The sequence below is a fragment of the Veillonella sp. CHU732 genome (genome assembly GCF_003992085.1).
GTDB lineage: Bacteria > Bacillota > Negativicutes > Veillonellales > Veillonellaceae > F0422.
In genome coordinates this window covers 1-57671 of sequence record NZ_RQVC01000008.1, presented here as the reverse complement: position 1 = coordinate 57671, position 57671 = coordinate 1, and the positions used below count along the sequence as shown (strand labels likewise).

Annotated in this window: 50 protein-coding genes (1 of these 50 running past the window's edge); 2 read left to right on the top strand and 48 right to left on the bottom strand. The window is 37.7% G+C overall.

Annotation, left to right across the window (positions count from 1 at the left end; genetic code table 11):
- The 30 genes from plsX to EO121_RS04750 form a co-directional block, all read right to left on the bottom strand.
- Nucleotides 1-216, bottom strand: the beginning of a protein-coding gene (gene plsX / locus EO121_RS04895; RefSeq protein ID WP_009353579.1) for a phosphate acyltransferase PlsX. It extends 813 nt beyond the left edge of the window; only the first 216 of its 1029 coding nucleotides appear in the window; the start codon lies at nt 214-216; its stop codon lies off the left edge, out of view.
- Nucleotides 217-225: 9 nt separating this feature from the next.
- Nucleotides 226-780: a transcription factor FapR gene (gene fapR, locus EO121_RS04890; protein WP_126939208.1), complete on the bottom strand. Its 555-nt coding sequence runs from the start codon at nt 778-780 to the stop codon at nt 226-228.
- 103 nt (nt 781-883) lie between these two features.
- Nucleotides 884-2032 (bottom strand): hypothetical protein, encoded by a 1149-nt coding sequence (locus tag EO121_RS04885; RefSeq protein ID WP_127166460.1) that lies wholly within the window; start codon nt 2030-2032, stop codon nt 884-886.
- 269 nt (nt 2033-2301) lie between these two features.
- Entirely contained in the window at nt 2302-4563 is a 2262-nt protein-coding gene (locus EO121_RS04880) for a TonB-dependent receptor (protein ID WP_127166458.1), read from the bottom strand.
- A 143-nt stretch (nt 4564-4706) separates the two neighbouring features.
- The gene (rpsO, locus tag EO121_RS04875; RefSeq protein ID WP_009353572.1) at nt 4707-4973 is read right to left on the bottom strand and encodes a 30S ribosomal protein S15; all 267 of its coding nucleotides are present in this window, start codon (nt 4971-4973) and stop codon (nt 4707-4709) included.
- Between the two features lie 123 nt (nt 4974-5096).
- Entirely contained in the window at nt 5097-5888 is a 792-nt protein-coding gene (locus EO121_RS04870; protein ID WP_127161331.1) for an ABC transporter ATP-binding protein, read from the bottom strand.
- Nucleotides 5889-5903: 15 nt separating this feature from the next.
- Nucleotides 5904-6803, bottom strand: coding sequence for an ABC transporter permease (locus EO121_RS04865; RefSeq protein WP_127166457.1), 900 nt, complete (start codon nt 6801-6803; stop codon nt 5904-5906).
- Between the two features lie 35 nt (nt 6804-6838).
- Nucleotides 6839-7804: an ABC transporter substrate-binding protein gene (locus EO121_RS04860; protein WP_127161333.1), complete on the bottom strand. Its 966-nt coding sequence runs from the start codon at nt 7802-7804 to the stop codon at nt 6839-6841.
- 344 nt (nt 7805-8148) lie between these two features.
- Nucleotides 8149-9489, bottom strand: coding sequence for a branched-chain amino acid transport system II carrier protein (brnQ, locus tag EO121_RS04855; protein ID WP_127166455.1), 1341 nt, complete (start codon nt 9487-9489; stop codon nt 8149-8151).
- Nucleotides 9490-9500: 11 nt separating this feature from the next.
- Nucleotides 9501-11129, bottom strand: a complete 1629-nt coding sequence (locus tag EO121_RS04850) for a phosphoenolpyruvate carboxykinase (ATP) (RefSeq protein WP_127166453.1) — start codon at nt 11127-11129, stop codon at nt 9501-9503.
- A 230-nt stretch (nt 11130-11359) separates the two neighbouring features.
- On the bottom strand, nt 11360-12247 hold the full coding sequence (gene galU / locus EO121_RS04845; protein WP_127161336.1) for a UTP--glucose-1-phosphate uridylyltransferase GalU: 888 nt from the start codon (nt 12245-12247) through the stop codon (nt 11360-11362).
- A gap of 14 nt (nt 12248-12261) precedes the next feature.
- Nucleotides 12262-13821, bottom strand: a complete 1560-nt coding sequence (locus EO121_RS04840; protein ID WP_127166451.1) for an LptA/OstA family protein — start codon at nt 13819-13821, stop codon at nt 12262-12264.
- A 9-nt stretch (nt 13822-13830) separates the two neighbouring features.
- Nucleotides 13831-14910 (bottom strand): hypothetical protein, encoded by a 1080-nt coding sequence (locus EO121_RS04835; RefSeq protein ID WP_240629389.1) that lies wholly within the window; start codon nt 14908-14910, stop codon nt 13831-13833.
- 57 nt (nt 14911-14967) lie between these two features.
- Entirely contained in the window at nt 14968-15414 is a 447-nt protein-coding gene (locus EO121_RS04830) for a hypothetical protein (protein ID WP_127166449.1), read from the bottom strand.
- 103 nt (nt 15415-15517) lie between these two features.
- Nucleotides 15518-16525 carry a hydrogenase expression/formation protein HypE gene (gene hypE / locus EO121_RS04825; protein ID WP_127166447.1) on the bottom strand — a complete coding sequence of 336 codons (1008 nt, stop codon included), beginning with the start codon at nt 16523-16525 and terminating at the stop codon, nt 15518-15520.
- Nucleotides 16526-17644 (bottom strand): hydrogenase formation protein HypD, encoded by a 1119-nt coding sequence (gene hypD / locus EO121_RS04820; RefSeq protein ID WP_127166445.1) that lies wholly within the window; start codon nt 17642-17644, stop codon nt 16526-16528.
- Nucleotides 17601-17855, bottom strand: a complete 255-nt coding sequence (locus EO121_RS04815) for a HypC/HybG/HupF family hydrogenase formation chaperone (RefSeq protein WP_127148641.1) — start codon at nt 17853-17855, stop codon at nt 17601-17603. Before EO121_RS04815 ends, hypD begins: the two co-directional genes overlap by 44 nt.
- Before the next feature lie 8 nt (nt 17856-17863).
- Complete coding sequence (locus tag EO121_RS04810) at nt 17864-20281, bottom strand: carbamoyltransferase HypF (RefSeq protein ID WP_127166443.1); 2418 nt, start codon at nt 20279-20281, stop codon at nt 17864-17866.
- 29 nt (nt 20282-20310) lie between these two features.
- Nucleotides 20311-21705 (bottom strand): thioether cross-link-forming SCIFF peptide maturase, encoded by a 1395-nt coding sequence (gene scfB / locus EO121_RS04805; RefSeq protein WP_127166441.1) that lies wholly within the window; start codon nt 21703-21705, stop codon nt 20311-20313.
- A gap of 472 nt (nt 21706-22177) precedes the next feature.
- Nucleotides 22178-22321: a six-cysteine ranthipeptide SCIFF gene (gene scfA, locus EO121_RS04800; protein ID WP_009353042.1), complete on the bottom strand. Its 144-nt coding sequence runs from the start codon at nt 22319-22321 to the stop codon at nt 22178-22180.
- A gap of 78 nt (nt 22322-22399) precedes the next feature.
- Nucleotides 22400-23458: a metal ABC transporter solute-binding protein, Zn/Mn family gene (locus EO121_RS04795; RefSeq protein WP_127166439.1), complete on the bottom strand. Its 1059-nt coding sequence runs from the start codon at nt 23456-23458 to the stop codon at nt 22400-22402.
- 127 nt (nt 23459-23585) lie between these two features.
- On the bottom strand, nt 23586-24185 hold the full coding sequence (locus tag EO121_RS04790; protein WP_126939228.1) for an ECF transporter S component: 600 nt from the start codon (nt 24183-24185) through the stop codon (nt 23586-23588).
- Nucleotides 24186-24456: 271 nt separating this feature from the next.
- Nucleotides 24457-24990, bottom strand: coding sequence for a D-glycero-beta-D-manno-heptose 1,7-bisphosphate 7-phosphatase (gmhB, locus tag EO121_RS04785; RefSeq protein WP_127166437.1), 534 nt, complete (start codon nt 24988-24990; stop codon nt 24457-24459).
- Nucleotides 24990-25961 (bottom strand): ADP-glyceromanno-heptose 6-epimerase, encoded by a 972-nt coding sequence (gene rfaD / locus EO121_RS04780; protein WP_127166436.1) that lies wholly within the window; start codon nt 25959-25961, stop codon nt 24990-24992. Before rfaD ends, gmhB begins: the two co-directional genes overlap by 1 nt.
- Nucleotides 25958-27442 (bottom strand): PfkB family carbohydrate kinase, encoded by a 1485-nt coding sequence (locus EO121_RS04775; RefSeq protein ID WP_127166434.1) that lies wholly within the window; start codon nt 27440-27442, stop codon nt 25958-25960. The genes rfaD and EO121_RS04775 overlap by 4 nt, the downstream gene beginning before the upstream one ends.
- The gene (gene gmhA / locus EO121_RS04770; protein WP_062401886.1) at nt 27435-28007 is read right to left on the bottom strand and encodes a D-sedoheptulose 7-phosphate isomerase; all 573 of its coding nucleotides are present in this window, start codon (nt 28005-28007) and stop codon (nt 27435-27437) included. The genes EO121_RS04775 and gmhA overlap by 8 nt, the downstream gene beginning before the upstream one ends.
- Nucleotides 28000-28473: a transcriptional regulator NrdR gene (nrdR, locus tag EO121_RS04765; RefSeq protein ID WP_127166432.1), complete on the bottom strand. Its 474-nt coding sequence runs from the start codon at nt 28471-28473 to the stop codon at nt 28000-28002. The genes gmhA and nrdR overlap by 8 nt, the downstream gene beginning before the upstream one ends.
- An 11-nt stretch (nt 28474-28484) precedes the next feature.
- Entirely contained in the window at nt 28485-29402 is a 918-nt protein-coding gene (locus tag EO121_RS04760; protein WP_127166430.1) for a DUF535 family protein, read from the bottom strand.
- Nucleotides 29403-29656: 254 nt separating this feature from the next.
- Complete coding sequence (locus tag EO121_RS04755; protein ID WP_127161349.1) at nt 29657-30106, bottom strand: dUTP diphosphatase; 450 nt, start codon at nt 30104-30106, stop codon at nt 29657-29659.
- A 12-nt stretch (nt 30107-30118) separates the two neighbouring features.
- On the bottom strand, nt 30119-32188 hold the full coding sequence (locus EO121_RS04750; protein ID WP_127166428.1) for a polyribonucleotide nucleotidyltransferase: 2070 nt from the start codon (nt 32186-32188) through the stop codon (nt 30119-30121).
- 618 nt (nt 32189-32806) lie between these two features.
- Here EO121_RS04750 and EO121_RS04745 point away from each other — a divergent pair.
- Together EO121_RS04745 and EO121_RS08640 are read left to right on the top strand one after the other, a co-directional pair.
- Nucleotides 32807-33151, top strand: coding sequence for a hypothetical protein (locus EO121_RS04745; RefSeq protein ID WP_127166426.1), 345 nt, complete (start codon nt 32807-32809; stop codon nt 33149-33151).
- Between the two features lie 234 nt (nt 33152-33385).
- Nucleotides 33386-33538 carry a hypothetical protein gene (locus tag EO121_RS08640; protein ID WP_164725867.1) on the top strand — a complete coding sequence of 51 codons (153 nt, stop codon included), beginning with the start codon at nt 33386-33388 and terminating at the stop codon, nt 33536-33538.
- A 323-nt stretch (nt 33539-33861) separates the two neighbouring features.
- Here the strand turns inward: EO121_RS08640 and EO121_RS04740 are convergent, their stop codons facing one another.
- From EO121_RS04740 to EO121_RS04655, 18 genes are all read right to left on the bottom strand, one after another.
- On the bottom strand, nt 33862-35352 hold the full coding sequence (locus tag EO121_RS04740) for a nucleotidyltransferase (protein WP_127166424.1): 1491 nt from the start codon (nt 35350-35352) through the stop codon (nt 33862-33864).
- Between the two features lie 20 nt (nt 35353-35372).
- Nucleotides 35373-36080 carry a hypothetical protein gene (locus EO121_RS04735; RefSeq protein ID WP_127166422.1) on the bottom strand — a complete coding sequence of 236 codons (708 nt, stop codon included), beginning with the start codon at nt 36078-36080 and terminating at the stop codon, nt 35373-35375.
- A 733-nt stretch (nt 36081-36813) separates the two neighbouring features.
- Entirely contained in the window at nt 36814-37968 is a 1155-nt protein-coding gene (locus tag EO121_RS04730; protein WP_127166420.1) for a glycosyltransferase family 4 protein, read from the bottom strand.
- An 11-nt stretch (nt 37969-37979) separates the two neighbouring features.
- The gene (locus EO121_RS04725) at nt 37980-38624 is read right to left on the bottom strand and encodes a CatB-related O-acetyltransferase (RefSeq protein ID WP_127166418.1); all 645 of its coding nucleotides are present in this window, start codon (nt 38622-38624) and stop codon (nt 37980-37982) included.
- Nucleotides 38617-39645, bottom strand: coding sequence for a glycosyltransferase family 9 protein (locus tag EO121_RS04720; RefSeq protein ID WP_164725866.1), 1029 nt, complete (start codon nt 39643-39645; stop codon nt 38617-38619). The genes EO121_RS04725 and EO121_RS04720 overlap by 8 nt, the downstream gene beginning before the upstream one ends.
- A 37-nt stretch (nt 39646-39682) precedes the next feature.
- Entirely contained in the window at nt 39683-40858 is a 1176-nt protein-coding gene (locus tag EO121_RS04715) for a glycosyltransferase (protein ID WP_127166414.1), read from the bottom strand.
- A 1-nt stretch (nt 40859) separates the two neighbouring features.
- On the bottom strand, nt 40860-41993 hold the full coding sequence (locus EO121_RS04710; RefSeq protein ID WP_127166412.1) for a glycosyltransferase: 1134 nt from the start codon (nt 41991-41993) through the stop codon (nt 40860-40862).
- A gap of 34 nt (nt 41994-42027) precedes the next feature.
- Nucleotides 42028-42786 carry a glycosyltransferase family 2 protein gene (locus tag EO121_RS04705; protein ID WP_127166410.1) on the bottom strand — a complete coding sequence of 253 codons (759 nt, stop codon included), beginning with the start codon at nt 42784-42786 and terminating at the stop codon, nt 42028-42030.
- Between the two features lie 106 nt (nt 42787-42892).
- Nucleotides 42893-44869, bottom strand: a complete 1977-nt coding sequence (locus tag EO121_RS04700) for an LTA synthase family protein (protein ID WP_127166408.1) — start codon at nt 44867-44869, stop codon at nt 42893-42895.
- Between the two features lie 128 nt (nt 44870-44997).
- Nucleotides 44998-45951, bottom strand: coding sequence for a dTDP-glucose 4,6-dehydratase (gene rfbB / locus EO121_RS04695; protein ID WP_127166406.1), 954 nt, complete (start codon nt 45949-45951; stop codon nt 44998-45000).
- Between the two features lie 127 nt (nt 45952-46078).
- Nucleotides 46079-47677, bottom strand: a complete 1599-nt coding sequence (locus EO121_RS04690; RefSeq protein ID WP_127166404.1) for a hypothetical protein — start codon at nt 47675-47677, stop codon at nt 46079-46081.
- 241 nt (nt 47678-47918) lie between these two features.
- Nucleotides 47919-49868 (bottom strand): LTA synthase family protein, encoded by a 1950-nt coding sequence (locus EO121_RS04685; RefSeq protein ID WP_164725865.1) that lies wholly within the window; start codon nt 49866-49868, stop codon nt 47919-47921.
- 157 nt (nt 49869-50025) lie between these two features.
- Nucleotides 50026-50898: a sirohydrochlorin cobaltochelatase gene (locus tag EO121_RS04680; protein WP_240629388.1), complete on the bottom strand. Its 873-nt coding sequence runs from the start codon at nt 50896-50898 to the stop codon at nt 50026-50028.
- A 335-nt stretch (nt 50899-51233) separates the two neighbouring features.
- Nucleotides 51234-51548, bottom strand: coding sequence for a hypothetical protein (locus EO121_RS04675; RefSeq protein WP_127161313.1), 315 nt, complete (start codon nt 51546-51548; stop codon nt 51234-51236).
- Between the two features lie 78 nt (nt 51549-51626).
- Nucleotides 51627-52190 (bottom strand): phosphatase PAP2 family protein, encoded by a 564-nt coding sequence (locus EO121_RS04670; protein ID WP_164725864.1) that lies wholly within the window; start codon nt 52188-52190, stop codon nt 51627-51629.
- A 269-nt stretch (nt 52191-52459) separates the two neighbouring features.
- A complete protein-coding gene (locus EO121_RS04665; RefSeq protein WP_127166398.1) occupies nt 52460-53713 on the bottom strand; it encodes an S-layer homology domain-containing protein in 1254 nt (417 codons plus the stop codon).
- A 504-nt stretch (nt 53714-54217) separates the two neighbouring features.
- Nucleotides 54218-55444, bottom strand: coding sequence for an S-layer homology domain-containing protein (locus EO121_RS04660; RefSeq protein ID WP_127166396.1), 1227 nt, complete (start codon nt 55442-55444; stop codon nt 54218-54220).
- Nucleotides 55445-56386: 942 nt separating this feature from the next.
- Complete coding sequence (locus tag EO121_RS04655) at nt 56387-57595, bottom strand: S-layer homology domain-containing protein (protein ID WP_127166520.1); 1209 nt, start codon at nt 57593-57595, stop codon at nt 56387-56389.
- Nucleotides 57596-57671 lie beyond the last annotated feature (76 nt).

Below are 57671 nucleotides of genomic sequence, written 5' to 3'. Positions count from 1 at the left end.
TGGATGCTCATGCATTTCTATGACTTCACTAGCATGATGAATGGAAATTCTTGGATTCTCCAGTTCACCTTCTGCTTCTAAAATTTCTTTTATTTTACTTTCATCACCGACAAGCACGATATCCATAGTATCATATTCGTGCACAGCGGCAATAGAGCCTAAGACTATTTCGAGGGGAGCAAAATCGCCACCCATAGCATCTACTGCAATCTTCATAGTTCACCTTTATTCTATCACAGATTCCATAATGAATTTAGCGCGAAACACTTCTTTTATGTTATCTTTGATTGTTACTTTTATAAAGAATTTTTCTCCTCGTTGTCGCACTAACTCTGCTTTCGCCGCCAAATTGACATCACTCTTAACAAGGCTTTTATACTTAATGTTTCCAACTCCAGCAATCATCGTAGGTACTCCTACAATGGCTCTCGCCAACGAGTTCGCTTGAGCATATAAATATTGTGCCTCTACGTAACCAGAGCGATCCAGCATATCTTTTGTAGTGCGAAGAACACTGATGCCGTATTGTCCTACTGCTAAATCAATGACATCTCCTACCACATCTGCCCGATCTATATGCTGTCGGTCATCAGAATGCTCCTGTGCCATTGCCTTAATCCGTTCACGTAATTCAGGAATGCCTAGAGCCAACCGATCCAATCGAATGGTAGGAACACTGACACCAAAATATGTGGCCAATTCCTCATCTGTCGTGAAGGGACTTATATTCAGTTTTTCGCGCAATAACTGTTGTCGTTCTTCCTTCTTTATACGACTCATATAACCACCTTTTATGACCAAGTAATAATACTTCCATACAATTATACTCTAAAATGATAATAGCATGCAAGCTTTTCTTTATTACTATGCAAAATATGCATAGCTATTTGAGAATGGTCAAGGATCCTTTATTAATGTTTACATAGATTGGCGCGCTTCCATCCGATGCATTAGGTCTATGGTCTACCACTTTAATATACCCTTTTAATACATTTACTACGATAGGATATACATCTTCTTGGTATATGATACCTGCCGTTTCTGGAGTATCCCCACCAACGATATTTTGAATGTGGCTTCCTGTGAAAGCATATCCTTTCCCTGTAGCTAGCAGCAATTCTCCATGACCCGTACGATGTCGTTTTGCTCCAATCCATTGGTTATGCCATGTGGCATTGTTTTTTAATACTAAGGTAATTCCTGATTGATGAGGATTATCTCCACTTTCAGCAAATTCATTTAAAGCCCCACCAGTCCAATTGGAGTCCTTTGTGCCAAGATTCATCGCGATATAGGAGCCATGACGACCTGGATTAGGGTTCAACCCATAATTTTTGTTAAGCACACCAAAATTGCCCGTCACTTGTACTGTCGGATACTGATTAACCTGCTCCACAGAAGAAATCGTTGTGCTTGTATAGGTATCAGCTAATCGGTTAGTACCAATGCCAATGCTACCTTCTTCTACAACGGCACCATACACATCTGCTTGTTGGAACGGCATCGTGTTTAGTTTCACCGGACCATCCAAAGTAATATAACTATCTTTATTAGCTTGCAAGCCATTACCAATAGCGTGAATCACTGTTGGTCCGTGCACCACAACTTTAGTATCAAACTTAGGATCATCAATGTGTTTGCGTCCAAATCCTGCATACATGCCACTCATGTAGTAATGGGCCATTTCATCAGGTTGATCATAAGGGGTAGAGTTTTGCATAGCCACTGTTAACCCTTTATGAATCGTCAATCGAGTACCGTCATGGACATATATCCCCGATACATTGTGATGTTTTTTTAGCGCTGCATCGTAGCCTACACCACTCACCTCTATATGTAAGCCTTCAGGATAGTCTAACACCTCATGATATTTACGTATTCCAACAGCCCGACCATTGGTCTGTACAGTAATCTTCTCTGGCTGTGTTACATTGGCTTCATACACCATATCAGCTGAGGCTCCATACACCATAGGCACTAAACTCAACCACCCTAGTATCGTTCCTATAGCAAGCTTCTGTTTATATTTCATATATACCCCCTTTGATACGCCCATCATCGATTATTATCTTCTTTAGTATACCATTGGTCGGTATAGTAATAAAATCTACGTCTATGAATATTAGTTATACCATAACTTGAGCGCCACTCCTATTGTATAGCCTCACTCCGAAAGCTCCCTATCCTTGCATATCACCTCTAACTATTTACATGCAAATTGCTTCCCCACCTAAAAAAAGAGATGACCCTATATAGAATCATCTCTTTCCTTATAGTATGTAATTATGCTTACATTAGATTTTAGAATTTAAACTTCATCCCCACAGAGTAGGTACGGCCGGGAGCTAGTTCTTTTGCATAGAATTGACGATCGAATAGGTTTTGTATACCTACTTGAACTGTAGCTTCTTTAGATACTTTATAATTCACATATGTATTTGTTATAAAGTAACTATCTTCTGCTCCATATTCACCCAAGGATCTATCTTTACCTTGACGTGTACTCACATATTGCATATCCCAAATCGCATTCCACTTGCCGCTGTTATATTCAAAACCACCATGGAATAGATGTTTCGGAATCTCAAAGTTTTGTTGTCTTTCATCTTTTACATCTGTATTAGCTAATGCTTGGTTATGAAGTTCTCCCATTTGCCATGTATAATTACCAAATACAGACCATTTCGATGACAACCTATGACGTAGTTCCAGTTCTACACCACGACGTGTTTCAGATCCTACATTAACATAGGTTTTATAATCATCTTTACCATCTTGCTTTTTATATGTCACATATTGAATTTTATCTTTAGTTTTTACATAAAAAGCTGATACATTTAGCTTTGTATTTTCATTCCAAGATTTTTTTAACCCCAATTCAAATGTATCAGAATGCTCTGGATCTAGATTTGGATTGGCTTTAATTTCATTTTTTGACGTTTTTCCATAGCGATACACTTGGTATAAGGTTGGTGGTGCAAAGGAATGACCATACGAAGCGTACACATTGGTTGTATCATTCATATACCGTTCTACCGATATCTTAGGACTGATTTCTGTGTAAGAACCTTCTTTATGATGTACAATATCATAGGTTTTTGTCTTCTGATTGTATTCCCCATGAGACCCATCATATTTTTTAAAATGATCGAAACGAAGTCCTGCATAGATAGCCCAGCTATCATTTGGACGATAGGTATCTTGTACAAAACCGGCAATATTTCGGCTAGCCCCACTGTTTGTTTCACTGATACCATTTGGATATACGTTTGTATCCACAGCCCCTTTATCGCGCCAATGGGAAAGCATGATTTTATTTTGGTCAAATCGTTCTTGTTTCCAGTTCAAACCACTTACAATTTCATGTTTTCCTTGGCTATTCCAAGCTTTTTGAACATCAAAATTATACGCTTTACCTGGATAAAAAGAGTGTGTCCCTGGACCTTCATAATCTCCTGAATTTGCTTTTGTTGGCATAGAGTATCCATCTTTCTTTTTATCTAATAGACTCAAAGAAATTTGCAGTTTATTTACATCATTTTTGTATTGCAAGCTATGGCTTTGATACTCACGCTCTGCATCATGCCCTAAGAATCCATCGCCTTTCACTTCTACGTACTTTGCATCATCGATTTTGATATTTCCAGTGAAAGTGGGCTTTCCATTCACTATTACTACACTTGTTGGATTATGATACGAGTATTTATGATTTGCATAGGTATACCTATAGGTTAAAGATTCTTTTTTACCTAAGTGCATCGTTATATATGCTGACAAATTTTTATTATGTAAAGATTTATCACCACGATTACCCAATACATAATTACCATTTTTTAATTGTTCTAATGGTACATCTGGCGCTACAGCTTTGACCTTATCTGTCACTTTTTTGCTACTTTCAGTGATAAAGAAGCCTGGGAAGCCTTTTGTACGGCGTTCCTCTGCAGACACACCAATCGTAATTCGATTAGAAACAGATGCATCAAAACCTAATGCATTATTCCATGTTCCATAGGTTCCCCCATTTATTTTGCCATGCCAACGAATCTCCTTACGGTCTGCTTTCGGAGCTACTTGCTTCGTTTTGATGCTGACAACGCCTGCTACACCTTTTCCACCATACAAGGAGGAACTAGCACCTCGAACTAACTCAATTCGCTCAATAGAATGAACAGGAATCACTTCCCAATCCACCTTATTATTGAATGAGTTATTCATAGGCACACCATCAACGAATACGGATATATTTTTAGAATCAAACCCACGAATTTGAAGTTCTCCTGCAGAAGCTGCACTTTTATAGACTCCCGGCAACAGTTGTAGCGCATCTGCTACTGTATCTGCTTTACGGTTTTCAATATCTTTTGCCGTCACTACCGATACAGAGCTAGGTGTTTTCGCAATATCTTGTATTGTTCTAGTCGCTGTTACTGTTACATCAGGTAATATAACTGTATCCTCTGCCACTTGTGTATCTGCCGCATATCCATGTTGCCCACTCATAGCTAATACTACCATGGATAACAACATAGCCCGAGTTGTCTTTCGTTTCACTTGTTTCATTCGTGCTTCCCTTCTTACTATAAAACAAACATTAAGTTTTCTATTAGTATAACATTCATTTTCAATATTGCAAATCATTTTGTGAAAATATCTTCATATATAACAAAAAAGCGGCCGAAGCCGCTTTTTGTAAGTACGTAAAATTATTTACGTAATCCTAATTTTTCTAAGATCGCACGGTAGCGTTCGATATCTTTACGACGAAGGTAGTCAAGCATGTTACGACGTTGACCAACTAATTTTAAAAGACCACGACGGGAATGATGATCTTTTTTGTGCTCTTTTAAATGCTCAGTTAAGTATACAATGCGGTTAGTTAAAATCGCGATTTGTACTTCTGGGGATCCAGTGTCACCTTCGTGAACAGCAAATTCTTTAATAATAGCTGCTTTAGCTTCTGTAGTTAACATGTTTCATGTCCTCCTAAAAATTACAATTCCATAGGCCAAAGTAATGGGCGGAGACTCAATTACCTCGCCTAGGTTAATACATCGGTATCTATAATACTATACTTTGTGGTAAAAGTAAAGTACTTAGCCCAGCATCATGCGGTCACTGAGGGTATTTTCGCTGGCTACTTCAAAGCGCTCTAATAAATCTTGTACGGTTAAACTAGCTTTTTCTTCTCCACGTACATCATAGATAACTTTACCATTATCCATCATAATCAAGCGATTGCCGAATCGTAAGGCATCACGCATATTATGGGTAATCATCAAGGTAGTCAAATGATGTTCTTTGACCAATTCATCTGTGAGCTGCAATACTTTTTCTGCCGTTTTAGGATCTAAGGCTGCTGTATGTTCATCTAGCAACAGCACTTCTGGCTTCAACATAGTGGCCATCAACAAAGTAATGGATTGTCGTTGACCACCACTTAATAATCCCATACTGGATGACAAGCGATGTTCTAAACCCAAATCTAAACGAGCCAATTGCTGTTTAAATAATTCTCTTTCATTTTCTTTAAAAGCCCAAGATAATCCCATTTGTTTGCCTCGGCGCAAGGCGAGAAGCATGTTCTCCTCAATTTGCATATTTCCTGCTGTGCCCAACATAGGATCTTGGAAGACACGACCAATGTATTTGGCCCGCTTGTATTCCGCCATATGAGTGACGTCTACATCATTAATATGTAATGTACCTTCATCGACAGGGAATACCCCAGCGATGGAGTTCAACAAGGTACTTTTACCGGCACCATTACCACCGATAACAGTCACGAAGTCACCATCTTCTAATCGTAAATCAATGCCACGAAGAGCAATTTTTTCATTCACCGTGCCTTTATGGAAGGCTTTCACAATTCCTTTTAATTCTAACATGTGTGCACCCTCCTCTTAACCACGACGAAATTTACCTTGCCACGTTGGTAAAGATAAGGCAAGAGCTACTAATATAGCGGTAAATAATTTCAAATCATTTGGAGGCATACCTAGGTATAGTACAGTAGCAATAACAATACGGTAAATAATGGAACCGAATACAACGGCTACTAAGCTCAACACGAAGGAAGAATTACCGAATAGTTTGCGCACTACCGAAGAAGAAGCAAATAGTACTTCCCCGATGATAACAGATGCCAAACCAATAACGATAGTCCCTACACCCATACCGATATCTGCGAAGCCTTGGGATTGGGCAATTAAAGCACCCGACACAGCTACAAATCCATTAGACAATAATAAGCCAAGGACAATCATAGTGTCTGTGTTCACCCCTTGGGCACGAATCATTTGTGGATTTACCCCAGTAGCACGAATCGATGTACCTAGCTCAGTGCCGAAGAACCAGAATAAGAATAATCCCACTACCACCGTTACTACTACACCAATGATGGTCAATGCCACCGCATTGGAAATGCCCATGCTATGAATGGCGGAGTACACTGTATCCATGCGCAATAAGGAAATGTTTGCTTTCCCCATAATATGTAAGTTCACAGAATACAAGGCAATCATGGTTAAGATACCAGCTAGCAATGCAGGAATTTTTAATTTGGTATGTATCCAGCCCGTTACAGCTCCAGCAATCATACCACCAATACCTGCAACTATCACTGTGATCCAAGGGTTTACACCCATGGTAATCAATACTGCAGAAATAGCAGATCCCATAGGGAAACTACCTTCTACTGTTAAATCAGCTACGTCTAAAATTCTGAAAGTAATGAATACACCCAATGCCAACAATGCCCACAATAGGCCTTGTGCAATGGTACTAATAATTAAGTTTGTCATAGATCCTCCTACTTGGGGTTGCCCCCACTACTATACTACTGTTGTCGTAATGACTCTGGAATCTGGATGTGCAAGCGATCTGCTTCGTCTTGATTGAATACAAATTTAATAGGCTCTTGCATCTCGATTGGCATGCTATCCGGTGTACTTTCACCACGAAGCACACGGGCCGCCATATGTCCAGTTTGAACCCCTAATCTATAAAAGTCTACAGAATAGGCTGCTAGTCCGCCTGTTTTTAACCATGTCTCATCAGAGGGAAACACTGGTAAGTTGGCACTACTAAAAATGGTGACGATGTTCGCATAGGATGAAGCGATGATATTATCCGTTGGAAAGTACACTGCATCAATCCCCATAATAGCTAATTGATTCGCCGCTTGCGGTACGTCATTCACGTTGGATACGGTAATTTCCACTAATTCCATACCGTATTTCTGCGCTTCTTTTCGAAAACTCTCTGCTTGTAATTGTGAATTCACTTCACTAGATGAATAAATAGTACCGATTTTTTTCGCATTCGGCAATAATTGATGCACTAATTCCACTCGTTTTTCCATAGGCACCATATCTGTGGTACCCGATACATTACCACCTGGATGTTCATCACTATCCACTAGTCGTGCTGTGGTAAAACTCGTAACCGCCGTTCCTAACACCGGAATATCCTTCGTAGCATTTGCCATAGCCTGTACGGCTGGTGTGGCAATAGCCACTACTAAATCGGAATTACGTGCCACAAATCGTTGGGCAATGGTGTTTAGATTCGATTGGTCTCCTTGAGCATTTTGATGGTCAAGAATCACATTATCTACAAATCCCTCTTCCCGTAATCCATCTACAACACCTTTGTTGGCTGCATCTAGTGCGGGATGCTCCGCTAATTGCAAGATACCTACTCGGTACATCTTGCCTCCTCCTGGTGCTTCTAGTGAAGATTCATGCCATAGTAAGAATCCCACCAGACAGACCACCAACAGGGCCAGTCCTTTTTTCCACATAAAAATCTCCTTTCTACTATACTACATTGGTAGCCTCGCGCTACCGCCTACAGTCTTTCTATGGGAAAGATATAGAGATTATACCACATGTGAAAGTAATAGAAAATATATAATTTGTAATTTCTATAGAATCTAATATTTTTCTGTAACATATGGATAAAGGCTAGAAAACCTGATGCCCATTTCTATAGCAATAAACATCGAAATATACTTGTAAAGATAGACAAAACGACTAGATCCTTACAACCTAGTCGTTTATCTATATTACACTATTAATTTGTCTTGCAAGATACTCTACACCGCGATACTAAACATCTCTACTAGTGTATGTACAAGCATAACTATTATTTTCGTACTAGACCGATATGTACCATACCCACAACAAAACCGATAATGGACGGTAAAATCCAGCCCATACCGATGGAGGCAAATGGAAGCATTCCATAATATGGCAACGCCCATTGTACAAATCCAGATTGATTGATAAATGCTGGTGCTGTTGCCATAGCATCACCTAATGCCGCAAATAACGCAAAGGCTGTTGTCCACGCATACACAGCTTGTCTGCCTTTGAAAATAGGTGCTGCAAAGGATAACAAGATGATGGTAATAGACAATGGATACAAGAACATCAATACAGGGATGGCTAATTCGATGATTTTTGTTAAGCCTACGTTAGCAATTAAGAAACCCACTGCTGTTGTTAAGTATGCATAACCACGGTAACCCAATGTATTAGGGAACATTTCATCAAATGTTTCACCACAAGCACCGATTAAGCCTACACATGTTTTTAAACATGCCAACGTAACGATAATAGCCAACAAGATAGCCCCTACATTACCGAAGTAAAATGCATTCATTTGCGCCATAGTGATACCGCCATTTTTAGCAAGACCTAATGTGGTCACGCTAGTAGCACCACTATACGCCAAGAAACCGTAGATAACAGCCATAATGGAGCACGCTACGAAGCCGGCTTTCACAAGGCCCATAGCAATGTCCTTAGGTTCTGTGACCCCTACTCCTTGTAGAGCACGAATAACGATAATACCAAAGGCTAAAGATGCCAATACATCTAGCGTGTTATATCCTTCCGTAAAACCTTTGAAGAACGCATGAGTCGCATATTCCCCTTGTGGCGCTACTGATGTGTAATCTCCCATTGGCATAACCACTACAGTGATTAATAAAATACTTAGAAACACTAAGAATAATGGTGTTAACACTTTACCAATATAGGTCATCAACTTGCCAGGGTTTAGAGAGAACAAAATAGCAATGATAAAGAACACTGCAGAGAATACACCTAATGCAAGATCTGGATTGACACCACCAAGGAATGGTTCAAATCCGATGGTATAGGATACTGTACTTGTTCTCGGGATGGCAAATGCAGGGCCAATAGTAATGTATAACAACAAAGTAAAGATTTTACCATACATAGGGTGTACGCGGCTCACTAAATCTTGTAAGCCATTACTACGAGATACCCCCATAGCAACAATACCCAAGAATGGTAATCCGATTGCTGTTACTAAAAAACCTATAATAGCTGGCCATAAGGCTTGACCGGCTTCTTGTCCCAAGTGAACTGGGAAAATTAAGTTTCCTGCCCCAAAGAACATGCCGAATAGCATAGTTCCAATAAAGGCTACGGAACCCCAAGATAATGTTTGCTTCATGATTAGTCCCCCTACATAATGATTTTTAATACATCTAATACTTCGTCAGGCAACTCATCTTTTGTTCCTTTTAAGTTTTCAATGTAATCATAACGGAACTCAAATGCTTTATGAAGAATATGATGATACTCACGAACTGTAAAGTCTGGTTCAAAACCTTCCACTTTTACATATTCTAAGTTTTCATATTTATAGAATGGTTCAAAGTTAAGACTACCCTCAACCAAACCTTCTAACAAACCTAATGTTACCTCTTTTGGAATTTTCTTATCCAAGAAGAAGCCCGTATTCATAATGTAGCAATCTACACCAGATTGAGTGAATAATTTTTTGTAGCTTTCATAATCAGTACGTAAGGAATAGGTACGGAATGGATTTGCATAAGGTTCAATGACCAATGCATTAGGATCTACATTGTCGTCTAATTTTTCCGCTGTAGAGCGACGTGTTGCCAAAGTAGCACCCATAGTAGCTGCCAAAATTGGATCATCAATTTTTAAAATCGGTGGTAACGTTTTATCTTTCATCAACCACACGATAGCATTCACTGGATCTTTCACAAAATTCACACGATTGTCTGTCCAGAATTGCGATTTAATAGCACGACCATTGTTATTGCGTACATCTTCTGCTAAGACAACTTTATTACCATCTTCATCTAAGGTTACACCCACATTTTGTAATGTCAATAGATATTTATTGGCAGGATGTTCCACCGGATAGTCTTGCATTTTATCAAAATATGTTGGTTCTAATGCAATAGAGGATAAATCTTCTGTATGAATAATATACGCATCATCATGTAACACAGAAATATCATAGCGTCCATCATGTTGTTCATGCGTTAATGTAGACTTGCCCGATCCGGATAACCCGAATACGCCGATGGTATAGGAAGAACCATCTTTCAAATTGTATCGTTTCATGCCACCATGGCACGCCACATAGCCGTAACGATTTGCCAAGGACCATCCTAATGTAAGAGTACCTTTTTTGTGTTCTCCAAAATAGCGCATCCCTAAAATCATAGCGCAGTTATGAGCAGGATCAAAAATAGCAAGTCCTCCAGGATATCCTTCTACCACATAATCTGGATCAGAATAGATAAAAATATCCCCTTCAGGAATTTCCTTACTCTCTCTGTAAAAGGCTTTTACTTCCTCATTGAAAAATTGGAAATTGATAGCCCAAGAATACAGGATAGATGCATGTTCTTTCGGAATCATCAAGTGCGCACGAGCTGTGAAAGCTTCATCCAAACCTACGATGGCTTGCGCAGAAATCCATTCTTTATGACGGCTATCATATACAGCTTCACGAGCAATATCACATAACTCTACTTCGTTAATCCCTTCATCACCGATGATGCGCCGCGCTTTTGCATAACGACCTGTAGTTTTACCATTATTGGTAACTAATACTTTTGCATCTTGTGGTAATCCTTGCTCTTCCGCACGGTAAATTGGCATATCTAATACAATGACACCAGGTTCCTTAGTTGCTAACTCATAAGCCTGTGCAATGGATTTAACAGGTGTTACATTATTTCCATAAAACGCTGTTTCTATCGTACTTCTTAATTTAGAAAAAAGCGGGTTTTCTTTAATTTCGGACTGTTTCCATTTTAATCTTGTTGCCATAATTTCCTCATTCGTTGTAACTTATTATACTTATGTATATTCCCTTATATTCTAACATTTAATTAAGTATTTCACAATATGAGACCACCATATGCACAGTATTAGCCTTAATAAACATAAGTTTCTGTGATATGAATCACAATATATTCTTACTATGCAGTAAGTAGATATACAAAAACGGATGTCACGAGGTATGCATCTCATAACATCCGTTACTTACCTATATACAACTACGCTTTAAGATTCATAACAGAATCGATGTCTAGTTCTTGCAAATAAGTTTTGAAAGCCTCTGCCAACTGTGGGTTTCGCAAGCCGTATTCTACGGTGGCTTTTAAATAGCCTAAGCGATCACCTATATCATAGCGTACCCCTTCATAGGAATAGGCTAAAATTTTTGATGAAAGTCTCGCAATGGCATCGGTCAACTGAATTTCATTACCCGCTCCTTGAGGAGTTTTTTCTAACTCGTCAAATATATCTGGTGTCAAAATATAACGACCTAATACGGCCAAGTTCGATGGAGCATATTCAAGTGGTGGTTTCTCCACTAGCCCAGCTACTTCGTACACATTCGGTTCAATTTCATATCCTGACACAATACCATAGGAGCTAACTTTTTCTGGCGCTACAAATTGAGTTCCTAAAATCGTCACCCCATCATGGGCATAATAACAATCAATCAACTGTTTCAAGCATGGCCTTTGCGGATTATACACCACATCATCCCCTAAGAGAACAGCAAATGGCTCATCTCCTATGAAAGACTTAGCACAATAAATAGCATCACCTAAGCCACGGGCTGTTTTCTGACGAATGTAATGAACTTTAATATTCGCCAAGTTTCTCACCATCTCCAGATGCTGTTGCTTGCCTTGTTGTTGCAATAATTGTTCCAACTCCACGCTAGTATCAAAATGATCTTCAATGGCACGCTTATTCCGTCCTGTAATAATTAGAATATCCTCAATACCGGAATCGATGGCTTCTTGCACAATGTATTGTATAGTTGGTGTATCCACGATAGGCAACATCTCTTTCGGTTGTGCCTTAGTGGCTGGTAAAAAGCGTGTTCCAAAACCTGCGGCTGGAATGACTGCTTTTCTAACTTTTTTCATGGCGTCCCCTTAGATTAAAAATCTTTCGCTACCAATGTATATTCCCATTTCTTTTGTTTTGTACGATATGTTAAGGATCCTTCAAAGGAATGCAAATCTCTATGCCATGTCAAATCTACATAGCGTAATTCATGGGTTTGCAAGTCTCGTTGCATTTGTACACTAAAACGATCTAATCGTGTAGCTTGGACACTTAAACCATAGTACAGATTATACTTCACATCGATTTGATCAAATGGATATGGAGAATCTGCTGAAACCGATACATTACTTTGACGATATCCAGCCCATGCATCCACTCGTGGACCTAATTTTGTAGTCGCTCCTACGCCCCAATATGGCATAGATCGTACGGATGAATCATATCCATAATAGTCACGTTGGTAACCCCCATAGAATTTTACCTCTGTGTTCGATCCAATACGAACTGGATCATGAGAGAGTTCTCCAAAATATTTAGTATGGCTACCTTTGATATGGCCTTCCACCCATCTACCATAGCTAGCCCCGCCACGAATTGTAAATGGCGTAGCACCTATATGATAGGCATGTGTGTCTATGGACAGTTCAGGTTTCTTTTCTACCCATACCTTTTTAGCATTTAGTGTAGCTGATTCACGACTGTATGCAATCTTTGCTTCACCCCATGGCAAGAACTGTACATACCCAAAAGATGGTTTAAATCCAATATTGGTGCCCCATGTATAATGCAAGAACAACTCTCCATGCTTAGATACAGGATAATCAATCTTACCAGTTAAGCTCAATCCGTCAGAGGAGTTGTATTTTGGTCTTGGTACAAAGGAAAATACACTCACTTGTCCTTGTTTATCTTGGCGCAAAGACACGGTATATTTTTTTACAGAAATAATTCGTTTATTTTTAATATAAAAGCTTGCATTATGAATGACTGCTTTATCGCCAGGGAATACTTCAATATAATCCCCTTCCACACGATAATCAGGTGCCCCTTTAAAAGCGATGGCATGTTTTGTCGTTAACCAACCTTTTTCAATGCGCCCTGTTTTACCATCAAAGTCGCCTACTTCAGCTTTCACCCAATAGGGATCTGCATAGCCAAATACGTCCTTTGTATGCGCTTCACCAGTAGTCGCATTGTAAGTAATATGAGAACCTGTTAAGTTTTTTGTGTCCCCTTTATCTTCTAAAAAGCGATAGTCCGATGCACTTTCATATTGTTGCGTCTTCGTATTGCCTTCTATTTTTTGCGACAGTAGCTGTTGATTGCCTCGTTCTACTTCTACAGAACCGTTGGCCCATACACGACCAGTTGTATCATTATAATACATTTTATCTGCATCAATACGAACAGGTACGGCTGGCTTCTGTGCCTCTTCTTTTCCTTTAGGAACTGCTGGCTTCACTTGCAGATTCGGTACATACTTTGTATCCGTAGATACAGTGGAACCCATAGGAGTTTGCACATACTGAACCGCAGCTACTTGAGGCTCCGGTTCAAATACTGGAGCTGTAGTATCTACTGTTTGTGCATGGCTTTGTGTACACGCCAATGCCGTCAAAATGGCAGCGGCTGTTACAGAATATCGTTTCATGTCCATCTCCTAGTCTTTCTCACGTTTTACAATGATGACAGGTTTTTCTGTTAAAGAATCATCTGGTACAACTTGTACAGGCTCTTCTTTTGCTTTTACAGCTGGCGCTTGTATAGCAACTGGCTCTGCTGCTTTCGGTGCTACCACAGCCTCTACAGGAGCTTTAGGAGCTACACCAGTATCCACACCATGTATTTCTATACCAGAAATTGTAACAGAAGATTCCGGTTGCACGTATACAAGCGTTCCTACTGGCAAATCAATGGATTTTCCTTTGACAAAGTAGCCCCCTACAAGTCCTACTGGTCCCAACAATACAGCTCCTGCTACAGAGGCGCCAGCAGCTTTTAATTCGCCTTTTGTTTTCGCTTTTGCTTCTTCCCCTTGGATAGCTGTAAAGATAGTTCCGTCGATACCTTGTAACTGGTCAAAGACAATGTTCAATTTAGCATTACGACCAAAGGAGCGAGCTTTTGTAATTTCTGTAATATGACCAGTTCCTACTGTTCCTTTAGGAATCAACAAAGTTTCTCCATCCATTACATCTTCAGCTACTTTGACATGTACCACATCATCTTTTACATTTTTTTGAGATGTCACAGGTTCTGTCAATTCTAGAGTAAATACTTGATCTGCTCCAATTGTACCCGTCTTAGTTTTCAAAGCTACTTGTGTGCCAAAGATAGATTGTTTTAGTTTTTGTACACGGCTTTGTAAGGATCCTTTTGCTTCTAATCCATTCACACTGCGTTCCATTTCCCCAATGCGCTCTACAAGAGATCCACTATGAACTTCATCAAAATACATCCATTCCAAAGCATTCACTTCTTGATGCAATGTTACCTTTGTACCTTGCCCTTCTACAGACTTGTACAAAGATTCCACTTGACCAGTAATACTGCCTTGTTGTTTAGCCCCCAAAATAGTATCTTGCAATTGATGCACTCGATCTGTTAAGGCCCCTACTTGCACTTTACCATATACAGTACTTTCTAAGGCTTCTGTTTTTTCTAAAACAGTATCTGGTGCAGCCCATACACTTGTTGTTAAAAGAGCGAATACGGCTCCCAATACAGCAGAACGTTTCATAGTATCTCCTCATCTCTACTAACACATAGATAGCACGGGCAAGCCCGTGCTAATCCATTAAATCTTCAAATCTATAATTGCCGATACACCGACCCCTTGAATGCGATTGGCACTCGTTGGATTTGTGCTATCAATCGGTACTAGTCCTTTTACGCGAGCTACGGAATTAAAACTAGCCTCTATTTGCGCTACTGCCTCAACACGTTCCACTTCACTGCTAGGTCCTGTTACCTGTGCCGCACCAATGTGTCCACCTTTTCCAAGACTCACAATAGGAACTACTTTTGTTGAATAGGTAGTACTCAAATTGTTTTGCTTTAATAAACTGTTCAAGAAGTTATTGATGGAGTCACCGTATTTATCTACTAGAAAGCCCACGCCTCCTACTTTCAATACGCCTCCTACTAGACTCCCTAAATTAAATGCCTGTGCTTGTTGAACTCCAACAACACCTACAGTGGCTACCGAGAATGCTACCATAGCAGCTACGATTTGTTTTTTCATCGTAATATCCTCCTTTTCCTTTCCATTGTATCAAAAAATACATTTTTATTCTATACAAAGTATACGGGATATATATGATTTTTTTATGAAATATTACAATTTTCTAACAAATTCGTGGTACTTGGTCTTCTCCCAGCATATCCAGGAGACGTATCCCCCCCACTGCCGTTTGCAATCCTACTTTGCCAGCATTACCATTCACCACATCACCGACGATTACCGCATCACGACCTTCTGTGAAAGTGCGCATCATCTGCACTACCTCATCTGCCACATCAGCGCGTACAATGGCAATCATCTTACCTTCATTGGCTAAATACAATGGGTCGTAACCTAAGACTTGGCATACAGCTTGTACTTCCGCACGGACAGGGATGGCAGACTCTTGCAATCGAATTCCTTTTTGTGCAGAGTTAGCAATTTCTTGGAGCGTCGTCGCTAAACCACCACGGGTAGGATCTCTAAAGAAAGCAATATCTTTACCAAAGGTTTCTAACAACTTATGAGCCATTTTATGTAAAGGCGCACAATCTGTTTGTATCGTATCAGGCAGATCTAATCCATACCGAGTCCCCATGACAGCAATGGCATGGTCACCCAAAGTACCTGAAATGATGACTTTCATACCACTTTCAATATAAGACGTACCTAACTGTGCATAGTCCGGTACGATACCTACGCCAGCAGTATTGATGTAGATGCCGTCAACGGAACCTTTTTCTACCACCTTCGTATCCCCTGTGACAATGGACACCCCTGAAAGTTGTGCCATATCTGACATGGTTTGTAGCACAGTTTCTAATGTAGAAATAGGCAATCCTTCTTCTAAGATAAGTCCACAAGACAAATACTGAGGCACTGCGCCCATCATGGCTAAATCATTTACCGTACCGCATACAGCTAACTTGCCAATGTTGCCACCTGGAAACATATGCGGTGTCACAACATAGGAATCTGTACTCATAGCCATACGTCCCGTTGTGACTGGAAATACAGCGCCATCATGTAATTCATTTAATATTGGATTCGAAAAATATTTCACAATATATTGGTCCACCAATTCATGGCTAAATTTACCGCCATTACCGTGGACTAAGCGAATACGTTCCATTTATTCCTCCCAGGTCATTCCACCACTGGAAAAACCATATTTATACCAAGCTGAACAACTGCCTTCTACCGATACCATACAAGCTCCTACTGGATGCTCTGGCGTACAAAGTTTACCAAATAAAGGACATGCATCAGGATGAATCATCCCCTGAATGACAGAGCCACATTGGCAGCCTTTCGGTCCATCACTAGTTGTAAATGTTTCTAAAGGTAGTTGTACCAACGCATCATAGGCAGACCATTCTCCGCGCAACTTTAAACCCGATGCTGGCAGTACACCGATACCACGCCAACCATCATCAGACGGCTCGTACAAGGTATCCATTAATTGTTGTGCTACGGAATTTCCCGTTTTTGCCACCACGGACCGGTACGTATTTCCTACATAAAATTTCTTTTCTTTACGTTGTTCTAAGAGATTGACAATGGCTGCTAAAATTTCCATACCATCAAAGCCAGCAATACAACTTGGCATATGATATTCATCGGCCAAAAATTGATACGGCTGTTCTCCAATGATAACGCTTACATGACCTGGCAATAGGAATCCATCAATTTGATGGTCTGGATTACTTAATAGAGCTCGTAATGCAGGAGGCACCAATTTATGAGAAATCAAGAAAAATACATTCTTTACTCCCTTTGTATGCACCGCCTGAATAGTAGCTGCAATAACGGCAATAGTCGTTTCAAAGCCGATACCCAAGAAAATAATCTTTTTATCTGGATATTGTTCACTCAATCCAAGTACTTCCATAGGGCTATAAATAATTTCAATATGAGCTCCATTTTCTTTCGACTGCCATAAATTACCTGTTGTACCAGGAATCTTCAGCATATCTCCAAAGGTAGCGATGACTACATCCTCTCGAGCCGCATACGCCAAGGCTTGATCCATATATTGTTGGTCTGTCACACACACAGGACATCCAGGACCACTGATCAATTCTATGCCTTTCGGCAACATTTGACGGATGCCTTCTCGAAAGATAGCCACTGTATGGGTGCCACAGACTTCCATGAATCGTACAGTTTCCTCTGGATTATGTAATTCGTGAATGCGCTCTAGTAAACTAGCTGCGACTTTCGATTTTTCTGTTAAAGTAATCTTGTTCAAGTTCTTCTAATTCGCGGAATGCCTCAAGGGTCAAACGCGCTTCCTCCTCATCTACAATTTGTACGGCACAGCCCGCATGGACTAATAACCAATCTCCAATTTTTGCTTCTGGCACCAATAACAGACTGCACTCTCGTTGCACCCCTGTTAATTCCACGGTACCAATTGTTTCATTAATATGCACCAATTGTGCTGGTACTGCTAAACACATAGTATCTCCTATCTATTCATATAACTTCCTAACCATAGTTGTCCCAAGGCGATACCGCCATCATTCATCGGGCTTTGGGTAGGCACGTGGACTGTGTATTCCTGTAATTCTTGCATCACTCCTTCTAGGAGAATACGATTTTGGAATACTCCTCCACACAAGACAATATGCGAAATATGTCGTTCCTCACAACATTGTTTCGCCATCTGTCCTATATAATATATCAAAGTTCTGTGAAAGTTCGCTGAGATTTTTGCTACACTTTCACCATCTTTTAATTGTTCTATCACAGATTGTACTAAACTCATTGTATCTAATACGCTTCCGTCCAGCTTCATGTCTAGGATAGTGCCCTTCTCTGAAAGCGCCAGTTGCTCTAACTCGATAGCAAGTTGCGCATCATAGAGATGCTCATGACCTAAACCTAGCAAGGATGCTACTGTATCAAATAAACGACCACCGCTAGAAGACTGTACCATCTGCATATGGGGCATCATTTTCTCTAACAATTGCCACCCTTTAGGCAGTGATTCTTTCCACTGTTCTATCACGGTAGGCACTCCTGTTGGATAGAGCTGATTCACATACCACAAGGCTTGGCGCCACGGCTCTCGTACAGCTACTTCGCCACCTGGCAAAGGGGCATAGCTCAAATGTGCCATTCGTTCCATATGTTCTTTGTGGCAATATAAAAATTCACCGCCCCATAGAGTACCATCTGTGCCATATCCTGTCCCATCAAAGCAAATCCCTAACACTGGCTCCTGAGTATTATACTCTGCCAGTACCGCTGCCACATGGGCATGATGATGCTGCACTTCTATGACAGGTAATTGATGCTTTTCTGCATAGATTCTACCACACTGTGAGGTGTAGTAGCCCGGATGGGCATCCACGATGACCTGTGTAGGCTGTAATTGAAATAACTCTTCATAGCGCTTCGTTGTGGACCACAACAAATCCTGTACTCGCTGATGCTCCATATCTCCCATGTAGGGGCTAAGGATAGCATGAGTCCCACGATTCATACCGAAAGAGGCTTTCATGTCAGCACCCATAGCTAACATGGTAGGACTCTTTTCTAATGGTACTACAGGAATAGACAAAGGGACGTACCCTCGGCTACGGCGAATCATGATTGATTTATCATGTACCACTTGTACCACAGAATCATCTACAGGAGAGATAATCTCTCGATTGTGAGTCAATATATAATCTGCTATTCCTTGTAATTCTTCCAATGCCTGGGCATCATTATATAATACAGGGTCACCACTTCGGTTCGCACTAGTCATGACCCATAGCGCATTAGATGGTACTAAACTGTAGTGATACGGAGCATAGGGCAACAAAATGCCTAAGGTTTCCATACCGGGGGCTACACTGGGAGCCACCGGCGTTATCTGTGATGCCACCTTCATAGCAACCTTAGTAAATGTATTACGACATTCTTGATTAGAAATATATTTTTTCTGATTTATATCAGTCATCTCTTTAAGAACCGTATCACACTCAGAAGTCGCACATGTTTCTGTATGCATGACGTCATTAACAGTAAAGGTCAAACTTACTTTACGTAACAAAACAATCGGCCTTGCTGGGCTCAACAATAGTTCTTCTTCCTTTTCAGATATGTGTACATACTGTTTTGCCGTTTCCAAAGACCCTGCCATAACTGCTAAGGGTTTTCTAGGCCGTCCTTTGCGCTGACGCAAGGTTTGTACTGCGTTTTCTTGTAACGCATCACAGACCAAATGATATCCACCAACGCCTTTTAATGCCACAATGGCACCTTGTTGTATGTACTCTTTGGCTTGCTCTATGGCATCCTGTCCATTAGCAAGCACCGTACCATCTGTACCTTTCAATGTAAACATGGGACCACAGTGCTCGCAAGCATTGGGCTCCGCATGGTATCGTCGACCTTCTAGATGTTCGTATTCCTTCTGACAGTCTTCGCACATAGGGAATACTTTCATAGACGTTGTGTCACGGTCATAGGGTGTACTTTCAATAATCGTGTACCGAGGACCGCAATTTGTACAATTTGTAAACCCATAGTGAAAGCGTCGGTTCTCAGGGTCTTGTATATCTTGTAAGCACTCCTCGCAAGGAGCCATATCAGCGCCAATAAAGGCATTCCCTTTCATACCTTGCGAAAGGATGATGGTAAAATCATCCAAATCCTGTAACTCTGTCGGTTCCATTTGTAAGGTATCAATGCGTCCATGCATAGGCAAGTCAGATTGCAATCGCTCTATAAACAGTCGACAATCTGCATCTACACCTTGTATGTGTATTTCCACACCGCTCGTGTCATTTCTCACTGTGCCCACGATTTCTAATTCGTGAGCTAGTTTAGACACAAAGGGGCGGAATCCTATGCCCTGTACAATGCCTGTTACATGTATGGTGTATGCTTTCATAGAACCCGCCTCCCTTCTGTTATATAATTTTAGTGATTTTCTTGTCGGATCCCTGCTGCATCGAGTTCAGCTTGGATCATAATAGCACATTCAATACGTTTTTTCTGTAATTTACATCCCATTTCGTATGGTGTGCTAAGGTCTCCACCTAATGTTTCATTATTCGCATGGCAACCGCCAGAGCAGAAGAATTTTGCCCAGCAATTAGCACATGTTTCTTTCGTAAATACGTGAGTGTTTCTGAACTGCGTTGGTATATCATAATTTTTCAAACCATCGAAAACAGTACCAATCACATATCCATCTTTACCTACATATTGGTGACATGGATAAATATCTCCATTTGGTACGACAGCCATATACTCATGACCAGCACCACAACCACGCAAACGTTTTGCCATACATGGGCCACGGTATAAATCCATACGGAAGTGGAAGAAATTAAATTTCTCGCCCCAACCAGCCAATTGACGTTCTAAATATAGGTCTGCCAATTTTTCATATTCTTTTTCGATGATTGGCATATCCTCAGGACGTAACACATAAGCCCCATCTTCGCCAACCACTGGTTCCATAGACAAATGCTCAAACCCTAAATCTGACATAGCTTCTACATCTTTGCAGAAGTCTAAGTTATTATGCGTATAAGTGCCACGCACATAGTATTCACGGCCATCACGTTGTTTAACAGCATTGACTAAGTTTTTTGCCACTGTTTCGTATGTATCTCTGCCACCGGAACTTGGACGCATACTATTATGAACATCTTCACGACCATCTAAGGATAATACTAAGCTCATATCATGTTCATTCACATAGTCGATTTTATCCTGTGTCAACAACATGCCGTTGGTGGTCAATGTTAATTTAAAGATTTTACCATGTTTTTCTTGAATGGATTCAATGTATTCTACGGTTTGTTTCACAACATCCCAATTCAACAACGGTTCACCACCAAAGAAGTCGATTTCACAATGTTGACGTGGACCGCTCATGGAAATCAAGAAATCTACAGCACGTTTCGCCACATCAAAGCTCATTAATTCACGTTTCACTCCGCCGTAGTCACCTTGGCTGGCAAAACAATATTTACAAGCTAAGTTGCAATCATGAGCAATGTTTAAACAAAGAGCTTTTACAATTGGTTTTTCATCTACCACTAGTTTGAACTCTGCAGACATAGGAGCAAAGAGCATTTCCTCTTTGATGAGTTCATCTAACTCATCCATAATTTCATCTAATTCCGCTGCATCTTCCGTCGCATCTAATGCACTATGTACAGCCTCACGGTTGGTACCGTTATAGATATCTAATACACGATCGATAAGCTCATCGATAACATGGATAATACCACTATTTACATCTAGTAGAAAGAACTTATCTTTCATTTTAAATTTATGAATCATCGGTTGTAATTCTAACATTCATACCTCCATTAACTTACTAAAGTCTAACTTGTATTATATCACTTTATGGTCATAACGTATAGAAAGCTATCAATATAGGGTATACTTTTTCTAAAATTATAGTATGCAAAAAATTGTACTTTTAAAGTAGAATATGTTATAATTTAGACAAGCTAAAGATATAAAGGGTTAGCATACATAATCCCCCTAGATCTGGTACATCTAGGGGGATTTTTGTATGTTTTATAGATTCATACAAAATCTAGGATTGTTACAAGCAAAGCAACATATCAATCCATTTGCAAATGTAGTAGCTAGCTACACTTGCCATGACTGCCACTATAAAAGATTTTAAAGGGTTATACATACTGTCACCTCCTCCTGTTACGGATTTGGTTTTCTTGTAACACTTTTAGTATAATCCTAGAAGTAATATAAAGCAAATAAGCTGCCCACCGAATGGTGAACAGCTTATTGCTAATCCAATGGATTATTTTTGTTTGCACACTTGGTTGCCTACTGTACAGCTAGTTTTGCAAGCAGATTGGCAAGATGTTTGACATTCGCCGCAGCCGCCTGTTTTAGCAGTTTTTTGTAGGGATTCAGTGTTAATTGTACGAATACGTTTAGACATCTTCATTCCTCCTAAGCACAAACTTACTCTTATATATTATCATCTAATACCGATTCAAGCAAGCGCAAGGGACAGGAATTAGTGAGCTAACGCTTCTTTCAATGTTTTAAGGTTTTCTTCCATGATGTCAAGGTATGTCACATGTTTTTGTGTTTGTTCTTCTGTTAAACCTTCAGAGGGGTTCAATACATACACTTTTACACCAGTTTCAGCAGCAATGGCATTCGCCAATTTAGGGCTTACCAATTCTTCACTGAAGATAGCTTTTACATTATGTTCTTTGATGAAAGCCACGATATCTGCCATGCGTTCTGGTGTTGGTTCTGCATCTGGAGATACACCCATGATACCTAATTGTTCAAATCCGTATGCGTTTGCTAAGTAACCAAATGCCATATGGCTAACTACTAAATGTTTGTCGTGTTGTGTTTTACCAAATTCTTCATATTTAGCATGTAAAGCTTGTAATTTTTCTTTGTATGCTTTGCCGTTAGCTTCATAGTATTTTGCATTCGTAGGGTCTGCTTTGGAGAAAGCTTCTACAACGGCATCTACTTCTTTAGCAACATTCATTGGATCTAACCATACATGTGGATCAAACTCGCCATGTTCATGTTCGTGCTCATGTTTATCTTCTTTTTGAGCTTTATTATGGTCATCTTTGTCGTCTTTATGATCTTTGTCATCTTTATGATCTTTGTCATCTTTATGATCTTTGTCATGGTCATGATCATGTTCGTCTTCATCTTCATCTGGAGCTGGCAACAAAGTAACAGATTTAGACAATTCTACAGGTTGCGCTTTTTGTAGCACATCTTTTTCTAAAATCTTTTCTGTTGGTTCCAAACCTGCACCGCTATATAAGAACACTTTAGCAGTACCAATTTCTTTTAAATCTTTTGCAGTTGGATCCCAATCATGTGGTTCTGCTCCTGGAGGCACTAATAAAGTCACATCAACTTTGTCTCCCCCTACTTGTTTCGCTACATCATATACAGGGAACACGGTAGTAACAACTTTCATTTTTTCAGCTGGTGCTGCTTGTTTTGTATCACTACCACACCCAGCAATACCTACTGCAGTAGCCACCATAGTAGCTCCTAGTACAAAATAGGTTAATCGTTTTTTCCAATTCATGAGTATACTCCTCCTAACACATAAAAAACAAGAAGTGATTAGTTTTTGCTAATTCACTTCTTGATTATATCCGATTTAAAAAATCCGTGCTTGAATGCATGAGCAGTCTATACACTCAATTTCATTATCATTTAAACTTTTTAATAACAGCTAGTGCCACAGGTGTTACAACAGCTACCGCTAATAATGCTTCTGGAATACCATGAGACCATACAATACCCATCACCACATTAAATACAGCTTCTGGTGAAATGTGTGTTGCCTTAGCAAATTCTACACCATAAATTGTGTAAATACCAGTCATCACAAGGATTGTATTAGTAGCTGTTCCCAAGAATGCAGCTAAGCCGATACGAATGGCTTTCACCTTAATTGGTACATACATATACACCAACGCTGCCACTAAACCGATCAACATTCTTGGCAATACAGAAATAATAGGATTCATAAATGCAAAAGATAAAATATTAGGCGCCATGTAGGCTTGTACCATACTGTACGCACCGAACAAGAAACCTACAGACATGCCCACCTTTGGCCCTTCCACAACACCACCTAAGATAGTTGGAATGTGCAAGATAGTAGCACTAATTGGTGGAATTGGCACAAAGCCCCACCCTGTCATACCAAGTACAATCGTAATCCCTGCCAATAAACCAATAATTGTCAATTGACGTACCGTAAATTTTTGCGATGGCTGTGTTTGCAACGCTGTTTCTTTTTCCATGTTTTCCTCCGTTCTTATTCCCTTAGGATATAAGTCGAACCAATACTAAAAAATGGAACTCAGTTCTGTTCTTCTTGATACAGACTATACAGTCAGTTCCTCGTATAGAGTAGTACAAAATAGCGGTTCTGTCAATCATAAAATGTAACTTTTCTTACACGTGACAGTTATATAATGTATAGCAAAGTGTTCAATTATATTTGCCATATAAGCACGTAACAAGAAAAAGAACACTCTCTGATATATTTCACGAGAGTGTCCTTTCCACACATTACAGCCCTAACAATTTTCTACCTTCTTCCCAAGCAAAGATAGGTGTTAAGAATGTCATTAAATTTTCTTCTTCAAATGGATACGCACGCATACCGATGGATTCAGCTGCCTCTACATCAGATGGTTTGTCTCCTACTAAGAAACTGCCATCTACATCTACATTCCACTCTTCAATGGCCTTCGTTAGCATACCTGGATTCGGTTTGCGACAATCACAAGCTTTCTTGTAAGCCTCCACGGTTCCTTCTGGGTGATGTGGACAGTAATAGTAGGCTAATATATGTACCCCTTCTGCTTCCAAACGGCGAGACATTTCAGCATGTAACGCTTGCACATCTTCCTCGGTATAATAACCACGTGCTACACCACTTTGGTTTGTCACCACAATAATATCATACCCACGCGTTTGAGCTTCTTTCATAGCCTCAATAGCACCAGGAATAAATTCTAGTTGTGCAGGATTACTCAAGTATCCTACATCCACGTTAATAACCCCATCACGATCTAAAAATAATACATTTCTAGTTTCCATTATTTTACATACCCTTCATTATCACGTAATAACGCACAATACTCATGGACTGCTTGTTCTAATGGCGTAAACCCTTTGTCATAGCCAGCAGCTAGCAATTTAGTAGTATCTGCTTGCGTATAGCTTTGGTATTTACCTTTTAATACTTCAGGGAAATCGATATAACGAATCTCGCCTTTTCCAGCGAAGGAAATGACAGCTTTCATAAATTCGTTAAAAGTATGAGCGTGACCTGTACCACAGTTAAATACACCACTAATTTCAGGATGTTCCCAGAAATAGAAATTCACATTGACTACATCGTTGACATAGATAAAATCACGAGTTTGCTCACCATCACCATATCCATCGATGCCTTTAAACAAGGTAATTTCACCAGTTTCCATCAATTTATAATACATTTGGCGTACCAAGGATGCCATTTTATCTTTATGTGTTTCATTTGGTCCAAATACATTAAAATAGCGCAAGCCCACGCATTGAGATTGTAATTGTAAATGGTTTCTAAACTTTGCCACATAGCGGTCAAATAGCAATTTAGAATACGCATAAGGATTCAAAGCTTGTTCACAAGCTGGATCTTCACGGAATCCGTTAGTCCCATGTCCATAGGTGGATGCAGAAGAAGCATAAATGAAAGGAACTCGACGTTCTTGGCAATAATGAAAGAGATTTTTAGACCCTTCATAGTTATTTTTCATCATGTATCTGCCATCATAATTCATAGTATCCGCACAAGCACCTTCATGAAATACCACTTCAATAGGTCCACAATCGAAAGTATTTTGTTCTACGGCAATATCAAAATCCTCATAATCGATATAGTCTGCAAAATCCAACATTTCAATATTGCGGATTTTACGACCATCCGTCAAATCATCAACAATTAAAATGTCATTGCGTCCTTTATTATTCAACTGCTTTACAATATTGGAGCCGATAAACCCAGCACCGCCTGTAACAATAATCATAATTTTCCTTCCTTTACTAATCCTTGGATACGTTCAATGATTCCTGTTGTAGAATATCCATCCTGGAATGGCAAAATTTGTACTTCCTCTACAAATTCTTTACCAATGACCTCTTCTGGCTTGTAATCTCCACCTTTAACCAATATATTTGGTCTCAACTGTGAAAGTACCTCTGCTGGTGTATCTTCTTCAAATAAAACTACACCATCCACAAAGCCTAAAGAGCTCATTAACAAGGCTCTATCTAGTTCATGGTTGATAGGACGACTATCCCCCTTTAAACGGCGTACAGAACTATCAGAATTGAGGGCCACCACCAAATGATCACCTAGTGTTGCTGCCTCTTTTAAATAGGTCAAATGACCACGATGTAAAATATCAAAGCATCCATTCGTAAAGACAACCACTTCGCCCCGATCTTGCCATAATCGGATTTTTTTGGCTAATGCTTCTACAGAATAGACACTTTCTTTATCTTCTTTTTTAGCTTTCATAGAAGACAATAAATCTAATAATTCTTGACGGTGAATTGGATAGGTACCTACTTTGGATACTACTACACCGGCTGCTGCATTGGCAGCTACTAAAGCGGCTCGAATCGATAAGCCTGCAATTAATGTCGTGAGCATCATGGCCACTACCGTATCACCGGCACCACTCACATCGAATACATCTTGCTGTTTCGTTTCTGCATTGTGCCATACATTACCATCTTTACGGACTAAAGTAATCCCTTTAGCCGAGCGAGTAACAATGATGAAATCTAGTTCCATCGTATCCAAAATATGCTTCGCTGCTGTAACAACCGCTTCATCTGTGTTGGGCACTTCATAGCCTACAGCTTCACTAAGTTCCTTCACATTAGGAGTAATGCAAGTAGCACCGTTATATTTTGACCAATCAGAACCTTTCGGATCCACAATGGTCATAATGCCGGCTGCTCGAGTTTTACTGAATACTTGACTTAACAAGGATGGTTGGCAAATACCTTTACCATAGTCAGAAATCACAAGGCCTTGCAATCCTTTGTGCAACAACTCATCTAGCCAAGTAAGGATCGCTCTTTCACTAGCACTAGACAAGGGCTGATTCACTTCATAATCTAAGCGAATCATTTGCTGTTGTCCACCTAAAATACGAGTTTTCGTTGTGGTCGGAATAGAATCTTCAGTAAAAACACCAGTACTTTGGATACCATTATCTGTTAATAATTGGCGTACTATCTTACCATGTGCATCATCGCCAATACGAGATGCCATATGCACTTGGCAATCTAATTGCGCTAAATTATTCGCCACATTAGCGGCACCGCCTAACACTTCCGTTTCACGTTGCACTAAATTCACAGGCACTGGAGATTCTGGAGAGATGCGGCTCACATCACCAAAAATGTAGCGGTCTAACATGCAGTCACCAATAACCCCTACTTGTAACTGTGGTAAATCACGAAGTAAAAAGGATTGTAATGTACGATTAGGCATAGTCTTCTTCCACCAATTCACATAAAATATGACCCGCCAAAATATGCATTTCTTGAATGCGAGCTGTCACTTTTGATGGCACTGCAAACGTTAAGTCACACAATTCTGCCATTTTTCCACCACCTTCACCAGTAAAGGCAAAGGTATGCATACCAATATTACGAGCAGATTCTACGGCTTTCACCACATTTTTACTATTCCCAGATGTGGAAATACCAATCAAAATATCTCCAGAACGGCCTAAGCCATCTACTTGTCGGGCAAATACTTCATCATACCCATAATCATTACCTACAGCTGTCAAAATAGACGTATCTGTGGTCAGAGCAATGGATGCTAAGGAACGACGTTCTTTTTGAAAGCGTCCCACTAATTCTGCTGCTAAATGCTGAGAATCTGCGGCGGAACCACCATTACCGCAAAATAAAATTTTATTGCCTGCTGCAAGCGCTGCTTTACAACGCTCCGCCATAGCTTCAATAACACCCATCACTTCATAGGTAGCACTCAATGTGTCTACATGATCTGAAAAACGGGCACTAACAATTGGATGTAACTCACTCATGTCTTGTATCCTTTCCATGATTGTCCAATAATTCGTGTAATTCTTGCAAGAAACTTTCTACATTATTAAATTGTCGATAGACGGAGGCAAATCGCACGTAGGCAACTTGGTCTACATCTTTCAACAAAGACAATACAATTTCACCAATTCGCTCCGTAGTCACTTCTTGCTCTACTTCCATGCGAATTTGTTTTTCCGTTTCATTCACAATCGATTCTAATTGATCTGTGGAAATGCCTCGTTTACTACAAGATCTCCACAAGCCATTCATCAATTTAGATCGATCAAATAATTCTTTTTTCTGATCTCGTTTTATCACCATAATTGGTAAATCTTCAATCACCTCATAGGTCGTAAACCGTTTGCCACAGTTCATACATTCCCGACGACGACGAATATTATTATCGTCCGTAGACCGTGAGTCTGTGACTTTGATTTCGTCATGATGACAATAAGGACATTTCATATTGTATCCTCCTATTGGTTGCGCAAGAAGGTCTTTCCTTGCTGTTGAATTTCTTCTATAAAAGTATCTAACATTTCATAGCGTTTGCGATACATATTTCGTTTATGTGTTTTCGCTGTTTCGTAGGTTTTCCGTTCCTCCGCTAAAGGAATCACAAAAAATCGAGAGTCTTGTTCCCATACGTGACCGCCTAATTCTTCCCAAAAATCATCAAATTTCACTAATTTATGACGATTAAAGCGAATTAAATGCGTATTCGTATAGAATCCTTCATCAGACACTGCATACAAGGTCTCAATACCTAAGCAAGTGGCTAATTGGCGTAATAAAAAGAACATAAAGTTTTTAGGACGATAGCCATGCATTTTTTTCGTTAACTTCTTCGCCTTATCTAAGCCCTCTTTATATCCCTGAATAGTACCAATCCAAACACATGATTGTCCCGATGAATCCACACCTAATCGGAAGTTGATATGATAAATTCCATCCCCTCCGTAGGTTAAGAGCAAACTCAATAAGCCTTCTTTCCGTTGACCTGGCATAAAACGTAAGGTTGCCTCTAAAGCTAATTCTTCGGAATGCCATAAACGAATGCCACTTTCAGAGGGGCTGTACAAGGCCCGAATCGCATCGTCTGTTACATATTTCGGCAAGGCATCAAAGTGCTGAATAATACATTCTAATCTCTCTTGAGCTGTGGACTCTTTGTAGAAGAAGACACGATTAATAATTTCCCAGATTCCTTCTTGGTCTTGTAACAAATTAGGATAGCTACGATAGTTTGCAAAATATGCTTCTAATTGTTTCAGCTGAGATTTATTTTTATAGGAACGGGCCGTAAATAAAAAAATACGTCGCTTTTCACGCCAGCTATGGTATCCATATATTCTTTTACCTAATTCCCATTGTTGTTTTGCATATATAAACACGGTACATCCTCCTTAGGATAGACTATATCAAACTATATTATACTCCATTTTAACAACGAAATTCAATGTATTATACCTAAATGTATGGACCGATCCCACCTGAGAATCGCAATTGTATAGCTATACATTCTGTTGCCTTAGGCAACCTGTATCACTTAGTGAAAGTATACTTCTCTAAATAAAAAACTAGAGAGCCCTAAGCAACATTGCTTACGACTCTCTAGTTAAAGGAATTTATTCCTTAGTATATGTTGTTATTTACTTCCTGTACTACCGATACCACCCGTACGAATACCACGAGCATCGTCATCATTAGTCAACAAGTATTTAGAGAAGATACCTTGCGCCACTCGTTCCCCTTTTTCCAAGGCAACAGGAGCGTCTGTAATATTGTACACAGCAATCATAATATGACCTTCGTTATCTTCATTGTTATAGTAGTCAGAGTCGATAATCCCTGTACTATTTGTAAGCATCAAGCCTCGTTTGATCGCCATGCTTGAGCGAACGTGGATCGCCAAATATTCATCATAATGCATAAACGCTTTCAGTCCTGTAGGAATTAATACTGTTTCTTTAGGACCTACTACAACAGCTTCTGCACATTCAATGTCATAGCCTGCACTTTCAGAAGTCTTACGCTTCGGCAAATTGATGCCTTGCCCTTCAAAGGCAGACACTACTTCAAATCCACGAATATCCATAGTGCACCTCGATTATTTCAATAGTTCCTTGCGAGACAAATTAATACGACCTTTGTCATCAATTTCGATTACTTTGACCATAATTTCATCGCCCACATTCACTACATCTTCCACTTTTTCTACACGTTCTCTTGCTAATTGAGAAATATGAACCAAACCTTCTTTACCTGGCAATACTTCAACAAAAGCGCCGAAGTTCATCAAGCGAGTGACTTTACCCATGTACACTTCGCCTGCTTCTACTTCTTTTGTCAAATTCGTAATGATTTGGATTGCTTTTTCAGCCGCTTCCGCTTCTACGGCAGCAATGGAGATAGTGCCATCATCTTCGATGTCAATTTTAGCACCAGTTTCTTCAATAATGCCACGGATAACTTTACCGCCTGTACCGATAACATCACGAATTTTATCTGGATCAATTTTCATCGTTACGATGCGAGGAGCCCATTTAGACATTTCTTCACGTGGCGCATGGATAGCTTCCATCATTTTACCCATGATGTGCATACGACCCTTGTGAGCTTGCGCTAAAGCTTCTTCTAAGATTTCACGAGATAAACCGGAAATTTTAATATCCATTTGGATAGCAGTCACACCTTTTGTAGTACCTGCTACTTTAAAGTCCATGTCGCCTAAGGCATCTTCCATACCTTGAATATCTGTTAAGATGGTGTAATGTTCATCTTGCGTTACAAGACCCATCGCAACACCAGCTACTGGCGCTTTAATAGGTACACCTGCATCCATCAAGGATAAAGTGGAACCGCATACGCTGGCCATGGAGCTAGATCCATTGGATTCTAATACTTCAGATACTAAACGCATCGCATATGGGAATTCCTCTTCTGTTGGAAGTACGGCTAATAATGCTCTTTCAGCTAAGGCACCATGACCGATTTCACGACGTCCAGGGCCACGAGAGGAACGAGTTTCCCCTACGGAGTAGGATGGGAAATTGTAATGGTGGATGTATCGTTTTTCTGTATCTAAACCAATGCCATCGATGGTTTGTTTTTCAGACAATGGCGCTAAGGTACAAATGTTTAACACTTGTGTTTGACCGCGTGTGAACAAGCCAGAACCATGCGTACGTGGCAATGCGCTAACGCGACAAGAAATAGGGCGAACTTCATCTAATTGACGGCCATCTGGACGGATTTTTTCTACCGTAATCATATGACGCACAATTTCTTTCACCATTTTTTCTAATGTTGCGTAGATATCGCCTGCTTGTTCTGGGAATTGTTCCGCAAAATGAGCCAATACTTCTTCGAATACAGCTTGTTGTTGCTCTTCACGCTGCACTTTATCCGCACAGCGTACAGCTGCATCTAATTTGTCATGTGCATAGGCACGAACTGCTTCTGCCACCACTGGGTCCACTTCTTTAATTGGGAATGTGCGTTTCGCATGTCCAATTTCAGCCACCATAGTTTCTTGGAAAGCTACAATGTTTTTGATTTCTTCGTGAGCCGTCATGATTACTTCTAAGATGATGTCTTCAGGAATTTCGTTGGCTTCCCCTTCTACCATCAAGATCGCATCTTTCGTACCGGCTACAACCATATTTAATGTAGTTGCTTCTAATTGTGCTTCAGTTGGGTTGACTACGATATTGCCATCTACAAGACCCATACGCACACCAGCAATTGGACCTGCCCAAGGAATATCGGAAATGGATAATGCCGCAGAAGCACCAATCAATGCACAGATTTCAGGTGCATGGTCATGATCAACAGATAATACAGTAGCTACTACATGTACTTCATTACGGCTACCTTTATCGAATAAAGGACGAATTGGACGGTCAATCAAACGGCTATTCAAAATAGCAGACTCTGGTGGACGCGCTTCACGTTTAATAAACCCACCTGGGAATCTACCAACAGCATACATTTTTTCTTCATAATCTACTGTTAATGGGAAAAAGTCAATATCTTTCGCCTCTTTAGATGCCGTTGCTGTAACCAATACAACCGTATCACCATATTGTACTAATGCAGAACCACTTGCTTGTTTTGCTAACTCGCCAGTTTCGATTGATAACGTGCGACCAGCAAGTTCCATTTGGAATCGATTCATTCCATGCCTCCTGTTTAATTCTTTATCCTTAAAAATCTTTATAGTTGTTATTATACACGAGAAGAGGGGGAAATACAATTTGGGAGTGATACTGAATCAGATACAATTGACATTCCTTAACACTACATATACTTTAAAAGTACAGATTGGGCTATAGATTCCAAAACTAACCTTATATTATCCTTTGGGATAAAAAAGAAGGCGCCCCTGATTGGAGCACTTTTTATTATTATACACATTGTCACCTGCTAATTGTTGATAAGTACAATTACTGTATCGAATATTAAATTTGTGTAAAGGAAATCTTTTATATAAGTAGCCCCACAGTTGACAAAGTGCCTTTACTAACAAGGAATCCTCTTTTAATGCTAGGTAATTACTTTTCAACAAAAACTTTGCACCGTCCCTTCTAAGGAAATATGTTTATTTGTCTACTTTTCTGTGTTATGATTGATATATTCCATAATGATTACCTCATAATATCTCATAATTTGACACTATAATCATAACCTAGAAATCACTATTGATTTTTTATTTTATTGTTCAATTCCATTATACAATTAGCCCATTTTTATATGGATATCTAAAGCTATAATTAATTTGAAAGGACATGAATAAATGGACTTATATCTTTTAGATAAAAAAAGCTTTTCATATTTAAAAGCATTCTATCTACAAAATTTGTCTCCACAACAATTACTCGATAATACTGGGCTCTCATTCTCTAATATAGAACTCGAATTAGATTACTTATTAAAGCTAAACTTTATTACCCGTGCTGATGGTTTTCATTGCGATCTTGAAGGCATTCATCCTAAAAACATTTATGAAATAACCCCTGCAGGAAGATCATACTATGAAGCCATATTAGAGCAACGAAAGCTTGATAAAAAATCTAGTTTGCGCGCTAATGTAGCACTAGTTGTTTCTATTATTTCAATTCTTGTTACATTGTTAAAATGATTCATCTTCTTATTAACACAAACAATATTAATATTGCTAAATACTGAATGTATAGTTAATATCAAATTGGGCGATGTATTCCAAAACTAACTTTTTAGGCTCTATAATAAATGTTGGAGCTACTCATATAAGAGTAGCCACCAACATTCTTTTTTTTTGCAATAAAATAGACATATACACACTCCAACCGTATCGTTAAAAGCAACCAAACCATTAAGAAAGGATGAGTCATATATGTCTAACATCAATTATACAGAAATTATCTTTAAAATTAAAGAGAAACATATTACATTTACGAAAGCAAATGAGGATGGTTCCATTCATGTCACTCTTGAGATGCCAATCGCTGAGCATGTATGTTCACATTGTGGAGCAAGTACTAAATAGTCTAAGGGTAAACATCCTAGAGATGTTAAGTTTGGTGCTACATAACATCACCTAGTGACTGCTACTTACAAAGACGTTACAAGTGCCAGGAATGTAATCATACTTTCATAGAAAAGAATCCTATGTTTGCCGCTATTTACGACTTAGTAAAACTAATATGGAGATTGCGTCATTTTGATCGTTTCAGAGTTCGTATACATCTATTAAGCAAAAAGAATAGCACTAGCTATTTAGATAGCTAGCACTAAAAACTCCTTATATGAGAAGCCCCCACATTTGACAAAGAGCCTTCTTTTACACTTTAGGTATAATTTTTAATTAAATCAACCATACGTTATACCTTCATTTTTCGTATAAAACCACTCAATCGTAAATCCATCGATTATATTAACTTCGAAAGGTTTACTTTTTCTATAACAAATATTGTTTTTTACTAAATAGGCCTCAACATAATGTCTCCCTACATAACTAGTTGTTTCTGTTCTTATCCTTTTCCCTTGTTCAATCTTAGAGTCATAAAAGTCTCCTCTTAGGCAATTTGCATTTTTTGCTTCAGTACCAGTATTCGTTATTTGCCAATATATATCAAAATCTTTTATATTGAGTGTGGGGGCAATCACTTCAAATCTAAGCTCTCCTTTTTTATTCAAAGCTTCACCACTTTTTATCTTTTTACCTCTAAACCCTGGCCAACTATAATATGTTTTTATCTCCACATCAGATTCATTGGCACTTAATAATTTCCACTTAGGTCTCTGATGATGGTTTAACGAGTCTAAGGATATCCCAATTTCATTAGTACTCTTACGCAGACTTCTCTGCATATAATACAAGCTCTCATTTAATGTCACTTCTTTATTATCAACACTAAAATCAGCTTTAAGTTGATCATACCATTTCAAAAATCCTTCAAAATACGTTTTCTCTTTATCCCATTTTAATGAGAGTTTTTCTTTTCTATTAACTGGATTATAAATACATGGTATTTCTTCTTCATATTCAATTCCATCCAAAAGAGTCTTAATTACATTCAATAATAATGATGTAAAATCATCACTAATAGTTGTGCACTTATAATACACCTTTGCAGCTAGGGTAGTAATTATAACCGAAGATGGTTTATGTTCCATATCATCTTCAAACATAACTTCTGCATGTCGCTTTAGCAACTGCACAATTCGTTGTAATTCAGTTTTTACTTTATAGTCTGGAATTTCTTCTACCTTTGCATCAATTTGCTTAGCATATGATTCTTTTAAAACTTTAAAATTACTTTGATTTTTAAACCAATCAGAATATCCTTTGGGATTGCTAATCTCCCAGTTATCTGTTATATCATCATAATTATCACGCCTTTTATCTGAAATTGCAATATTTCCATCATCACTATCATTCCATGGAACAGCTGGTAATATATCTATATGAAAATTTGATTCATCTACATAATGTAGTGTCCAGCACCTGTTACTCTCTTTTGGCAAACTTTGCATCCTATTCCTTATGCAATACTCTTCAACAACTTTCCCAATTTCGTCTTTTAGTTGCCTTTGAGTCTGGTCAATTCTTCTTTTTTCAGTCAAATTACAAACAATATCTATATCGTACGCCCCTTCTTCAGTAAGCGGTTTAATTGCTGTTCCTAATTTAATTGAACCTTGTAGGTAAATATCTGGGCCATATTCTGCTAAATCAGATTCTTTTATATAGTTTGCAATTGCTTTATACCGATTCGATACTTTTTCATAATAAGATTCAGAAACATCAATTTCATTAATCAGCTCTTCTATCTCCTTTGAGATTTTAAAATTTTCCACTTTCTCTTCTCCTTTTTTTCTTAAATAATATACCTCGAATGACTTCCTATTTTAAATGATTTTCCTTCAATATCAATACATTCTTTTTCGATAGCCGCTCTATCTACAAGCTTAATCACACTATCATCCCCTTGCGCATATTGGCGTATCATCTCAACGTATTCATCTATTAACTGAATTTCATAAATATCAAATAATAAAATTTCATCGATTCTAAAGTGTATAGAATACTCCATTTTTGGTTGTATTTGCTTTAAAAACTCTATCTTCATACTTGTTACTGCTTCTATAGGCAATATCTCTGGTCTTATAATTTCTTCATAAAATTCTCTATATGCTGCTACTTCCCTATTTTTTCTGCTATCAAACCAATTTAAAACTTTACTAACATTTTTTCCTTTAACTAAAAATCTTAGATCTTCATTTTCATAAAATCCCTCTTTATCTTCAAATGTAATATTCAACTTTCTCTCAATACTAATAAACGAGCTGTAGACCTTATATACACCACCAACAGGTTGCAATTGTTCTATTTTACTCCCTTTTATTAAAAGATACTTATCATCTATTTTTATTTTATATAGATAAGCAATACTAAACCTAATATCTTTATCGTATTTTAGTACTGATTTTATAATCAGCCAAATTCTTCTATAATTATCATAAAATCTACCGCAAAAAAAAGAAATTACGTTACTAATTAAATTTATAACTATACTTTCTAACACTTAAATTTCCACCCTTTCATTATTACTGCTTAACTTCTTTTAGAACTTTATAGTCTACTATCTTATTTTTTACGAACAATATCCTCCTAATCATTCTTCTGCCTTCAACCATACTTCATAATAAAATACCAGGCTATAGCCATGGCACAATCCTATCAGATATATAAATTTTATTTTAATAGTATATGAAAGTTCCTACTCCAGTATCATTGTACTTGTATTTATATAGAATATTCACCTGCGCTTCATTGCCGTTCCAATACGCACTTCTTTAGAAGTATGTCCCCATTTTATCTAGCACTCCCATCTCCTAATACATATTTTAGAAGTGTTCGATTTATTACAAGTTTTGCTAAGTTTTTACCATTATAATTTAGAATATGCTTCTAATCTTGCTTCAATAGAAGACATAAGCCTTATTCCCACTATTTTCTCTCATATCTCCCAAAAGAATACTATATATCGGATTTTATTAATTATATTTTACCATATATTGTATTTAATACAAAATTCTGAAAATAAAAACAGAGCGATTTCTCGCTCTGCCACTACTTTTATTTAGTACTAAAATATGAACCCTTATCTTCGCTATATTTAATTATTATTTCTTGAATATATCTAACTAAACTCATATCCACACTTATATATTAACTTATCCTGACAAAAATAATATATAAAAGATCTATAACCTATAATTTTTAGCACTTTATTATAAGTACCTCTATTTATTTTACTAATCTTTTTTATACAACATTAACAATCGATTTAATTCAGCACCAATACTTTTATAATCGAATGTATCTCTTGCATAACTTATCGCTTTTTCTACTTCCGATTTTAGATGAGCCTCATCTTTCATATATTCTACCATTGCCTTGGCAAAGCCACTAGATGTATAGTCATCCACTACCTTACCAATGGTTTCATTATTTGTTGTATCTCTTACAAAAGCACTATACCGGCTAATAATGGGTATACAGCCAAAATACATGCCTTCTAACGTTGCTATACATGTACTTTCCGTTCTACTAGGCATACAAATAATTTTCGACTTTTTTAATAGGTTAGATAATTCATTCCTATCTGTGATATTTCCTAGCTGAACTATGTTAGGTGCAAGCATTGGATTATCTTCTAAAAATTTTGCGATATACTGCGAAAACTCCGTTGTTTGTGGTCCTACAAAGTAAAATTTCCATTGGCTACGTAAATTATCAGGAATTTCTAATATACTATCCAAAAGTAACTCAGTATTTTTTTCATAAATGCCAAGTCTACCAACAGTAATCACAATATTTTCTTTTTGTTCTATATTTACTGTGGCATCATCGATTCCTAATGTAGATACACCATTTGGTAGATAATGTAATCTACCTTTAAACATAGAGGTGTCTTTTAAAGTATTATAATACTCTTTTGTTTCTACAGTAAAAAAATCAATCCATCTACTTTTAAACGCTTCAAAACGACTGCGCCAGAAGAAGAAGTCTCGGTTGGGAGCAAAATGCTCATAGCCCCCCTTCCCCATATCTAATTTAACATATACAACGATTTTAGGATTAATTTGTTTACATAGGTTTGCTAATTTGTATGTCGTATTGCCATAATTAAAAAATATAACCGCATCATAACTTATAATATGATCTTTTATATATTTTTTTATATCTAAAACCTGTTGTTTAAATTCTAAGCTCTCTGAAATTTTGGTAACGCACACCGATTTCAAAAATTGAGGATTCCACTCTGCTTCATACTCACTATTATTACATCCACAATAATTAGCTGTGTAATTAAAAGATTTATTCAATTCATACAATAACATACCCGCATCTTTATAGGCAATGACAGAATCGTATGATGGACCTGATAAAATTTCTAGTATTCTCATATTTCACTCTACTATAAATAATACGCATCTACAAAAGCAACAGGATCTTCAAATAATTTGTAGGAAGATCGTATTTTCTCATCTTCCCATTCCCACCATTTCATGATAAGCAATTTTTGAATTATTTCTTCTGGGAAACGATATCTAATAATTTTATTAGCTCCCACTACAATCGCATATGGTGGCACATCTTTAGTTATTATACTACCAGCACCAATAACAGCTCCATCACCAATTGTAAGATTGTTTAAAATTGTGCAGCGTGCACCAATCCAAACATCATTACCAATCACTGTACTTTTCTTAATAGGTAATTCATTCGGATATTCTAATTCCGATTGCCATGTAGTAACATAGTCTATTTTATGCCCATTCGGAACTACTAATTGATCAACCGCAATAGAACAATATGCACCAATAGACTTAATTATATCATCCCTTATATATTTATATCCCCAAGTAAATTTCCCAACGGGAATTCCTGAATATTTTTCTGTATAATATCTCGCTAAATTATCTTTAAATCCATATTTTTTTAATGATAATTTATAGATATATTCTGGATAAATTCTGCTACCCTTGATTCTATAAACCATTTCTGCCAAATAAGCATCCATTTTAGAAATATCATATTTCTCAATTAGTTTATTATCCATCATTTTCTCCAGTTATTAATCGATATTCTCCCAAAGATTTTCCTTCATCATAGCATCTTTGAATTTCTGTGATAACTTTTTTTACAGATATTTGTTTCATACATGTTGGATTCTCACACCAACCAGGTCCTTTAAATAAATAGTCACAAGGTGAACATTCTATTTCAGCATGTATGCTAGCAAATATGCGTTGTGGCATCCCTCTCCAATCAGGTTGCGACCCATATAGTCCAATTACCGGTGTATCAACAGCATTTGCTACATGAATTGGGAAACTGCACCCATTAACAACCATATCTGCTAATCGTATAACTTCTCCTATTTCAAGGAGATTTGTCTTTCCTCTTAAATCAACCACATTACTAGGGAATTCTATGTCATTATATTTTTTTGATGGAACACCAATAATAACCACACTTTTTTCTAGTTCTTCTAACTCCCTAAATAGGTCCAACCAGTATTCAATAGGCCAATCTTTCGCATGTCCGCCTGTCTCTAGGCTGCAAACTATAAAATCATCATATAGTCTATTCTTTAATAATTCATTTACGTTTTTCTTTTCTAATTCACTTCCTTCAGGATAGAACAAATGGTCCCAGTCTGGTATCTGTGTAATATCTATTTGCAGTATATCTTTCACAAAATCAGCATATACCACTGGTTCATACGCATAGTCCATCCAAGACTTTGGTGAAATAAGATCCGTTAAAAAAAACTTCCTTTTATGAGGAAACCCTATTCTCTTTTTTACTCTTGCTAACCAATAAATTATAGAGATACGATATAGCGTATCCATTAGATATACAATATCAGCTCTCCATATTTTTTTTATAATATTCCAAGAACTTTTATAGCTTTTATCAAATCCTAGATATTCGTCTACAAATGGACATCCCTCCATTAGGGCTCTAGCATTTTCTTCCCCTACTACTATTAGCTTAGTTTCTGGCAAGAGCGTTTTTATTCCTCTCAATATAGGGGTAAGCATCACCATATCCCCTAAACCACCAAATCGACTCATTACAACTTTTTTGTACATATTATTACCTTAGCAATTCCTATTTTATATTAATGTTATTTAATAACTGTTCCCACTCATCCCATATTCTATCCGGTGCATACACTTTCATACTTGTATTGGCATTTACCCCATATTCTACACGTAATGCCTGATTCCCCATTAATTTCTTTAATCCTCTAGCCAATCCATCGACACCAGCTTCACACAGTATTCCATTATATCCATCAATGATTAGTTCATTAACAGCGCTACAAGATGCAAAGCCCACTGCAGGTAAGCCCTTACTCATTGCTTCTCCTAATGATAGTCCAAACCCTTCATAAGCACTTGGAAAGGCAAAAATATCACAACTTACTAATGCCTCTTCTACATCATTTGTTGATCCCGCAAAATAAATACGATCTTGCAAACCATGCGTTGAGATCATTAACTCCATTTGTTTAAAAAAAGCTTCTCCTTCTTTTGCGCCCCATAAAACTAACTCCCAGTTTTGAAACTCGTCTGCTAATTTACAAAATGCTTCTATTAACAAGTGTGGTTGTTTGTGATTTTTTGATAATCTTGCTAAAAAACCAATTCTATAGATTTCTTTTGTTCTAGTTAAATCTACTTGTTCCTTGTATTGTGGAATTGCATTACCAATCACAGTCACCTTAGCATTCGGCAAATGATGTAACAGATGTTCTTTAAAGGATGGTAAAAGAACTTGATTCATTGCACATTTCTCTACAGCTGGTATTTCTGCTTTTGGATAAAAGTAAAAATAATCTTCTGGATCACCATGACTCATTGTGACAACTGGTATGGAGATATTTAAATCCATAACCAACAGTTTTGTTGCTGCTGGTTGAAAACTAACAATTACGTCAGGTTGAGTATCTTCTAATACTTTTTTTAATGGTGTCAATAAATATGTTTCTGCAAATTCATTATTAATGGTTCTCGCTTTTTGCTTATTAAAAATTCGATACCATTCACGTTTTAACCGTAATATAAAGGGATAGGTCACCCTTTTTCTATCCATATTCCGCAAATCATATTGTAAGATATCTCTATTTATTGGATAGTAAAATTCTCCAGATTGTTCATCACTATATACTAATACAACCTCATGGCCCCGTTGGTACATTTCATTGGCAAATGCACAAGTTACCTTGGCTAGTCCACCACTATCGTCAACCATTTTTGTAAAATTAGCCAACAAAATTTTCATATTACATCCCTCTCAAAACTCCTTGAATTAGCGCCTCATGACTATATGCTTTGTTAGCCTCTTCCAATGCCACTTTAGTTTGTACTTTTTTTGTACTTAACAAATCTACTAATTCTTGCATAGCATGAATAATATCCGTTTCTTCCAACGATTTTATCACACATCCAATAGGGAATTGCTCTAATACCTCTGGATTTAATTCTGGTGATACTAGTACTGGTTTGTTATATCCAATGGCTGTAAATAGCATGGCTCCCCAATGGTATCTATATCTCTCAGCTGCATATGGCATTGCAATGGCATCCACAGATAACAGTGCATCTTCCCAATCTTTTCCAATCAAGTTTTCATGACGGAATACGATATTAGGAATATCTTTGTACTTTTCTATAAGTGAGCTAAATAATGCGGTATCCTCAGGTTTTGCCGTTGCACCTTGTACTACCAATTCAACAGGTACTGAAAAGTTTGCATGCATAAAAGCTTGTATGAATGGCTCTAGATTTTTTTCTCTACGGAATTGTCCAAAAAAGCCAATTCGCAGTGGTCCCTCATTCCTTTCTAGAGACACAGTAGTATCAAATACTGGCTTAAACACAGGTGGAGCCACTAATTGAACATTAGTTAAACCACTATTAGCAAAATCATTTCGCAATGTAATGACGTGTAAATGAATATTCTTATACGACTGTACTCGTCTAGCTTGTTTTTCAAACTTAGGTTGTTCCTTAGGGTTGATACCATGAAATATGATATGTACAGGAACTGGCGAGTTTTTTAATTCACTTCTCAGCAAAGATTTAATATAGCGATATGTCGCTGTAGGAATTATTATGGCGTCACAAGCATCTTGTTTTGCTAATTCATAAGCACTGTTAAACCATGCTACACGTCGTTTCTCACGTTGTAAGGATCGCCATAGTTTTTGATACCAAGTTGCTCCTGCATACGTGACTACTTCGCCACCTTGCAACTCATAAACAGGCACTCCATAATCAACCTTAAAGGGGAATTTTTCCGGCACAAAAAATATAGGTTCATGCCCTTGTTGTTTCATTTCATTCACAAGGATTCTATCAAACTCTACTTCATGACCTGCTGGCATGATAATGCTTTCTAATATGGCAACTCGCATGGGAACTCCTTACCGTAATTTTATAACGCTTTAATTACAACTTACCATTGGATTTATATAAATAATACAACTTCACATATTTTGTCATGGTGTAAAAGTAATGATTCACAGACAAGACCCATCCCATTTTCCCATCTAAAATACCACCTTGTAAAAGATACATTTTAATAAATGCCCAGAATGGCCGAAACACAATATCTTTCAAAAAGGAGACAGATTTATTAGCCTTTTTATATTTTTCTGCTGATAAGGTTGTATATTTGTTTAATTTATTAAAATATTGCTCCCAATTATCGTAGGTGTAATGGTACATAGGTGCTGTTAATTCTTTCTTATCATAAGGTGTAAAAATCGTAGGATGAACATATCCTTCTACATAGGAACCTTCTTTGGGCATCAAACGGCATACATAATCTGGACGTAGTACTCCATGAGTGGCTACATTATGATGAAAGCGATTATGTCGTTGTATCCAGTATGTTAAATCCTCTCCTTGTACAGCTAAATTAATCTCTTTGCATAGCTCTGAACTGCATCGTTCATCCGCATCAATAAAAAATATCCAATGACTGCTAGCTTGCTTTATAGCAAACGTTTGTTGAGTTCCCCAATCGCCATTCATTGAACGATGCACAACTTTTGCACCTAATGACTCTGCAATGGATACTGTATTATCTTCACTACCATCATCGATAACAATCACTTCATCAGCAAAAGGTTGACAACTTTCTATACAATCCTTAATATTCTGTTCTTCATTTCTTGTTAAAATTAGCACACTAACTGTATTCATAAACTTCCTCTTATGTATCGACATATGACAAAGACTATCACCTTTCGTGATAGTCTTTTATTCATCTTTTATTGTATCAAGTTTACGCCTTGTATTCAACAACAGGTTATACATGATGTCGAACAATGGCTCCTGTTACTTCCATATATGCCTGTTGTAAAGCTACTACATTTGTTAAATTGTAATCATATACTTGTGTTCCATCTAAGGTCTCTACACTTTGATCTTTAAAAAGTCCAATATGACTATTACTGAGCCAATGATATGGAGTTACAATAAATTTTTGTGGTTCAAACAAAGATGGGAATAAACTTACATATTCATACTCTTTAGGTGCTATTAACTCCATAATAGTTGGCAAAATATTCATGTGCGTTCCTATTCTTACACCATTTAATAGGCTTTTATCAAAGTCTTTATGGGATAGATAAAATGCTGTACTTATATCTTCGCGTAATCGATGAACCCTACCTTTATCTTGACATGGCATAGGTAACCTTCTCGTATGGTCACCCGTTACTATAACTAGACTATCTTCGTAGGTTTCTTGAACATAACGCACAAACTGACTTAAATAACAATCACAATACGCATAAGTACCAATATCTTCAGCATATTTGTATAAATAGTCTGGCAGTTTTTTTAACAATTCTTCTTTTTCAAATCCATACTTTTCAATTGGAATCGTGTACGGTCCATGATTTGAGGTAGTATAGATAAAATGAAATTCATAGTTACCTGTATTGTTTTCATCTAACTTTTGTTGTATCCCCTCTAAAAACAAATGGTCATAGACTCCCAACCACGTATGTGGTGTATCACTAGATGTAATATCAAACCCAGAATAAACATTATAAAATCCATTTCCTTTAGCAAATAAACCTAAGCTAGACCAGGATAGGGAGCCACCATACCACAGCGAACATGTATACCCTAACTCTGAAATCTGTTTTCCCAATGATGTTGGTAGTTGATGATTCCAAAAATATGCTTTTTCATTCAATTCTAAATTTACATCGTAAATACCATTTAACATAGAGCTAATAGAAGGCTGAGATATTAGTCCTCCTGCCAAAAAATTATCGATATGAATTGTAGTACTTTGTTCACGAATACGTCGCCCTGCATTAGCAATTGGTATATCTTTATATACATCATCAAATGCGAACTGACTATAACTTTCTTCTACGATTAAAAATATCTTTTTAGGCTTTTTAATTCTTGGTCCAGTCGTTTTTCTACGCAAAGAATTCCAAATCGCACCTACTAAATCATGTTCAACCTTAATCATAGGCTTTAAAATTTGAATAGACTCCGCATCACTATGTGCTAATATTTCTTGCGGTTTTGTCCGAATAGCTAATTCAAAAGCAATTAAATCATCGATACAAGCTTTCGCAAAAAACATATCTCGCTTAACTACTTCAGGCACTGTGTCCCATTCAGGTTTATTACGATGCTTAAATGTACCACCGTAACGAAACCAATAATATACGATTACTGTGGCTATTACTGTTACCGTATTAACTATATAGTACATAGTTTTCGAATAAACTGTCGGCACTGCAAGAGTTCCTACTTCTAACACCCAATTAAGGAAGTAGTACATTCCTATTGTATAGATTGGCAAGGATAGCAAAATCCACCATCCATGATTTTGGTTAAAGAAAATATCTAACAAATTTCTTTTATCTGCATTTCTTCCTAATCGCAAATTTGAATTATATGTATCCTTGTAATGATAATAGAAAATTAATTTTCCTAAAAAAGCTATATATACTACAAGGAAATATAAAGTTCCCAAAATCACTCTAATAGAATCACCATGAACGTAAATAGATTCAAGCCCCAGTGAAGGCAATGTGACTAGCAAAAATAAAAATAGTAGCACATAGGCATTAAAGTCCATACCCCACCAAAACCCATAGTTAAAGCATGTATGCCATTTTTGTTCTTGACCTTTATACGTTCGATTCGGTGCAAAATGGTAGATAAATAAAAATCTAAAGATAGCACATAGTATGGGACTTAGCAGAAAAATTTTTATATCTTGTTGTAAGCCTTGTAAAATTGAAAGTTCCATAATTCACCATAATATCTTAAAAAAAGTAATGTATAACTACCGACAATAAAGGTTCTGGCATATATTCTTCCCTATTACCTAGGTCTATACTATCTAATATCCGGTGAAATTCTATCACGAATATAGATTTATTTGAACAGCCGTTTCCTATACCATTCCACAAGCTCTTTTAAAGTCTCTTCTATGGTATATTCTGGTTTCCATCCCAATGATTCTAGCTTACTGCTATCTATGGCATATCGCAAATCATGGCCCAATCGGTCTGGCACATAAGTAATAAGTTCATGAGGTTTTCCTAATACATTTAACATTAGTTTCACCAGGTCAATATTGGAAATTTCTTCACGAGCCCCTATATTATACACTTCTCCTACTTTACCTTTTTGTAGGATATAATCAATGGCCCTACAATGATCCACAACATGAATCCAATCTCGTACATTCAATCCATCGCCATAGACTGGCAATGGTTTCCCTTGTAGCGCCTTTTGTATCATAAGAGGAATTAATTTTTCCGGATACTGATGAGTTCCATAATTATTAGAACATCTAGATATTGTTACTGGCAATCCATAGGTTTTATAATAACTCAATACTAATAGGTCTGAAGACGCCTTTGAAGCTGCATAGGGACTAGTAGGTTTTAATGGGCTTTGTTCCGTAAATGGACTCCCACCTTGTAGAGGCAATGCACCATATACCTCATCGGTAGATACGTGATGAAAATGCTCTATTCCATAGCGCAAACAAGCATCAAGCAAAACGCCTGTACCGATGACATTTGTCTCTAAAAACACTTGTGGCCCTACAATACTTCGATCTACATGGGTCTCCGCTGCAAAATGTACTAATATATCTGGTTTATGGGTAGCAAACAAAGTGTCTACAAAGTCAGCATCTCGAATGTTCCCTTCTACCATAGTAAACCGTGAACGATTTAAGAAATCTGCTATATTGTTCTTATTCCCTGCATAGGTTAAGGTATCTAAACAGATAAAAAAATCATCTGGATAGGCCTTCATCATATATCGTAAGAAATGGCTACCTATAAAGCCACAACCGCCTGTAACTAGGATTTTCATATACTCTCCTATACAAAAGAAACCCGCTACATAAGTAGCGGGCAAGCTGGCATGCTCTAAGACGATACCATTTTACTACTTATTTTATAGCACAAGCATATTACTATTATCAATGCAATTAAGATATTCAAGAGTTTATTTTATCCAAATTATTCTTAATATAAATTAATAAATCAATTGCATTATTTATAATTTTTTCAAATACTTCTATTTTTGATATTTCTCCTATTTGAAAAATTTTAGCAATTTTATTATAATTTTTACCTTTTTTATGAGCAGCACTTGAGGACCTTAATTCTTGTAAGTTCCTCAAAAATTTTATTTTATCTTCATAGTCTGTCAGTTTGTACTGACTAAATAGTGCCTTTAATTTTGAAATACTACCAGATAATTTTTCGGTTTCTGATGATAGCAATAATTCAACGCCTCTTTCATTCACCGAATCTATAATCAATTTTACGAGAGCTAATATTTGTTGATCAAATTCAGCTTGCGATTCCAAGAATGGAATTCTAAGTGTTTTAAGTATATATTTATCATCGTTATGCAGTTTTAGAAATAATGGATAACCAAATTTTTCTTTAAATATTTGATTTAACTTTTTATATTCATTTTGAAAAATAAAAATAGGAGATTCCGATGAACCAAACCTACTTAAAAAATCCAAACTGAACTTTAATTCGCTAATTTTTCCATCAATCGTAATATTGTAATTTTTCCAGTGCATCTGCTCTTTTCTCGAAAGATTCCTTCCTAAATCACCAAGATAAGCTGAAACGTATTCATTGCTTTCGTTGTCAATATATATCGACCATAATGTTCCACAGCATAATAACCCTGATTCAATAGAATACTTATCAGGATCATCATAATATTTTTTTAATACCTCTCGTTTAAAAAATACTAGCGTAAGATAATTCGGTGATTCATTATGCTCTTCAAAACAGTTTGACAGCATTGAAGGATCAGATGTACAGAATATTTCATTTCCATCTTCGTCAACACCAATAGCGTAGTCTTCATACTCCTTACTTTCAGTATACGGCCAATATTCACATTCTTGAATAGGACAGCCATTAATTGCTGTTTTTGCATAAAGTATTGAGAACGGATTACCGCAGTTCTCGTAAAATGATAGCGTGTATATTTTATTATCCATCACTTCAGTATTAGAATCTTTAGGCAAACTTTGATCAACCTTAGTTGTAAAATATCTGCTATCACAATGAACAAGCATAACCATACCTTTCACAGAAAGATATCTCTTTAAATATTTTCTGTCTACAGTTACAAGGCCCTCTTCTATTCTTATTACAGTTTTTTCTTTTATCAAATCAACATATTCATTTTTTGCTCTATCAAAAAATAAGTTATTAAGCAATCTAAACTCTTCAACAATTTCAAGTTCATCTTGTTTCTCAAGACCATGATAATTCCTTTCTATAACAAAAGGCTCCATATTAACTTGATTATTGAATCTCGAATAAATAGCTTCATCATCTCGAAATCCAATTTGATTAAAACCTGGAGAGATACCCTCCCAATTATTTGTATCAACTGTCTCTAATTCCCTGTTAGCAGACTCTAACGCAAACAATCTACATTGAAAATATGCATCGGTACCATATTTTTTTGTTCGACCATGAATTGGAATCATTACATTTCCATTGTTTGGAAATTTTTTGATAAAGTCCATCATTTCACTTTGATAAATTGAATTATCCATTAAATCACCTCTTTCATTTATTATTTTATATTATATAATTGTCGAATTGACTGCTCAATATATCCTTCAACAATCTCCGTAGATTCTTTTAATTTTCTCTATAGTAGAGTCTTATCAATAAGCTTTAATGTATATTTCCACATTAATGTAGCTGAAAGTCTTCCACTAAGTGCAAATTCTACAAAGTCATTATCGTCTGTTGTACAAAAAATAATGCAGACACGCCAAAGATATATGCCTCCTACTCCATCGTATTCCCTCTCACGATCCGCCACACGCTTATTGTCCTCAATGCCTTAATATACTTCGCATATTCTTCTGGCATAGCTTGACCTTGTTCATGGATACCACTAGCATCTACATACAAGCGATGGTTAAAGCCCATTTTTGGTTGTGTAAATAGACTTGGCATTAAGCTCATATATGTATCACCCTTACGACCTACTAGCTCTGCCAATGTAGGATTAATTTGTAAAGCACTACCGAAACTACTTTCACTTAGCCAACTAGGGTTGATACCTTGTCCATAGACAATGAATGGTATCGCCGAGAAGGTTGGAATATCTACTTGAGTGGCAAAGCTAAAGCGTTCAGAGTGGTCACCTGTAATCAAGGTTACCATCGTAGGATCTATCGCTTCTACCTCACGAATCATGTTACCCATTGTCATATCTGCATACCAGAAATGGCCGATTTCGTTCACCGTTTTGTCATCCTTTTTGATAGAGTCATCGCCTTTGCCAATTACTTTGGACGCATCAAAACCAGCTTTTGCTAGATCTACCGAATACGGTGGATGATTCGAGGATGTCATGATAAAATGGAATACTTTTTCGCCTGGTTGCTCGTTTTTCACATAGTTTGTAATGGCTTGGAATAAATCTCCGTCTGGAGCGCCCCAAGCATTGCCTCCTTCATAAGGGAAACTGGTCGCACCATGGAACTCGTCAAACCCTTGTGCTAGAGCAAATCTTTCCACATCTTGCCAAGTTCCAAATCCACCATACCAAAACACTGTTTTATAGCCAAAATGTTTCAACATTTGCGCAATACCAGTACCATATTTCGCTTTATAGGACTGCCCTTCATAATTTGGATATAAACCCGCATCGGCTAAGCCTGTAACAAATCCATTGATAGCTGGCATAGTGCCTGTGCCATGGGCTAGCATATATTTCGTGTGCATCGCTTTTGGTGAATTTTGAATCGCCTTGCCCTCTTGCACAATGTAAGTCCCTAATTCTTCATAGTTTGGCAAGAACGGCCACAAGCCGTAACTTTCACCTAGTACAAAGATAACATTATTCGGCTGTGTAGGTAATTTTTCTTCTGTAATAGTCCGTGTAAATGCTTCATCAATGGTGTTTGCTTGCGGATTACCTCCCACAGATTGGATGATCTCTTTCAGCTCAGCACCAGTAATGGTAATTCTCTTCGCTTGTTTAGATCGTTCATAAATAGTGGACACTCGTTTTAAGGCTTGTCCATCATCTAGAATTGCTTCATTTAGTAGATTAGACTTCGTCCGTGCTGCATTTTCCCAATGGATTGATCCATTATAGGTAAAAGCACCACCAAATCGCAATCCAATACCTACGGCAACTACTAATAAGATAGACCCTATAACCGTAGCAATTTGTTTGCCCTTACCATGTATCTGTACGCTCCAAGTGCGGTTAGTGTAAACTTTCATAAACATATAAACCATCACTGCACAGAACACAACGGCTAAAGGTAACCTCCAAAGTAATCCATATTCAGAAATTCCCGTTTGTAAGGTCGCCCCAATATCGTCATGAGCACCGTTGATAATCATGGCATTAAAGGACGCATGGAAGATCGTAAAGTAAGGAATCCGTAAACAAAATAAAAACGTAAATAAGGCAGTGCTAATTCCGTATATCCAACGACGAATCGCCCAAGGTGAATACCATTTCCAACTCCCCCATATACCAGGTAATGTAGAAAATACAAACGTAAGCAGTACGATAGCCCCCGCTGTTTTTAAACTAATCCGAAATCCTAACCATAAAGCCTCAAGAATATCCCCGGCACCCACTTCGCCTAGTTGATCTTGAAAGAGCCCAATAAAGGCAATCCGAAACACCATGAATAGTGCGGAGAACCAAAGTAATCCTTTTACATCTAACTGTAGTCCACGTATCCAGTTAGATAGCTTTGTATGTCCCATGAGTCTACTCCCCTTATTACAAATTGTATCGATATCTATTGTGACAGAATATCGTCATCGTTCGACTATTATTACTTTCCATTATACTCCAAATTACCGTAACAATCAAAAAATCGCATACCATGACGTATCATGATATGCGATAATTTATATTCTCTTATGCGGTTCTGAAAGCTCCATGTTTCACAACTGGCTTACCTTCTCCTGTTTCACGTTGACGCAAGGTGCGACGCTCTGCACTGCGAATGACTTGAGACAAGTGTTTCACAAATAATTCTTGGATATATGGATTTTCTCCTAACCCTTCGTTCCAGATTGATACGCCATAGCCTTGTTGTCCTAACAAGGTAGCGATGGAGTCTGAACGTTCACCACCTAAGTAATCCATCAAGTGAGCTGATCCAATCAACGCCAATGGCACCACCAATACTTCTTGATGGTCCAATCGTTCCAACAACGTCAAAGCTTGTTTGAAATTAGGGAATCCATTGGCAGTAAATACCACCACATTTTGCCCGGCGCCGTACAAGCATTTTAACTGTAACGCACTGTATTCTAATTGGTTTTGTCCATTTGCCATTAATAACACAGTTTTATTTAAAGCACGAATATTAATATGTTTGATGATGGCTTCTATCGTATCGGAGTAATCGTCAGCATAGTTCTTCACGCCTAAGGAGTTCAACAATGGTTTACCCACCGTAGCACGCAAGCCACGATCATGAGCTTCTTTCATCACTTCTTTACGCATTTGTACATAACATTGGTCCCACACTAAGGCAAATGGTTGTACAAAGATATCTGTTACACCTGCATTCGCCAAGCTTTCAATGGCACCAATTAATGTATAGACTTGCGCATCATATTTTTCGTTCCATTTATCTACCAATGCGTCCGATAAAAACACACGACGCACTTCCACGCCAGGATACATTTCCATAATCCGTCGTTCCATAGCCCCTACTGATGCTTCCACCGCATCTCCGTAGATAGAACCGAATGTTGCTAACACAATACCACGTTGATTCATATATGCCTCCATATTAATTCCTTGTTTGTTGGGTTACATAAACACACTTCTTAATACTTATGATACGTCACGTTTTGCATTATGTCAATGATAATTTTTCTCATTTTTGAAAGTTATATCAATGAATATACACCTTAGAAATATACATGAATCCATGCCCAAATATTCCTCTATTCTTGCACTGTGTCACTAATTAGATAGCTAGCTCTAAAAGCTTTTTATATAAATAGCCCCCACATTTGAAAAAGAGCAAAAAAAGATTTGAGAAAAGATCTTATGACCATTCTCAAATCTTAACATCACTAAACCTTTAACCAGGAATAACTCCTACCATTCTATGGTTGTGAAATAATCCGTGGCGCTGCTACCTTGAACACTTCACGCAACAAGGGTAAGAATCGACCTTCAATCAATGTTCGATTTCGTTCACTTTTTGTAATCAACCATAAAGCCGTCCCATTGTATTTGATAGAAATTAAACTATTGATATATTGATCAAAATCAGATTGCCCCATTTTTTCACGTAATTCCAATAATAAAGAATGTAATGGCTCTCCTTGATACTCTGGGCGTTCCAATACTGGCGTAAACACCACTTCATAAACAGAATCGCTATATTGATTCGGACCTGCAGAACTTTGAAAATCCATGATAACCTCCTATGCAGTATATTGTAATATACCTTTTATATACAATCATTCAGATTCCTATGACTACTTATATACTAGTCATGCGATGTGTCTACGCGCCTTAAAGCGTCGTACATACTCACGCATAAGTCGTGTATCTAATTCTCTATACAATCGTACCACGCCACGACGTATAGTTTTATTATAGATAGCCGTCAAAATCCACACGAGGATGAAAGCCCCTAGTATATCTCCAGGGTAATGGTTACCTACAAAGACACGAGAAAAACCTACTAAGATAGATCCGTAGACCATCCAAGTACCCCATTTCCAACGATAGAATAAAATCCCACAAGCGATGGCCATTGTACCTACTGCATGGTCACTTGGAAAGCTAGCATCTGCAGCATGGTTCAATATTAAAATAGTTTCAGGATGCTCCACAAACGGCCGACTTTCATAAAACATAGATCCTAAGATAAAACTACCGATTAAACACAATACCAATAGCACACCGGTAGCGAAACTTTCAGCACGCAGCTTGAAACTGTTTACACGGAATCCTTTTACAAATAGCCCTGCTAAGACGAGCATATATACATAAGGTACAAGCTTAGAAATCGTTATCATCAGCGCGTCGATGATAACACTACGATTAGCCATACTATTGATCAGCAAAAACAGCCAGTCATTCATTATAACACCTTCCATTTCCTAACAAAGAGATAGATTATGTATTATTATATCACGTTTTCTTATCATCATGTAAAGAATATATGGTGCCTGGCTCTCATGATAAAATAACATTGCCTTCATACCCTCGTTATAAAGTTCATATCACACACCTGATTAGAAACAAAGATTAATACACACACTCTCTCTACATAGATAGACAAAAAGAACCCCTAGAGGAGTTCTTTTTCTGGTATAAATTAGAATTGGTAGTTCAGATCTAGACGGTACAATTCTGGTTTATTTACGTTATCCTGTGTTTTACTCTTGAAGCTAGCATATGCTGACAAACCAAGGTTCTTAGTCAATGTATAATCTACAGTCGCTAACCATCCTTTTGAATTAGCGTGAGCAGGCACAAAATTATAGTAATATGTAGGAACATCATATGTTGTATGTTTTACAAATGTTTCCTTCTTAAAGTTAAAGTATTGCACCTTCACGTCCCAAGTTTTAGATTGTAGGATATCAGCTTTTCCATAACCACCTCCTACAATCCATGATTCTCCATCAGCACCTTGTCGTTCTTTTCTAGCATATTCACCACCAAGCCAAATTTTGTTATCGCTACCCAAGTAAACATCTAAAGAACCACCAAAAATATCTGTCAACTTTTTAGTCTTATCATTATTAGACTTCGAACTGTGTCGATCAATATAAAATCCTTTTAAGTTTACGGATTGATTTGGACGATATCCAACTTCATAAATGGATACAGCTTTTTTACCATTACTATTAATATATCCGAAGGAAAGATTAGTATTTAACTTCTCATCACCAATACGAAGCTTAACTCCCGAAAAAGAATCATCATATGTTAAGCCATTACCGACAATATAGTCCTTGTGACCTACTGTAGCTAGCACATGTTTACCAAATTGATGTTGTACATACACTTCATCAACACTTGTTCCTGAATGACCTTCTTCATCAAATCTTGTATCACCCGTAGAAAGACGTACTGCTGCCTTGGTTTTCTCATCAATTGTAGCTTCAAATTTTAAACGAGCCCTATAATAAAATGAAGATTTACCATTAAGCGTCTCTGTTCCGTGCTCTCCAGGATACACATTATCATATCTTAACCGTGCATCTCCACTAAATTTAAAGTTCCCCACTTTATCTTCTAATCGATTCACTCGCACGCCAAATGCTTGTAATTCGTTAGCAAATTCATTTGCCAAACGTTGGATAGTTGCTCTTTGCTCAGCTGTTACTTCATCTTGATGCGCATCGGCTCTGGCGATCATTTGCGCCATTTCATAACGAGTGATGTTACGTTGACCTTTGAACGTGCCATCTGGATAACCTTCGATAACCCCTTCTGCTGCCAATCGTTCTACAGCTTGATATGCCCAATCTTGTGCTGTTACATCAGAAAATGGATGTGCTGCCAAGGCAGATGTTACACCCAACACCGCTGTTGCTGCTAATACTGCTAACTGTTTTCTCATAATAAATACCCTTTATAAAAACAAATAATACCCTTGTCCATTCATATAGAAGATCCGATACTGTTATGTAGTACTTTCCATTGAGCATCCCCGCATTCTCATCGAGTAGCAAGTAGCTCTACATGCATCCCCTTACTATATCTGTTAGACTTGCTTTAATAGTATCATAGGTATATATTAAATGCAATTTATATAGACATATATACACATTTTGTGAATATACGATTTATTCTGAAAGCAAATCATCATATGCTAATCCCTAGTATGTATCTACACCGATAGAATAGGTCTTACCCTGACTGATCTCTACTATCCATATAAAACAGCTGCATGCACTAGATTCCACAACATAACCATTATTAGCCTTTATGATGTTTATTATATAGTATGTTATACCCTGAATAATAAATTTATATTCTAGGCGCTCATAAGTATATTTTATACTATCAAGTATGCAAAAAAGAACTCCCGAAGGAGTTCTTTTTTATATGTGTAACTAGCAAATTAGAATTTGTAGTTAAGTTCTGCACGGTAAGATTCTGGTTTTGCTTCGTCAGCTTGATCTTTAGTGTCGATTGTTGCGTAAGCAGAAAGACCTACGTTTTTAGCTACAGTGTAGTCCACAGTTGCTAATACACCTTTGCGGTCAGCATTAACAAAGTTCCAAGTTGTACCGTATAATGGAGCTTGGTCTTTTACATCAAAGTATTGAGCTTTCACACCCCAAGTGCCAGCTTTAGCCATACTAGCTTCGCCGTAACCTACACCAGCAATCCATGCTTCGCCGTCAGCACCTTTTTGTTCTGCACGAACATATTCACCGCCAACCCAAACTTTATCAGTTAGATTAACGTCTACAGCTGCACCATGGAAGTCTTCTGCTGGAGTGATAGTTTTTTCATTTTTATGGAAATCTACAAAGTAACCTTTTACAGCCACTTTTTCAGTTGGCATGAAGTTCACTTGGTATGTATTTACTTCATGGTTTTGTTTAGGAGTTGCAGCTGTTACGAAAGCAGACTTTGCAGGACCTGCTAAAAGATAACCATAACCAACTGTTGCATTTAATTTATCTTTACCTACAGTTGCTACTGCACCTTCAAAAGTATCATCATATGCAAGACCACTACCTACTATTAAGTTTTGACGACCAGCTGTTACTGTTGCATATTTACCGAAGTTATGTTGAACATATACGCGGTCAACTTCTGTTTTTGGTCGAGCAGCCGTACCAAATTGTTTTTCACCTATTAAACGAATAACTGCTTTAGTGTTGTCGTTTACAGTGGCTTCGAATTTCACACGACCACGGTAGTCAAATGTAGAATGACGACCATCATTTTCTTTTGCTTTGTAACGAAGACGAGCATCACCAGTGAATTTGAAGTTACCTACTTTGTTTTCTAATGTAGCAACACGAACACCTAAGTTATTCAATTCAGCGGAGAATTCGTTAGCTAAACGGTTGATGATGGCATTTTGTTCTGCGTCAACACGGTCTTGACGAACCATAGCTTTTGCTACCATTTGAGCCATTTCGTAACGAGTGATGTTGTTTTGGCCTTGGAAAGTGCCATCAGGATAGCCATTCACTACGCCTTGGGAAGCCAATTGAGCTACTGCTTGGTATGCCCAATCTTGTGGAGTTACATCGGAGAATGGGTTTGCTGCGAACGCAGAAGTCACACCCAATACTGCTGTGGCAGCCAATACTGCTAAATGTTTTTTCATGATAATTACCTCTCATTGAAAAATAATAATATAAACATATCTCCTACATTCAGTTAGATTGCTTATATCCTCATATTACTTTTCCATGGAGTGTCCACGTTTCCTCACATTGTAGTAATACAATTCTATAACTAATCCACACTATATGTATTCGATATGTTCATATCATATCACAGCAACTATATAAATGCAATCTTTTTCACATTTTTTATCGTTATGTGTATTTATAGTCTCTCCCTATATAGGTATCCAAACTAGTATGGACGAGACTTTATTAATTCTAGAGGATGTTTCTTTTTGTGGGGAGTCTACTATCATATAATATAGTTAATAGCCTATACAGCGACAGATACAGGTATATCAGGCTTGTTGTAGATACTAGGCAAAATCATCAGCAACCTAGCTCTAAATCGACCGAAATGACGAACACCATAGCTATTCCGTTTCAATACTTTAGTTTTGTTAACTCATCAATAGCTAGTGCTGCCGGTAAATACTCTGGTATCCCAAAGTGAAAGGTCTTGGTAAACATGCGGATAACAGTGGTAGTGGATACATCTAGATCTTTAGCAATATCTGTATAAGTATGAGTGACTCTAGGCAACTTAATATAATAGATAACAGCGTTGCTTTCCTCATCAAATACGACATCATGAATAAAATTTGCTTTGATATTTGTAAAAAAATCAGTTTAATCTAATGTAGGCATATGCTTCAGTCATTTCTTATTGGTGTGGTTACTTATATTGTAAAGTAAACTGAATGATATGCCTACTTTTTTGCATAAAAAATATACCTCGGGGGGATGACTTTTGCTGTCCCCCAGAGATATTATAGAGCCATAAAATGTTGACGACTACTCTTGTATGAGTAGCTCCAACATTTATTATAAAGCAAAAAAGAACCCCCGAAGGAGTTCTTTTTATATGTTTAACTGTCAAATTAGAATTTGTAGTTAAGTTCTGCACGGTAAGTTTCTGCTTTAGCTTTGTTATCTTGACCTTTAGTATCAATTGTTGCATAACCATTAAGGCCTACGTTTTTAGCTACAGTGTAGTTTACTGTTGCTAATACACCTTTTTGATCTTTATCAATTAAATTCCAAGTAGTAGATACTACAGGAGCATCTTTCTTGATATCGAAGTATTGAGCTTTCACACCCCAAGTACCAGCTTGTTTAATGTTAGCTTTACCATAGCCTAAGCCTGCAGTCCAACCTTCACCATTAGCACCTAAAGTTTCAGTTTTAACATATTCACCGCCAACCCAAACTTTTTTGCCAAGAGTAAGGTCAAGGGACGCACCATATGCATTATCTACACCATCTTCATGTACATCAGCATAGAAACCTTTTACCGCTACTTTTTCAGTTGGCATAGTATTTAATTGGTAAATAGCTATTTGTGCATTTTCATTACGTTCGCCTTCAAATTTTAATGTTTGGTATTTACCTGCTTGTAAGTAACCATATGCAACAGATGCATTTAATTTGTCTTTACCAACGTTAGCTACAACACCTTCAAACACATCATCATATGCAAGCCCTGCACCAACTGTTAAGTCTTGACGACCAGCTGTTACAGTTGCATATTTGCCGAAGTTATGTTGTACATATACACGGTCGAGAGCTGTAGTAGGATTACCTGCTGCACCAAATTCTTTATTATTAGTAGCTAAACGAACAACTGCTTTAGTATTGTCGTTTACAGTTGCTTCGAATTTTACACGACCACGGTATTGGAATTTAGAATCACGTGCATCATTAGAACCAGTGTAACGAAGACGAGCATCACCAGTGAATTTGAAGTTGCCCACTTTGTTTTCCAATGTAGCTACACGAACGCCTAAGTTGTTCAACTCAGCGGAGAATTCGTTAGCTAAACGATTGATGATTGCATTTTGTTCAGCGTCAACACGATCTTGACGAACTAATGCTTTAGCAACCATTTGTGCCATTTCATAACGAGTGATGTTGTTTTGGCCTTGGAAAGTGCCATCTGGGTAGCCGTTAACTACGCCTTGAGCTGCCAATTGAGCTACTGCTTGGTATGCCCAATCTTGTGGAGTTACATCGGAGAATGGGTTTGCTGCGAATGCAGAAGTTACGCCCAATACTGCTGTTGCAGCTAATACTGCTAAATGTTTTTTCAGGCTCTTTGTCAAATGTGGGGGCTACTCATGTAAAAGCTTTTAGCGCTAGCTATGGAAATAGCTAGCGCTATTCTTT

Bases quoted from the DNA above. Each gene is read 5' to 3' on its own strand.
- fapR (WP_126939208.1), bottom strand. From the start codon at position 780: ATGAGTCGTATAAAGAAGGAAGAACGACAACAGTTATTGCGCGAAAAA.
- EO121_RS04885 (WP_127166460.1), bottom strand. From the start codon at position 2,032: ATGAAATATAAACAGAAGCTTGCTATAGGAACGATACTAGGGTGGTTG.
- EO121_RS04880 (WP_127166458.1), bottom strand. From the start codon at position 4,563: ATGAAACAAGTGAAACGAAAGACAACTCGGGCTATGTTGTTATCCATG.
- rpsO (WP_009353572.1), bottom strand. From the start codon at position 4,973: ATGTTAACTACAGAAGCTAAAGCAGCTATTATTAAAGAATTTGCTGTT.
- EO121_RS04870 (WP_127161331.1), bottom strand. From the start codon at position 5,888: ATGTTAGAATTAAAAGGAATTGTGAAAGCCTTCCATAAAGGCACGGTG.
- EO121_RS04865 (WP_127166457.1), bottom strand. From the start codon at position 6,803: ATGACAAACTTAATTATTAGTACCATTGCACAAGGCCTATTGTGGGCA.
- EO121_RS04860 (WP_127161333.1), bottom strand. From the start codon at position 7,804: ATGTGGAAAAAAGGACTGGCCCTGTTGGTGGTCTGTCTGGTGGGATTC.
- brnQ (WP_127166455.1), bottom strand. From the start codon at position 9,489: ATGAAGCAAACATTATCTTGGGGTTCCGTAGCCTTTATTGGAACTATG.
- EO121_RS04850 (WP_127166453.1), bottom strand. From the start codon at position 11,129: ATGGCAACAAGATTAAAATGGAAACAGTCCGAAATTAAAGAAAACCCG.
- galU (WP_127161336.1), bottom strand. From the start codon at position 12,247: ATGAAAAAAGTTAGAAAAGCAGTCATTCCAGCCGCAGGTTTTGGAACA.
- EO121_RS04840 (WP_127166451.1), bottom strand. From the start codon at position 13,821: ATGAAACGATATTCTGTAACAGCCGCTGCCATTTTGACGGCATTGGCG.
- EO121_RS04835 (WP_240629389.1), bottom strand. From the start codon at position 14,910: ATGAAACGTTCTGCTGTATTGGGAGCCGTATTCGCTCTTTTAACAACA.
- EO121_RS04830 (WP_127166449.1), bottom strand. From the start codon at position 15,414: ATGAAAAAACAAATCGTAGCTGCTATGGTAGCATTCTCGGTAGCCACT.
- hypE (WP_127166447.1), bottom strand. From the start codon at position 16,525: ATGGAACGTATTCGCTTAGTCCACGGTAATGGCGGTAAATTTAGCCAT.
- EO121_RS04815 (WP_127148641.1), bottom strand. From the start codon at position 17,855: ATGTGTTTAGCAGTACCAGCACAATTGGTGCATATTAATGAAACAATT.
- EO121_RS04810 (WP_127166443.1), bottom strand. From the start codon at position 20,281: ATGAAAGCATACACCATACATGTAACAGGCATTGTACAGGGCATAGGA.
- scfB (WP_127166441.1), bottom strand. From the start codon at position 21,705: ATGTTAGAATTACAACCGATGATTCATAAATTTAAAATGAAAGATAAG.
- scfA (WP_009353042.1), bottom strand. From the start codon at position 22,321: ATGTCTAAACGTATTCGTACAATTAACACTGAATCCCTACAAAAAACT.
- EO121_RS04795 (WP_127166439.1), bottom strand. From the start codon at position 23,458: ATGAATTGGAAAAAACGATTAACCTATTTTGTACTAGGAGCTACTATG.
- EO121_RS04790 (WP_126939228.1), bottom strand. From the start codon at position 24,185: ATGGAAAAAGAAACAGCGTTGCAAACACAGCCATCGCAAAAATTTACG.
- gmhB (WP_127166437.1), bottom strand. From the start codon at position 24,990: ATGGAAACTAGAAATGTATTATTTTTAGATCGTGATGGGGTTATTAAC.
- rfaD (WP_127166436.1), bottom strand. From the start codon at position 25,961: ATGATTATTGTTACAGGCGGTGCTGGGTTTATCGGCTCCAATATTGTA.
- EO121_RS04775 (WP_127166434.1), bottom strand. From the start codon at position 27,442: ATGCCTAATCGTACATTACAATCCTTTTTACTTCGTGATTTACCACAG.
- gmhA (WP_062401886.1), bottom strand. From the start codon at position 28,007: ATGAGTGAGTTACATCCAATTGTTAGTGCCCGTTTTTCAGATCATGTA.
- nrdR (WP_127166432.1), bottom strand. From the start codon at position 28,473: ATGAAATGTCCTTATTGTCATCATGACGAAATCAAAGTCACAGACTCA.
- EO121_RS04755 (WP_127161349.1), bottom strand. From the start codon at position 30,106: ATGGATATTCGTGGATTTGAAGTAGTGTCTGCCTTTGAAGGGCAAGGC.
- EO121_RS04750 (WP_127166428.1), bottom strand. From the start codon at position 32,188: ATGAATCGATTCCAAATGGAACTTGCTGGTCGCACGTTATCAATCGAA.
- EO121_RS04745 (WP_127166426.1), top strand. From the start codon at position 32,807: ATGGACTTATATCTTTTAGATAAAAAAAGCTTTTCATATTTAAAAGCA.
- EO121_RS08640 (WP_164725867.1), top strand. From the start codon at position 33,386: ATGTCTAACATCAATTATACAGAAATTATCTTTAAAATTAAAGAGAAA.
- EO121_RS04730 (WP_127166420.1), bottom strand. From the start codon at position 37,968: ATGAGAATACTAGAAATTTTATCAGGTCCATCATACGATTCTGTCATT.
- EO121_RS04725 (WP_127166418.1), bottom strand. From the start codon at position 38,624: ATGGATAATAAACTAATTGAGAAATATGATATTTCTAAAATGGATGCT.
- EO121_RS04720 (WP_164725866.1), bottom strand. From the start codon at position 39,645: ATGAGTCGATTTGGTGGTTTAGGGGATATGGTGATGCTTACCCCTATA.
- EO121_RS04715 (WP_127166414.1), bottom strand. From the start codon at position 40,858: ATGAAAATTTTGTTGGCTAATTTTACAAAAATGGTTGACGATAGTGGT.
- EO121_RS04710 (WP_127166412.1), bottom strand. From the start codon at position 41,993: ATGCGAGTTGCCATATTAGAAAGCATTATCATGCCAGCAGGTCATGAA.
- EO121_RS04705 (WP_127166410.1), bottom strand. From the start codon at position 42,786: ATGAATACAGTTAGTGTGCTAATTTTAACAAGAAATGAAGAACAGAAT.
- EO121_RS04700 (WP_127166408.1), bottom strand. From the start codon at position 44,869: ATGGAACTTTCAATTTTACAAGGCTTACAACAAGATATAAAAATTTTT.
- rfbB (WP_127166406.1), bottom strand. From the start codon at position 45,951: ATGAAAATCCTAGTTACAGGCGGTTGTGGCTTTATAGGTAGCCATTTC.
- EO121_RS04690 (WP_127166404.1), bottom strand. From the start codon at position 47,677: ATGGATAATTCAATTTATCAAAGTGAAATGATGGACTTTATCAAAAAA.
- EO121_RS04685 (WP_164725865.1), bottom strand. From the start codon at position 49,868: ATGGGACATACAAAGCTATCTAACTGGATACGTGGACTACAGTTAGAT.
- EO121_RS04680 (WP_240629388.1), bottom strand. From the start codon at position 50,898: ATGAATCAACGTGGTATTGTGTTAGCAACATTCGGTTCTATCTACGGA.
- EO121_RS04675 (WP_127161313.1), bottom strand. From the start codon at position 51,548: ATGGATTTTCAAAGTTCTGCAGGTCCGAATCAATATAGCGATTCTGTT.
- EO121_RS04670 (WP_164725864.1), bottom strand. From the start codon at position 52,190: ATGGCTAATCGTAGTGTTATCATCGACGCGCTGATGATAACGATTTCT.
- EO121_RS04665 (WP_127166398.1), bottom strand. From the start codon at position 53,713: ATGAGAAAACAGTTAGCAGTATTAGCAGCAACAGCGGTGTTGGGTGTA.
- EO121_RS04660 (WP_127166396.1), bottom strand. From the start codon at position 55,444: ATGAAAAAACATTTAGCAGTATTGGCTGCCACAGCAGTATTGGGTGTG.